The organism is Microbacterium sp. MMO-35 (genome assembly GCF_037147555.1).
In the GTDB taxonomy this organism is placed as follows: Bacteria; Actinomycetota; Actinomycetes; order Actinomycetales; family Microbacteriaceae; genus Microbacterium.
This window is the reverse complement of the sequence record NZ_JBBCVH010000005.1, coordinates 284,906-341,310: the sequence shown is the minus strand read 5'-3', so window position 1 is coordinate 341,310 and position 56,405 is coordinate 284,906. Positions and strand designations below refer to the sequence as shown.

The following is a 56,405-nucleotide window of genomic DNA, read 5'->3' as shown; positions in this document are numbered from 1 at the left end:
GGCCGAGGGCCGAGGCCCAGGACGCGGCGCCGTCGAGCGAGACCCGGCCCTGCACCAGGGTGCCGAGCATCGTGAAGAAGCGGCGTCCGGGGCTGTCGATCGCGCTCGTGTAGGTGCCGTCGGCCGCGACGTCGCCGTAGCGGTTGAGCAGGTTGGTACGGGGCACGCGCACGTGGTCGAAGCTCAGCCGGCCGTTGTCGATGCCGTTCAGGCCGCCCTTGAGCCCGTCGTCCTCACGGCCGATGCCGGGGAGGTCGACGCCGTCCTCGCCGCGCAGCGGCACGTAGAAGCAGTGCACGCCGTGGTTCACGCCATCGGTGATGAGCTGGGCGAACACGGTCGCCGCGACGCCGTGCAGCGCCGCGTTGCCGAGGTACTCCTTGGTCGCCGCGCGGAACGGCGTGTTGATCACGAACTCCTCGGTCGCAGGGTCGTACGTCGCCGTGGTGCCGATCGAGGCGACGTCGGAGCCGTGCCCGATCTCCGTCATCGCGAAGGCGCCCGGGATCTCCAGGCTCATGATCCCGGGGAGCCACCGGTCGTGGTGCTCCGCAGTGCCGAGCTGCAGCACGGCGGATCCGAACAGTCCCCACTGCACGCCCGACTTGATCTGCAGGCTCGGGTCGGCGGACACGAGCTCCTCGAACCCGGCGATGTTGCCGCCGTTGTTCTCCTCGCCGCCGAGCCGCTTCGGGAAGGCGCGGTGCACGGCCTTGTTCTGCACGAGGAGGTGCATCTGGCTCAGCACGCGCTCGCGGTGCTCGTCCTTGCCGAGCGAGTCGTCGCGCCAGAACGCCGGATCCTTGATCATCTCGCGGGCCTCACGGCGGGTGTCGGCCCAGGTGCCGAGCAGCAGGTCTCCGACCGCGTCGACGTCGATGCGCGTCGCGGTGTCGTCCTGGGTGCTTTTCGCGGTGTTCGTCCGAACGGCGGCGTCGACCATGAGGATCCTCTCGTGAGGTTTCGGGGATGTCTTCATGGTAGGTCTGACACAACGTGAGGCGAAGGCCGCTGTGGAGATCCCCCAACGGAGCAGCCGGACGAGGATCCGGGCAGTTGTCGGCTCCCCACAGGATCGCGGTACGGGCGATCCCGGATCGGCCCGGGGGCTCAGCGGATCAGGCGGTAGCCCCGCACCGGGTCGAAGCCGTGGATCTCCCGGGTGTCCAGCGCGGCCATGAAGTCGAGCACCTCGGCGGTGACGATCTGGCCGGGCACGAGCACGGGGAACCCGGGCGGATACGGCGTCACGAATCCCGCCGAGACGGGGCGCTCGCCGTGCGCCACCCGCTCGCGCAGCGCCTCCGGGGTCGCGTACTCGATCAGTCCGCGGCGCTGCCCGTCGTAGAACGCCGCCCGCAGATCGCCGTCCGGGAGCCCTGATCCCGCCGCGTACGCCGGCGCGAAGGCACTGAAGTCGGGCAGCGGCGGCATGGCCGGTCCCTCCTCGAGGGGCGGACGCTCCCCCGAGGCGCGCTCGCGCTCGAACCGCTGCGCCAGCTTGACGAGCACCTCGACGAGGTAGGCGATCGCGCTGCGCGAGGTGCCGATGTTCGTCATGAACAGCACCGTGTTGCGACTGGTCTTGTTGACCTGGATGCCGTACTGGTCCATCAGGTGCGTGTGCTTGAAGGTGTCGCCGTCGACGCCCGTTCCGGTGATCTCGATCGTGACCCGGCTCGGATCGATGACGAACTCGTCCTGCGTCCACGCGCGCCACATCTCGGAGAACCCGTCGCGCAGCGGCATCGGCCGCCGCGTCTGCCGGTACTGCTGCGGGATGAGGTCGCGCGCGGTGAGCACCCGGAAGGTGCGCCGCAGCAGCGGATGCCGCGCCACCGACTGGGCGAGGCTGGTCGCCAGGTCGAGCTGGCGCTGCACGAGCTCGTACCCTTCGAGCTCGACCTGACGCCGGCCCAGATCGAGCGAGGCCAGGATCTGGTAGTTCGGCGATGTCGAGGTGTGCGTCATGAACGCCTCGTGGAAGGCGTACTCGGCCTCCAGCGCCCAGTCCTGGTCGTAGACGTGGATCATGGATCCCTGCCGCAGCGCGGTGAGGGTCTTGTGCGTCGACTGCGTGGCGTACACCCGGATGCGCGCGTCCGGCGGCGGGATCAGCTGCTCGCTCATCCACGCGTCGTCGTCGCGGGGGTCCCCCGTCGCCGGATCGATCAGACGCTCCCGCTGCGCCCGATACGCGGCCGCGTGCCCGGCGGAGCGCAGCATCTCCTCGAGGCGCTTCGCCGCCGCCATCGCAGTGCGCTGGCGGGTGATCGGATGGAAGGCGGCGAACGCGAACCACGCCTCGTCCCAGAGGAACACCAGGTCGGGCTTGATCGCGAGGCACTCGGCCATCACCCGGGCCGGGTCGTACACGATGCCGTCGAACGTGCAGTTGGTCAGGGTGATCAGGTGCACCTCGTGCAGCCGCCCCGCGGCGCGGTAGTCGAGCAGGACCTGCTTGATCCGGTCGATCGGCACGGCCCCGTAGAAGGCGAAGTCGTTCAGCGGGTAGGCCTCGAGGTAGGCCGTCCTGCCGCCGGTGAGCATGAGCGCGTGGTGGTGCGACTTGTGGCAGTTGCGGTCCACGAGCACCACGTCGTCCGGCTCGACGAGGGCCTGATGGACGATCTTGTTCGCCGTCGAGGTGCCGTTCGTGACGAGGAAGGTGCGCTGCGCGCCGAACGCGCGCGCGGCCAGATCCTGCGCCTTCTTGATGGCCCCGGTCGGCGCGAGCAGCGAGTCGAGCCCGCCCGAGGTCGCCGAGGTCTCGGCCAGCAGGAGGTTCATGCCGTAGAAGTCGGCGAGATCCCGGATCCACTTCGAGCTGACGACCGAGCCGCCACGGCCCACCGGCAGCGCGTGGAACACCCCGACCGGGCGGCGGGCGTGGTTCTGGATGGCCGCGAAGAACGGCGCGTCGTAGAGGTGTGAGACCCGGCGCAACAGGGAGAGGTGCAGCTCGAGCTGGTCCTCGCGGCGGAACACGCGGCGGAACCGGTGCGTGAGCGCGCCCGCCAGATCCTCGATGTGGGCGCCCGCGACGAGGTACAGGTCCACCTCGGGACGGAGCGCGTGCAGGGTGTCGGCGAGGCGGAGCACCCGCTGCACCGACGGGATCGAGCTGCGCGCCGCGGCGGGGGCCGCCGCGGCCTGCGCGTGGGCGAGGTCGACCGTCGCGTGCAGGTCGGGGCTGAGCGGCTGGCGCGTGCGGTCGCTGAACCCCGGCCGCACGATGCAGGCGAGGATGCCGGGGTTCGTGAGCAGCGCCGCGATCGCGTCGTCGGCCGAGGGCACGATCACCAGGTCGTAGATGAAGTCGTCGGCGTCGCTGCGCAGCCGCCGCATCTCGGCATGGGCTCCGTCGCGGTCGGCCTCGGTGGTCTCGTCGATCAACAGCACCTCGAACCGCGGCCGCGGATCGTGGTCGTCCTGCTGCTCCGCGAGCTCGACCTCGTCGGCGGTCGGCTCCGTCGCACCCGGCACCGAGGTGCGGCGCAGGCGGTGCACGACCCGGCCGATGCGATCGAGGGCGCCCGCCGGGTCGCCCTGCTCGATGAGCTCGCCGATGCGGCGCACGTAGCGTTGTCCGAAGCCCGCCCAGTACAGCTCGATCGTCTCGAGCGCCCGCAGGTTGCGACGGATCTCCTCGGCGTTCGCGACGGCGTCGCGGGCTTCGCCCTCGAGGGCGAGGCGCTTCACCGCGAACCGCAGGAACTCCCAGGCGTCGGCACGCAGTCGCCACGTGCTGACCGGCATCCCCGGACCGGGCTCCCGCTGCTTGTCGGCGATGCGGATCATCGGCGGCACCCCCTTGTGCTGCACCGCCGGGCCGGACGATCGGGCTCGGGGTGGACCCCTATGGTGTCACTGTCGCGCACGCCCTCGCGAGTGTGTTTCACCGAGGTGACGACAGGAGGTCTGCTCGGGCGCGGGCACGACCTCCTCGCCGCGGGCGCACGGCCGATTGTTGCCGCGGTGAGTCCCCATGGCCCTCGCCGCCGGGCGGGGTCATCCCTCGGCCGCGATGACCTCGAGCACGGCCTCGCCGTACGCCTCGCGCTTCTTCTCGCCGATGCCGCTGATGCCGACCAGGTCGGACGCCTCCGCCGGGCGATGCTCGGCCAGGGCGCGCAGGGTCGCATCGCCGAACACGACGTACGCCGGCACGCCCTGTGCGCGTGCGGTCTGCGCACGCCAGGCCCGCAGCGCCTCGAACAGCCCCCGATCTGCCTCGGCGAGCGCCTCGGCCGCGTTCCTCTTGGCGGAGCACCCTCCCCCGGCCGAACCCGCGCGGGAGACGACATCGTGGCGCAGCTTCACCGGGGTCGTCCCGGCGAGCACGCCGCCGCTCGCCTCGCTCACCGCGAGGGTGCCGTATTCGCCCTGCGCCTGCATGAGCCCCTGGGCGAGCAGCTGCCGCACGACCGAGCGCCACTGCGCGTCGGTGAGGTCGGATCCGATCCCGTAGGTCGCGAGCTCGTCGTGCCGGAACTTGCGGATCTTCTCCGTCGATGCGCCGCGGAGGATGTCGATGAGGTGCCCCGCCCCGAAGGACTGGCGGCGCTCGCGCTGCAGCCGGACGATCGTGGAGAGGAGCTTCTGCGCGGGGATCAGCCCGTCCCAGCTGTCCGGAGGGGTGAGGCAGGTGTCGCAGTTGCCGCACGGCTCCGCCGCCTGGCCGAAGTAGCCGAGCAGGTTCTGCCGACGGCAGTCGACCGTCTCGCAGAGCGCGAGCATCGCGTCGAGGTGCTGGTTCTGCCGCTGCTTGGTCGCGCGGTCGCCCTCGCCCTGCTGGATGAAGCGGCGCTGCTGCACCACGTCGCCGAGGCCGTACGCCATCCACGCGACCGAGGGCTCGCCGTCGCGACCCGCGCGGCCGGTCTCCTGGTAGTACCCCTCGACCGACTTCGGCAGATCGACGTGCGCCACGAAGCGCACGTCCGGCTTGTCGATGCCCATCCCGAAGGCGATCGTGGCGACCACGATCACGCCGTCCTCGCGCAGGAACCGCGACTGGTGAGCCGCGCGCGTGCCCGCGTCGAGCCCCGCGTGGTACGGGATCGCGTCGAGCCCCTGCGCGCTGAGGTACTCGGCCGTCTGCTCGACCGAGGAGCGGCTGAGCGCGTAGACGATGCCGGCGGATCCCTCGGGCTGGCTCCGGATGAAGGAGACGAGCTGCTTGCGGACGTCGACCTTGGGGTCGATCCGGTACTGGATGTTGGGCCGGTCGAAGCTCGCGACGAAGTGCTTCGCCTGCGGCAGGTGCAGCCGCTCGGTGATCTCGCGATGCGTCTCGCGCGTCGCGGTCGCCGTGAGCGCGATGCGGGGGACGCCGGGGAAGCGCTCGGCCAGGCCCCCGAGCGCGAGGTAGTCGGGGCGGAAGTCGTGACCCCACTGCGACACGCAGTGCGCCTCGTCGATCGCGATGACGCTGAGGGATCCGCGCTGCAGGAGCCCCAGGGTCTGCGCGTTCGAGAGCCGCTCGGGGGCGACGTAGAGGAGGTCGACCTCGCCTGCGAGGTACGCCCGCTCGACCTCGGCGCGCTCGGCCGCCGTCTGCGTGGAGTTCAGGTACTCGGCGCGCACGCCGTTGGCCCGCAGGGCGTCGACCTGATCGTGCATGAGCGCGATGAGCGGGCTGACGACGAGACCGGTGCCCTCGCGGACGAGCGCGGGGACCTGGTAGCAGAGGCTCTTGCCGCCTCCGGTCGGCATGAGCACGACCGCGTCGCCGCCGGCGACCACCTGGTCGATGATCGCGGCCTGGTCGCCGCGGAACGCGTCGTAGCCGTAGACCGCGGCGAGCGCGGCGAGCGGCGTGGGGAACCGGCTGGGCGCGGGAGTCGCCGGCGCCTGAGGCTCCCGAAGGGCGGCGGGAACCGGGAAGCTGCTCTGCGGGACCGCCCCCGGGGATCCCGCCCACTCGCCCTCCTCGGGCGGGGGCGCAGCCTCCCACGGCTCATCCGCGTAGGGCAGGTCGGCGTACGGGTCGTCGAGCGGCGCGTCGGACCACGGCAGATCCGCATAGGGGTCTCGCGGATCGTTCTGGGGCATGCCTCCAGCGTAACGAGGCGGGCCGACACCCGAGGCCGTTGTCCACAGGGCGCCTCGCCCATCCTGATTCAGGCTGGAGGGCGCAGAAGCGGACGGAACCGGGGACTTTCCGTCCTTCCGCCGCGGACCAGCCTGAATTGTGCGAGCGCCCCCGGGGGCACGGAGCCGGACGCCTCCCGGCCCCGGCGCCTCCGTCCGGGCGTAGGTTGGACGCGAACCGCCGCCATCGACGAAGGAGCGTCATGCCCGAGACCGCCGTGACCCTGAACGAGGCAGAGTCCCGCTATGAGATCACCAGCGACGGCGAGCTCGCCGGATTCGCCGAGTTCCAGCGCCGCCCGGGGATGATCCTGTTCACCCACACCGAGGTGGATCCGGCGTTCCAGGGACAGGGCCTCGCGTCGAAGCTCGCCGCAGAGGCGCTCACCGACGCGGCCGCCACCGGCGACACGATCGTGCCGTACTGCCCGTACATCAACAAGTACCTGCGCACGCACGAGGTACCGGGCGCCACGGTGCGCTTCCCCGCCGAGCCGTCCGCCGAGGACCCGGCATGAGCCTGCACGGCCCCCGCGCCGCGCTGCTCGAGGCGCGCGAGGTACCCCTCGGCGGCGTGCGGGCGATGAACGTGCTGCGGGTGCTGCCGAGCAAGGACGTGCCGACCATCGGCGCCTGGTGCTTCCTCGACCGCTTCGGCCCGGCCGAGGTGCGCATGCGCGTCGAGCCGCATCCGCACATCGGCCTGCAGACGGTGACCTGGCCGCTGGTCGGCGAGATCCGGCACCGCGACACCATCGACAGCGACGTGGTCCTGCGCCGCGGGCAGCTGAACCTGATGACCGCCGGGAACGGCATCGCCCACTCCGAGTACTCGGTGGGCGAGGAGGCGGGGCCGCTCGACGCCCTGCAGCTCTGGGTGGTGCTGCCGGACGGCGCCGCGACCGGGACTCCGGGGTTCGAGCAGCATCTGTCCCTGCCGGGGCTCGCCCTGCGCGCGGAGAGCGGATCCGACGCCGAGGTCACCGTGGTCATGGGCTCCTATGCCGGTGTCTCCTCCCCGGCGACCGCCCACACGCCCATCGTCGGCGCGGAGATCCGCGTGGCACCCGGCACGACCGTCGCGCTGCCCTTCGACCCGGCCTGGGAGCACGGACTGCTGCTCGTCACGGGTGACGCCCGCGTCTCGGGAGCCGAGCTCGCGGAGACCGCGCTCGACGTTGACGACGTGCTGTTCCTCGGCGACTCCCGCGCCTCCGTCACCGTGACGAGCGAGGGCGGGGCGCTGCTCTTCCTCCTCGGCGGCGAGCCCTTCGAGCAGGATCTCGTGATGTGGTGGAACTTCGCCGCCCGCAGTCACGAGGAGATCGCGCAGGCGCGCGAGGACTGGGAGGCCGGATCCGACCGGTTCGGCCACGTCGTCGGGCACGGCGACGAGCGGATCCCCGCACCGCCGATCCCGCCGGTGCGTCTCACGCCGCGACGCCGTCGGATCTGAGCCCTCGGGGACGGGTGCGACCCCGGGTCGGTTTCTCCCGGCCGCGCTGTCCGACGCCGCCGGTACGCTGGACGGGTGCCCGCCGCCCGCTCCCCGCTGCCCACGCGGATCCTGCTCGTCTGCGCCGCCATCGGGGTCGCCACGGGACTCCTCGGCGCGGCGGCCGGGTGGGTCACGATCCCCGTGATCGCGGGCGCGCCCTTCGCCTACGGGCTGGTGCTGGGCTCGCATGTGCTGCCGGGCATCATCGCGCAGGAGGTGCTGCGCCGACCCTTGGTCGCGCTGCTCACCCACGTGCTCGCCGCGCTGGTGGCGAGCGCCTTCAATCCGATCTGGTTCCCGCGCTTCCTCGGCACCGCCCTGCTGTTCGGCCTCATCCAGGAGGGCGTCGCGGCCCTCACGCGGTACCGCGCCTGGGGTGCGTGGCGGTTCTTCGTCTCTGCCGCGATCATCGGCGTGATCATCGCGGTCGTGGTGTTCTTCGCCGTCGACCTCGACAAACTGCCGCTCTGGGCGCGGATCATCTACCTCCCCCTGGCGGTGCTCGGCCCGATCGCCTGGACCGCGATCGGGCTGCGGATCGGGATCTCGCTGCGCCGCGCCGGCGTCGCCCCGCACTGAGCGCATCCGATCGTCTGCGACGCCTGCGTCGCCTAGGTTAGGCTTGCCTAAGCAAGCTTCCCGATCGGAGCCCCATGCCCCCCGCCCCGCTCCTGCGCGTGCGCGATCTCACGATCACGCATCGCGGTGCGGACGACCCCGCCGTGCGGAACCTGTCCTTCGACGTGCGCGCCGGCGAGGTCGTGCTTCTCCTCGGCCCCTCCGGATCGGGAAAGTCGACTCTCGCGCTCGCGCTCGGCGGGCTGATCCCCCACTCGCTCGAGGCCGGGGTCATCGGATCCGTCGCGATCCGGGGCCACGACACCGCGACGACCCCGGTCGCCGTGCTGAGCCGCGACGTCAGCATCGTCTTCCAGGATCCGGATGCGCAGATCGTCACCGGATCCCTGCTCGACGAGGTCGCGTTCGCTCTGGAGAACCTCTGCCTGCCGGTCGCAGAGGTGCTCGATCGGGCGGAGCGGGCCCTGCGCCGGATGGGTCTGTGGGAGCGCAGGCACGAGAACCCCGACCGGCTGTCCGGCGGCGGGAAGCAGCGCCTCGCGATCGCCGCCGCCCTCGCCACCGCCGCGCCCGTGCTGATCCTCGACGAGCCCACGGCGAACCTCGATCCGGCGGGCGCCGCCGAGGTGCACGCCGCGCTCGCCGACATCGCCGGCCCCGACCGGGCGATCGTCCTCGTCGAGCACGATCTCGACGAGGTGCTGCCCCTGGCGACCCGGGCTCTCGTGCTCGACCACGAAGGCCGGCAGGCCTTCGACGGCCCCGCCGCGGAGGTGCTCCGCGCGCACGCCGACGACCTGATCGGGCTCGGGGTGCGCCTGCCCACCGCCGCCCTCGCCGCACGAAGGCTGAACGCCCGGGTACCGGGGCTGCGGGCGGATCCCCTCGACCCGCTCCCGCTCACCGCCGCGGAACTCGAGGACGCGCTGCGCGACCGGGATGCGGGTGCGCCGCTGTCCGGACCTCCGTCGACCCCGCGGACGATCGGCGCATCGCCCGCGAAAGACCCCGGATCGACGGAGTTCGACGCCACCACCACCGCCTCCACCACGACCACCACCGAGCCGATCATCACAGCGCGCGGCCTCGAGGTGGTGCGCGGCGGCGTCCCGGTCCTGCACGGCGTCGACCTCGACATCGCCCGCGCCTCGATCACGGCCGTCATCGGACCGAACGGCGCGGGCAAGACCACGCTCGTGCAGGCGCTGGCCGGCGTCGTGTCCCCGCCGCGCGGTCGCGTCCTCCTCGACGGGATCGATCCGGCGACGGCGTCGCCGCGCGCCCTCGCCGCCCACCGCGGCTTCGTGTTCCAGAACCCGGAGCACCAGTTCATCGCGCACACCGTGTTCGACGAGCTCGCGCACGGGCTTCGACTGCAGCACACGCCGCCGGCCGAGATCGCCGAACGCGTGCAGGCGATGCTCGACCGATTCGGCCTCGCCGACAAGGCCGGGACGCACTCCTACCTGCTCTCCGGCGGTGAGAAGCGCCGTCTCTCCGTCGGCACCGCGCTCATCGCCCGCCCGAGGATCCTGGTGCTCGACGAGCCGACCTTCGGCCAGGACCTCCGTCGCACCGACGAGCTGCTCGCCCTGTTCCGCGAGCTGCGCGCCGAGGGCACGACGATCCTCTTCGTCACGCATGACCTCGATCTCGTCGTGCGGCACACGACGCACACCGTGCTCGTCGAGGGCGGATCCGTCGTCGCCGCGGGCGCGACGCCGGCGCTGGTGCGCGATGGCGGCATCCCCCTCCCCGCGGCCTATGCGGCGATCCCGCCCGCACTGCGGACCCTGCTTTCCGACGACGCGGCGCCGCCGCGCACCCCGTCCGGCGACGACGGCCTGAGCACGGCAGCCGGCGGCGACGCCGGCGCGAACCCGGCGGACGACGACGCCCCGAGCACGGCAGCCGGCACCGTCTCGCGCCCTCCCGGCACCCCGGCGGAGAACCCGGCCGCCGCGCGCACCGACGACGATCCTCACCTCGATCCCTACGCCGCGCCGCATCCTCCGCACGCCTGGCTGCACCGCCTGAACCCGCTCGCCAAGCTCGGCGCCGTGGTGCCCGCGATGGTGGTGCTGCTGTTCGTGCGCGACCTGGCGACGCCGACGGCGTTCCTCGCGCTCTCCTACGCCGTCGTCCTCACCGGCGCCCGCCTCACCGGACGCGTCTGGGCGCTGCTGCTGGCGGCGGTCCCCGCGGGCGTCCTCGTGCTCGCAGCCGCCATGGCGCTGTGGACGGATCCGGCGCGGGTCGCCGCGACCCCGGAGGTGCTGCGTATCGGCGGCTGGGCGCTGCATGCCGGCGCCCTGGAATCGGGGCTCGCGACGGGCCTGCGGCTCGCGGCGATCCTCGGACTGGCGCTCATCCCGGGTCTCACGACCACCGGCCCCGACCTCGCGCGCGCGGGGGTGCAGCAGCTGCGGGTGCCCTACCGGATCGGCTACACGGTGCTCGCGGCGTACCGGTTCGTGCCGCGGTTCGGCTACGAGCTCGGCGTCATCCGCGCGGCGCATCGGGTGCGCGGAACCCACGGCGGACGGGGCCCGTTCGCTCGGATCGCACGCGGCTGGGGGTACATCGTGCCTCTGCTGGCGAGCGCGATCCGGCATGCCGAGCGCGTGGCGCTCGCCATGGACGCGCGGGCCTTCGGCGCCTATCCGACCCGCACCGAACGGCACGAGGTGCCGTTCGGCGGGCGCGACATCGTCTTCCTCGTCCTGATGCTCGCCACATCCGCGACGATCTTCGTCCTGTTCTTCCCCTGGCGGCTCTGACCCGACCCCGAAAGGTTTCCCGATGGCGTACAGCAAGATGGTCAAGCCGGCCTCGGCCGGGCTCGTGCCCCTCACCGTGCTGCGGACGGAGCGGCTCGCTCCGCACTGGATCCGCGTCACCTTCGGCGGCGGCGAGATCGAGCGGTTCACGCCGATGGGCTACGACCAGTGGTTCCGGCTTTTCCTGCCCGTCGGCGGCGATGCGGGGCTCGGCCGCGTGCCGGCGAAGGCGAACAGCACGCTCGGCTACCTGAAGTTCCTGCGCATCCCCGACGGCGAGCGCCCGGTCATGCGCAACTACAGCGTGCGCGCGTTCCGGCCCGCGACGGCCGCCGCCGGCGCCGAGCTCGACGTCGACTTCGTGCTGCACGGCTCCGCCGCCGAGGGGACCGCGGGCCCGGCGTCCCGCTGGGCGGAGACCTGCAGCCCCGGCGAGCCCGTGCTCGTCATCGACGAGGGACTCACCTTCAACCCCGCGCGGGGGACCGACCGGGTCGTGCTCGTCGGCGACGAGACGGCCCTCCCCGCGATCGCATCGATCTGCGCCTCCCTTCCCGCGCACGCGACGGGATCCGTGCTGCTCGAGGCGCCGACCGCCGAGGACGCGCTCGACTTTCCGCATCCCGCCGGCATCGCGGTGCACCGGATCGTGCGCACCGCGGCGCACCGGCCGGGATCGCGCGTCCTCGCCGCCCTGCGCGACCTGTCGCTGCCGGACGCACCGTTCCACGCCTATGCCGCCGGCGAGCAGGCGCTGGCCTCCGGTGCGCGCAAGCTGCTCGTCGGCGAGCGCGGCGTCGACAAGGAGCAGGTGAGCTTCTGCGGGTACTGGCGGATCGGATCCGCCTCGCCCGCCTCTCGCGCCGCACGCGAGGCCGCCGCGGTACCGCTGAGCTGAGACGCCGCCCGAACCGCCTCGAACCGCCTCCGGGCGCACGGGGCGCCGAAGGCGGTTCGATCCGGTTCGGATCAGCCGGCCGCAGCACGGCTCAGCTGATCTTCTTCCGGTAGATGACGATCGCGGCGGCATAGGCGACGACGAGGATCCCGACCATCCAGGCGAGTGCGATCCCGATGCTGGATCCCACCGGCCGGCCGTCGAACAGCGCGCGGATGGTGTTCACGATCGAGGTCACGGGCTGGTATTCCGCGAACCAGGCCACGGGCCCGGGCATCGACGAGGTCGGCACGAACGCCGAGCTGATGAACGGCAGGAAGATCAGCGGGTAGCTGAACGCGCTCGCGCCGTCCACGGTCTTGGCGCTCAGGCCCGCGATCACGGCGAGCCAGGTCAGCGACAGGGTGAACAGGATGAGGATCCCAGCCACGGCGAGCCACGCCCCGACCGAGGCCCCGGTGCGGAAGCCCATCGCGAACGCGACGCCGACCACGATCGCCACTGAGACGATGTTCGCGACGAGCGAGGTGAGCACGTGCGCCCAGAGCACGCTCGATCGCGCGATCGGCATGGACTGGAACCGCTCGAAGATCCCGCCCTGCAGGTCCAGGAACAGCCGGTACGAGGTGTACGCGATGCCCGAGGCGATCGTGATGAGCAGGATGCCGGGCAGCATGTAGTCGATGTACGACTGGTCGGATCCGGTGTGGATCGCCCCGCCGAGCACGTAGACGAACAGCAGCATGAGCGCGATCGGGGTCACCGCCGTGGTGATGATCGTGTCCGGACTGCGCAGGATGTGCTTGAGCGAACGGCCGGTGAGCGTGCCGGTGTCGCTGAGGACGTGACTGGTCATTTCGATGCCTCCTTCTCGGTCTGGCTGCCGGCCGCCGACGGGCCGACGAGGGCGAGGAAGACCTCCTCGAGGGTGGGCTGCTTCTCGACGTACTCGACGGTCGTCTGCGGCAGCAGCTTCTTCAGCTCGGCGAGGGTGCCGTTCTGGATGATGGTGCCCTCGTGCAGGATCGCGATCCGGTCGGCCAGCTGCTCCGCCTCGTCGAGGTACTGGGTGGTGAGCAGCACCGTGGTGCCGCCGTGCGCGAGCTCCTTCACGGTGTCCCACACCTCGATCCGCGCCTGCGGGTCGAGGCCGGTGGTCGGCTCGTCGAGGAAGATGATCGGCGGATCGCCGATCAGGCTCATCGCGATGTCGAGCCGGCGACGCATGCCGCCGGAGTAGGTGCCGGCGCGCCGCCCTCCGGCGTCGGTGAGCGAGAACCGGGCGAGCAGGGCGTCGGCGACGGATCCGGGATCCTTCAGGTGACGCAGCTTCGCGACGAGCACGAGGTTCTCCCGGCCGGTGAGGATCTCGTCGACGGCGGCGAATTGCCCGGTGAGGCTGATCGCCTCGCGCACTGCGTTCGGCGCCGCGGCGACGTCGTTGCCGTGCACGGTCGCGGATCCCCCGTCGGCCTTGAGCAGCGTCGACAGGATCCGCACCAGCGTGGTCTTGCCGGCGCCGTTCGAGCCGAGCAGGGCGAAGATGCTGCCCCGCTCGACCTCGAAGTCGACGCCGCGGAGGACCTGCAGGTCCTTGAACGCCTTGGTGACGCCCCGCACGCGGATCGCGGGGGCGGTGAGGGTGGTCATGATCGGTTCCCCTTTCCTTCGGCGTCGTCGATCGCCTTCGCGAACCGGGCGCGCTCCTTGTCGATCCACTCGCGGCCGGCGTACGCCTTGGCGAACGTCTCGGCGAAGTCGACCGGGTCGTCGCCGACGATGTCGCGCACCGGGGTGCGGTCGACGGCGGCGCGCTCCCAGAGATCGGCCATGTCGGTGTACATCTGCACCATGGTGTCGCCGTCGGTGATCCCGCCGGCGTACATGAGATAGCGGTGCATCGCGGTGGCGGCCTCCGCATAGGGGGACGGAAGGGCCTCGATGCGGGCCTTGTCCTGCTTGTACTGCTTCTTCTGCTCGAGGGACCCCGTGAGGGCTTCGATCCACTTGGCGGCCATGTCAGGCTCCTTCATTCATGTCGGTCGTGCGGGTGCTGTCGGTGCGGCGGAGCTGTTCGATGTGCTCTGCGAGGAAGCTCCAGGTCCTCCAGAACTCGGCGAGCTGATCCCGCCCCTGCGTGTTGAGCGAGTACACCTTGCGCGGCGGCCCCTTCTCGGAAGGGACCTTCTCGACGTCCACGAGGCCCCTCTGCTCGATGCGCACCAGCAGCGCGTAGACGGTGCCCTCCGCGATGTCGGAGAAGCCTCCGTCCCGCAGCCGCGTGGTGATCTCGTATCCATAGGCCGATCGCTCGGCCAGGATCGCCAGGACGACCCCCTCGAGGGTGCCCTTGAGCATCTCGGTCATCTGACTCGCCATCGCGATCGCCTCCTTCATCTACTCAGTGTTGTTGACTACTGGTAGACAGTAACACTGAGTACCGGTACATAGCAACACTGAATACCGAAGTTCTTCCCGCCGGGTTTCCCGCAGGCGGCCGTGCACGGAGAACGCCCTCGGATCCGTGGATCCGAGGGCGTCGGACGACACCGCAGGACGCCGCCGGGCGTCACGTCGCCCGGAGCTCCGCGCTTGCAGGACCTAGAGCGCCAAGTGAACGCGGAGCGCCTCGTCGAGTGCACCCATGAGCTCCGCGGGGACTCCGCCGACCGGCCGCACGACGCGCTCCACGGCGATCGTGCGGACCTGCTCGGCCTGGGCCTTGGCATCGCGATCGAGCCCGGTCGCCTCCGCCGAGAGCAGCACCTGGAAAGGCAGGATCCGGTCCGTGTTCGACGTCAGCGGCACGACCGTGATGGTCGCTCGGATGCTGCGTCCGGCGACCGCGTTGGCCGTGTTGTTGGTCACGATCACGGCCGGACGAGTCTTCCTCGCCTCCGAACCCACCGCCGGATCGAGAGAGACCAGCACGATCTGTCCGCGCCGAAGCGCCCAGCCCTCGTTCACGCGGACGCGGGCGCGAGCCCGTCCCCGACGGCTCCGTCCCACTCCCGGTCGTAGCCCTCGGCATAGGCGGCGGCATAGGCATCGGCGAGACGGCTCTCCCGCAGCAGGCGTACCGCCTCCTGGGTGGCGGCCGAGCGGGAGGCGTAACGCCCGTCGCGCGTCTCCGCGTCGAGGAAGGCGAGGTCCTCCTCGCTCAGGCTGAGACTGACCTTCACGTGCGCCACACCCGGGATACTACCAAAGTAGGAGTTCTCTTCCTACCCCTGCGACGACACCCGCATGCTCAGGCCCAGTCGTCGGCGTGGAGCTGGCGCACACCCTGCGCGTGCAGCAGGAACTGCGCCCGCAGCGGAACGCCGAGCGATGACGCCTGCCGCCGCATCGCCCGGGCCCAGAGACGCACATCGTCCTCCTCTCCGCCCACCCGCGCATCGCCGACCCGCTCCCACACGAGCACCACGGCGGCATTGCCGGTGATCTCACGGAGCATTCCGATCCGGTGCGCGAGGGCCTGCGCCTGTGCCACGTCGCCGAGATCGTCGATCGGCACCACCTCGAGCGGGTCGGAGGGATAGTCGGCCATCGGCATGAGCGGCTCACCGAGCCGCCCCCGGCCGTCGATGAAGAGCAGCCACAGCTGCCGCTGGTTCGCGCGGTGGAGCAGCAGCTCCACCGCGTCGCGGAGGTCGTCATCGTCATCGAGCGCGAGATCGCGCAGAGCGTCGGGATTCATGCGCTCAGCCTGGCCGCCCGGCGGAGCGTCCGGCCGGCCGCCCACGGGATCGGTGGAGAACTGCTCCGGATCCGCGATTGTGGAGGACGATCCGGCACGGCGACGAGAAGGGCCCCCGGATCCGTGGATCCGAGGGCCCTTCTGCGCTCAGGAGGCGTTCAGCGCTTGCCCGCGATCTGGCGTCCGACGAGGTCGCGCATGATCTCGTTGGTGCCGCCGTAGATGCGGTGCACCCGGGCATCGGTGAAGGCCTTCGCGATCGGGTACTCCATGATGTAGCCGTAGCCGCCGTGGAGCTGCACGCCGGTGTCGAGCACCTCCCACTCGCGCTCCGTCGTCCAGAACTTGACCTTCGCGGCGTCCTCGGCCGACAGCTTGCTGTCCTTGTAGGCGAGCAGCGCGCGGTCGACGTACGCCCACATCACCTCGGTGGTGGTGACCATGTCGGCGAGGCGGAAGCGGGTGTTCTGGAAGTCGGCGATGCGCTCTCCGAACGCCTCGCGGTCCTTCGTGTAGGCGATGGTCCAGTTCGTCGCCGCCTCGGCCGCGGCCGCCGCGGCGACGCCGATCGACAGGCGCTCGAGCGGCAGGTTCATCATGAGCTGGATGAACCCCTGACCCTCCTTGCCGCTGATGAGGTTCTCGTCGGGGATGAAGACGTCGGTGAAGCTGAGCTCGGCGGTGTCCCACCCGTGGAAGCCCATCTTGCTGAGCTTCTTGCCCTGGTCGAAGCCCTCCATGCCCTTCTCGACGATCAGCAGGCTGAACGCGTCGGGCCGGTTGCCCTCCCCCGTCTTGACGAAGGTCACCACGATGTCCGCCGTGGTGCCCGAGGAGATGAACGTCTTCGCGCCGTTGAGGATGTAGCCGCCGTCGACCTTCTTCGCGTTGGTCTTGATGCCGCGCAGGTCGGAGCCGGCGCCAGGGTCCGTCATCGCGAGGGCGCCGAGCACCTCGCCGGTCGCCATGCGGGGCAGCCACTTCGCCTTCTGCTCGGGGGTGCCCATATGCACGAGGTAGGGGACGGCCAGGTCGTCCTGGATCCCGAAGGCCCCGGCCAGCGACCCCGCACCTGCGGCGATGACCTCCTCCATCACGATGGTGCGGAAGCGGTAGTCCTGCAGCATGCCGGCCCCGCCGAACTCCTCGGGCACGGAGAGCCCGATCAGGCCGGCCTCGCCCGCCGCGAGCATGGTCGCGCGATCGATCTCGCCGGCCGCCTCCCAGCGGTCGATGGTCTCGTTCGTGACGTGGCGGCCGATGAAGTCCTTGACGAGACCCCGGAAAGCCTCGTGATCCTCGTCGTAGATGTCGCGTTCCATCGCGCTCCTCCAGATCGTTGATGCGTCTTCGCACTGGCGATCCTATGCGGGATCCCGCGGATCCCGGCGTCGATTGTGGGAATGCATCCCACCCTGCGTGAGACTCCGTGTCACGTTTGTGCGATGGGTCCATACCCCGGACCGGGCGGCCCCGCGCGGCCGGTCAGCCGGGGTACGCCGGGGCCGCGGGGAGCCCGAAGAACTGCTCGAGGGTGGCGTAGCCGCCGTCGTGATAGGCCGTCGCGAGCGGCACGCCGAGGTAGCGCAGGTGCCAGGGCTCGGGGTCGTAGCCGGTGACCCCCGTCTGTCCGGCCCCGTAGCGGACGATGAAGCCGTACTGCCAGGCGTTCTGCGCGACCCAGGCGCCGGCGTCGGTGCCGCCGAACGAGTCGATGCTGCCGCAGCCGCCCGCGCAGGAGACGACGTCCGCGGCGAGCCCGGTCTGATGCTCGCTGTGTCCGGGACGGGCGGAGAGCGCGTCCCCCTGCGCCTGTCCGTACTGCGCGATCTGCCCGGAGTAGGTCTGCACCTGGGTGTCGTAGGAGCGGTAGCCGCTGGCGAGCGCGATCGTCCCGACGCCCGCGGCATCCGCGGCGGCGGACAGCTGGTCGAGCGCCTGGGCCGTGTCCGCGCGGAGGGAGCCGGCGCCGTCCACCGACAGCGCGACGTCCCCGAACGAGGACGGCGCGAACGTCACCGGGTTCAGGGGGCGCGCCTTGTTCACCACGACCCAGTCGCGGTGCGGATCGGACAGGTCGACGCACGGCGCGTTCCCCGTCGCCACGGCGCCGCGGAACGCGGCACCCCCGCCGAACGCCGACACCACCGCGTCATCCCCGCCCGAGGCCAGCGCCTGCTGCACCGCGGCCTGCCCGCACGGGTCCGCGACGGCGACGGCGCGCAGCCGCACCGCGGGCAGGCTCGTCGCGGCCTCGGGCATCTCGATCCCCGCCGCCGCGGCGACCGGATCCGGATCCTCGGCCGCGCCGGCGGGACCGTTCTGCGCCGAGCCGTCGGCGAGCGACCAGAGCGCGCCGATCAGCGCGACAGCCAATCCGATCGTGACGAACAACAGCAGCACCACGCGCGAATGCATGCCGCGAGAGCGTGTCGGGTGCCTCGGGTATGCCACGGCTCCATTCTCACCGCCCGACCTGAAGATCTCCCATCCTCGAATCTTTCTCCCCATTGACCTTGACCCACTATCGTTCTTATGTTCGAATATCGTCATGAGATGGCAGGGGCAGAGGATCGACGACACCGACGCGCAGGCGCTGCCGGGCATGGAGAACCGCACCGGATTCCTGCGGACGGTGACGACGCCGGAGTTCGCGGGGATGACCTTCCACGAGGTGCTGGCGAAGTCGGCGCTGAACCACGTGCCCGGTCCGTCGAAGATGCCCTTCTCCTGGACGGTCAACCCGTATCGCGGCTGCAGTCATGCCTGCGTCTACTGCTTCGCCCGGGGGACGCACACCTACCTGGATCTGGATGCGGGGCGCGACTTCGACTCGCAGATCGTCGTCAAGGTGAATGTGGTCGAGACGCTCGAGAAGGAGCTGCGCCGGGGATCCTGGAGGCACGAGACGGTGGCCCTCGGGACCAACACGGATCCGTATCAGCGCGCGGAGGGGCGGTACCGGCTCATGCCGGGGATCATCCGCGCGCTCGCGGACTCCGGTACGCCGTTCTCGGTGCTCACCAAGGGCACGCTGATCCGCCGCGACATCCCGGTGCTCGTCGAAGCCGCGACCCGCGTGCCGGTCGACGTGCAGCTGTCGATCGCGATGTTCGACGAGACGCTGCGCGAGGCGATCGAGCACGGGGCGCCGTCGACCCAGGCGCGACTCGACACGGTGCGGGCCCTCAGCGACGCCGGATTCCGGGTGGGGGTGTTCCTGATGCCGATCCTGCCGCATCTCACCGATTCGGTGGCCGCGATCGACGATGCGCTGCGACGGATCAAGGAGGCGGGCGCCGATCACGTGATCTACGGAGCGCTGCACCTGCGGCCCGGCGTGAAGCCGTGGTTCCTCCAGTGGCTCTCCGAGCATCGGCCCGACCTGCTGTCGTCGTATCGGGCACTGTACCCGGGTGCGGCCGCCGAGGCCCCGAAGGACTACCGGCAGTGGCTCGGCCGGCGCGTCAAGCCGCTGATCCGACTGCACGGTCTCGAGGCGCTGCATTCCGAGGACCGTCCCGCCCGCGCACGCGGAACGGCTCCGGTGCGCGCTGTGCGCGCACCGGAGCCGTCGGCGACCCTGTTCTGACGTCCGCGGCCTCCGCCGCGCTGCCGGATCCGGGCTCAGTACCAGTTCGTGGCCTGCGAGTGACCCCAGGCCGAGCACGGAGTGCCGTACACGCTGGAGATGTAGCCGAGGCCCCACTTGATCTGCGTGGTCGCGTTGGTGGCCCAGTCGTCGGCGATGGTCGCCATCTTGTCGCCCGGCAGCGCCTGCGGGATGCCGGTCGCACCGGACGGGTTGTAGGCCTGGTAATCCCAACCCGACTCCTTGTTCCACAGCGAGTTCAGGCACTGGAACTGGTCATCGCCCCAGCCGTACTCGCTGGCCATCAGCTGCTGCGCGGTGGCGCGGGCACCGTCCGGGGTGTTCGCGGCAGCCTGCGCCTCCGCGGCTGCCTGGGCCTCCGCGGCGGCCTGGGCCGCGGCCGCGTCCGCCGCCTGCTTCTGCGCGACGGCGTTGTTCAGGTTGCCGCGCACCTCGGTCACCTGCGCTTCGACCTTCTCCGAGTAGTCGGCGACCGCGACGGCGAGGTCGGTGTGCACGGCGGCCTTGTCGGACGCCGCGTCGGACAGCACCTCGTGCGCCGAGCGGAGACCGGTCACGTCGACGATCTTGCGCCCCTGCCCGAGATCGAGCCCCGACGCCTTCACGTCGGCGTTCACGGCGGCGGCATCGCTCATCGCGGTCTTCGCGGTGTCGAGCGCGGCGCGCACCTGCGAGCGCTGGTTGTAGGCGGTCACGTCGTCGACCTGGGCGATCGCCGGAGCGGCGGCGGCGACGGTCGGCGCGACGAGCACGGCCCCGCCGACGGCGAGGGCTCCGAGCACGGCGGCGGCGCCGACGATGGTGACGGTCTTGCGACGGGCAGAGCGGAAGAACGGGTTTCTCGACATGACGAAGTAACGATCCTTGAAGTCCTCGGGGCCGCTCGGGTAGCGGCGCAACGCCCTCGGGTCGGGCGTACAAGGTAACGATCCTGCATCACTGTTCCTGGGAGCCCACCGAGGATCCCGAGATGTAGCAAGATATTTTGCTCGAATTCCTAGGTTCGGATCCACGCGGTCGTCGGGGCCCTGTTGCGGCCGTCTCGACCCGATGTCAGTGCCGGCCGATACCGTCGCCCCATGGTGAACCTCCGCCCCTGGCAACCCGGAGACCGACCGCTGCTCGATGCCTTCAACACCCCGGAGATGACGGCGCATCTCGTCACGACCGAGAGCGCGGAGGAGCTGGAGCAGCGACATCTCCGCTACCTGAAGGAGGACCTGCCGGGGCGGATGCTCGTGATCGTCGACGGGTCGGAGCCCGTCGGATCGATCGGCTACTGGGAGATCCACGAGGGCGAGAAGGTCGCCTGGGAGACCGGATGGGGAGTTCTTCCGCAACACCAGGGCCACGGCTACGCGGGGCTGGCGCTTCACGAGCTCATCGGCGTGGTCCGTGCCGACGGACGACATGACGAGCTCCATGCCTATCCGTCGGTCGACAACGCGCCGTCCAATGCGCTCTGCCGTCGCGCGGGCTTCGTCCTGCGCGGCACCACGCCGTTCCCGTTCCGCGGCGGCGTGCTCCTCAGCAACGACTGGGTCCTGGACCTCTGAGACGGCGAAGGGCCGAGGGGCGAGGGGCGAGGATCCAGGATCCTCGCCCCTCGGCCCTTCGTGTCGCTCGGGGTGCGTCGCGATCAGGAGGTGAGATCGGCCGCGGTCGGCACGCGACCGGCGATCTCCTCGATGAGGTCGTCGCCGAGGCGGGCCTCTTCGAACGGCGCGTCGATCTCGGCGCGGTCGAGCAGCTCGGTCATGCGGCGGCGGCGCTGACGGGTGATCAGCGTCACGACGCGGCCCGCGTTGCCGGCGCGCCCGGTGCGGCCCGCGCGGTGCAGGTACGTCTTGTACTCGTCGGGGGCGTCGGCCTGCACGACGAGGTCGATGTCGTCGACGTGGATGCCGCGCGCGGCGACATCGGTCGCGACGAGCACGTTCACGCGGCCGGACGTGAGCTTCTGCAGGTTGCGGGTGCGCTTGGCCTGGTTCAGATCGCCGTGCAGCGAGACCGCCGGGATCCCGGCGTCCTCGAACTGCTCCGCGAGCTGCTCGGCGAAGGCGCGGGTGCGCGAGAAGACGAGGGTGCGCCCGTCACGATCGACGAGGGAGGCGAGGATCTCGGGCTTGTCCCGGTGCTCGATGACGAGCACCCGGTGCTCGATCGTGCCGGAGTCCTGGGTCTCGCCGGCGACCTCGAACACGGCCGGATCCACGAGGAACTCGTCGACGAGGGCGGCGACCTCGCGGTCGAGCGTCGCCGAGAAGAGCAGCTTCTGGCTGGAGGCCCCGCCGGGAAGCGCGGTGCCCGTGTGGCGCAGGATCCGCTGCACGGGCTCGACGAACCCGAGCTCGCACATGTGGTCGGCCTCGTCGAGCACGGCGATCCGCACGTCGGAGAGGTCGAGCTTGCCCTGGTTGATGAGGTCCTCGATGCGGCCGGGGGTGCCGATGACGATGTCGACGCCCTTCTTGAGCGCGCCGACCTGGCGGGCCTGCGGCACGCCGCCGTAGACCTGCGTGGTGAACAGCCCCACGCTGCGCGCGATCGGCTGCACCGTGCGATCGATCTGCAGCGCCAGCTCACGCGTGGGGGCGAGGATGATCGCCCGCGGCGCGCGTCCGAACTCGCGCTTCTTGCCCTTCTGCGACTGCAGGATGCTCTCGACGAGGGGGGCGCCGAAGGCGATGGTCTTGCCGGATCCGGTGCGCCCGCGGGCGAGCACGTCGCGGCCCTCGAGCACGGCGGGCACCGACGCGGCCTGGATCGGGAACGGCGTCTCGGCGCCCATGTTCGCGAGGATCTCGACGATGTTGGATCCGAGTCCGAGGTCGGCGAACGTCACGTCCGCGACCTCCGCCGCCTGCACCGTCTGCGCCTCGAGGCGCTCGTGCACGACGTCTTCCAGCTGCTCCTGCTTCGGCGCGCGGTCCGTGCCGCGGTTCCAGTCGTCGCGCGCCGGACGCGCCGTGCGCCGGTCGTCGCGGCGGGGACGGTCGTCCCGGTCGAAACGCGGACGCTCGTTCCGCTCGAAGCGCGGACGCTCGTTCCGGTCGTCGCGGCGGGGACGGTCGTCCCGGTCGTAACGCGGACGGTCGTCGCGCTGCGGACGCTCGCTGCGGTCGTAACGCGGGCGGTCGGTCCGGACGGCACGGTCCTCGTAACGCGGTCGGTCGTCGCGCTGCGGACGCTCGTTCCGGTCATGACGGGGACGGTCGTCCCGCTGCGGCCGGTCATTCCGGTCGTAACGCGGGCGCTCGTTCCGACCGGCACGGTCCTCGTAACGGGGACGGTCGTCGCGCTGCGGACGCTCGTTCCGGTCGAAACGGGGACGTTCGGTCCGGCCGGCGCGGTCGTCGTAGCGCGCACGGTCGTCGCGGCGCGGACGCTCGTCCCGATCGAAACGGGGACGCTCGTCCCGGCGGTGCGGGGCGTCGATGCGGCCGGACTCGGCACGGTTGCGGATCGCGCGCGACTCGTCGCGACCGGCGCGCTCCTGCGCGGACCAGCGCTGCTTCGGGGCGCGCTCGCCGGCGGCGGGCTCGGGCCGGTAGCCGCGGTGGTTCGGGGAGCGGCTGCCGGGACGCGAGTCCACGCGGCGGTCATCGCGGGCCGGACGGGCGTCGCGGTCGTAGCCGCCGCGGCCGGAGTCGCCGTCGCGCGACGGACGCCCCTGGTTGTGGCGATCGTGGAAGGAGGTCTTCTTCGCGTAGCGGGGCTCGAAGTTCGCCGCCGGGCGTCCGCCCTTGGGCTTGTGGTTCTTGGGCACGGGTATGTCCTTGTCTGGTTCTCGCACGAGAACAGCGCCCCGCCGCCCTCGTGGGGCGCGGGGATACCCGGGCAGTCGTCGGCCGGGGGCCATTCATGTGATGGATGAAGCGCTCGGCGACGTCCGCCGAACTCACCATCGGCCCCTGGGCTCACACACAAACGCAGCACCGCGCCCGCCGGGGATCCCGGAGGTCGCGGTCGCCCGAAGCCGACGCCCCCATCCTAGCCGAGCCGCCTGGGAGCCCCCTCCGTCCCGGAAGATCGCCGACACCGACGGGCGCCACGACGCCCGCCGGTCCTACGATGGCGGCATGACCACTCCGACCGGCGTCCAGATCCACCTCGACGCGGAGGGCGTCCACGCGCAGATCTCGCAGGTCGGCGCCTCGCTGCGCCACCTCGTCATCGGCGGCACCACCGTCGTGCCGCCCTACCCCGACGACAGTCCCGCCCCGTCCTGCGCGGGCGTCGTCCTCGTGCCCTGGCCGAACCGGATCCGCGACGGGATCTGGATCGACGGCGACGAGACCAGGGCGCTGGCGATCACCGAACCGAAGCTGAACAACGCGATCCACGGGCTGCTGCGCTACACCGCCTACGAGATCGCGGAGCAGAGCGACGCGAGCGTGCTGCTGCGCGCGGACGTGGTGCCGCAGATCGGCTACCCCTATCTGCTGGAGACGAGCGTGCGCTACACGCTCGGGCCCGACGGCATCACCGCGGAGCACGCGATCGTGAACCGCTCCGCGGATCCGGCCCCCGTCGCGCTCGGCACGCATCCCTTCCTCACCGTCTCGGGCGCGGATCCGAAGCAGCTGCTGCTGCACATCCCCGCCGAGGCCTTCTTCGAGACGGACGACCGCCTGCTGCCGATCGGCGAGTCGCCGGTCTCCGACGGCACCGATCTGCGCACGCCCCGGCGCCTCGCCGACGTGCAGCTCGACACGGGCTTCGCCACGCTCCGCCGCGAGGACGACGGGCGCGTGCACAGCACCCTCACCGCTCCGGACGGTCGCGTCGTGACGCTCTGGCAGGGCACGGGACTGGACTACCTCCAGGCGTACACGAGCACGAGCTACCCCGGTCAGGAGCTCGTGGTCGCCCTCGAGCCCATGTCGGCGCCCGCCGAGGCGTTCAACTCCGGCCGCGGACTCCGCCACCTGGATCCGGGCGAGCCCTGGACCGTGCAGTGGGGCGTGACGCTCGCCGTCTGAGCCGACGGCGTCTACGGCAGAGCCCTCCCCCGGCTGAGCGCGACATGGACATTCGCCCGCGACCCTGACGTCCCGGCGATCGCGGACGTACGCTTCTCCCAGGGCGACGAGCCGTCCTCCGAGGAGGAACCATGAACGAGGAAGTCGCAACGGGCCGCACGGGCGAACCCGCTGACGAAGACGAGGGACAGTACACCGACATCGACGGCAAGCCGACGTCGCGCAGATCCCTGCGCGGCCGGTACACGCGGACCGAGGATACGGGGCCGGACCTCGAGACCAAGGGCGCATACACCGACGCCGATCACGCGGACCAGGCTCCTCCGCCGGGACACTCCGTCCACGATCGCCCGGGGAAATACACTCGCCACGACCAATAGTCCGTCCCTCATCGCACGGCCGTCCACCGCGCACGGCGATGGGCGCGTGCGGGCGACTCCGTCGATGACTTCGACCGGTGGCCGCACGCCTCGATGAACGAAGGCCGGGCCCGGTCTCTGCCGGCGTGGGATACTCTGCTCGGGAATCATCTTCCGGCATGCGGATATCCTGCGCCGGTGATCGCGAGGCGAGAGGATCCGCATGGCCACCGAGGGTCCGGAGCGCGTCAAGTCGGTCTCCCGTGTGTTCGACCTGCTCGAGCTCATCGCGGATGCGGGCGGTGACGCCACCATCAGCCAGCTGGCCACGGCGGCCGAGCTGCCGCTGCCCACGATCCACCGCCTGCTGCGCACGCTCGTCTCCGAGGGCTATGCGCGCCAGCTCGCCAATCGGCGATACGCGCTCGGTCCGAAGCTCGTGCGGCTGGGAGAGGTCGCGAACCGGCAGTTCGGCCAGCTCGCCATGCCGCAGCTGAAGTCGCTCGTGGCACGGCTCGGCGAGACCGCGAACCTCGCCACGATCGACGGCGACAGCGTCGTGTACGTCTCGCAGGCGCCGTCGCCGCACGCCATGCGCATGTTCACCGAGGTGGGCGGACGCGCCCCGCTGCACTCCACGAGCGTCGGCAAGGCGATCCTCGCCCAGCTCGACGACGACCAGGTGCGCGAGATCATCGGCCGCGCCGGCATGCCGCACTCGACCGAGCGCTCGCTCGACACCATCGACGCCCTGCTCGCGGATCTCGCCCTCAGCCGCGAACGCGGATACGCCGTCGACGACGGCGAGCACGAGATCGGCGTGCGCTGCTTCGCCATGGCCGTGCCGAGCATGCCGGTGCTGACCGCGGTCTCGATCTCCGGCCCCGTGTCGCGCGTCGGCGAGGACTTCGCGGACCAGGCGATCCCGGTGCTGCGCGAGGTCGTGGCGGACATCTCGAGCGCGACGAACGCGCACTGAGCACGACGCGCTCGGCCGTCCACCCTTGACGGACCCGTGTCCGTCGGCCTAGGCTGGCGATGTTTTCGGAACACGGTTTCCGTATACCGGAAACAGCGCGAATCTACTGGCGGTAAGGCCAAGGCGACGACGCCTGACCACACAGCGTTGCGCTCCTCTCAACAGGAGAAAGACCCCCACGCGGAGGCCCCCGGGCCTAGGCTCCGTCTCACAGAGGCACGGCCCGAGCCGCTTCGCACACTGTCGCCGGAATCGAGGAGATTCGCATGACCGACATCGCCGTCACCGTCAACGGACAACTGCGCCCGCTCGCAGGGACCCCGGCGCATGCGACCGCCCTGGACTGGCTGCGCGACACCGGTCTCTCCGGGAGCAAGGAGGGCTGCGCGGAGGGCGAATGCGGCGCCTGCGCGATGCTGCTCGCCACGCCCACCGCCGACGGCGGCACGGCGTGGACCCCGGTCAACGCCTGCCTCGTGCCCGTGTACGCACTCGACGGCCAGGAGGTCGTCACCGCCGAGGGCCTGGGCTCCCCCGACGACCTGCACCCCGTGCAGTCCAAGCTCGCCGAGGCGGGCGGATCGCAGTGCGGCTACTGCACGCCCGGCTTCGCCTGCAGCATGGCGGGCGAGTACTACCGCGCCGACCGGCACGCGGCCGACGCGGCCGACGAGTCGTGCCCCGTCCACGACCCCGAGCACGGGCCGAACGGCTTCGACCTGCACGCGCTGAGCGGCAACCTGTGCCGCTGCACGGGCTACCGCCCCATCCGCGACGCCGCCTACACGCTCGGGTCGCCCGAGGCCGACGACCCGCTGCAGCAGCGACTCGCCGAGCCCGCGCCGCAGCCTGTCGCGACCGATGCCGAGGTCGACGGGGCGCGCTTCGTCCGCCCCGCGACTCTGGCCGAGGCGCTGCGGATCCTGCACGACGAGGAGGATGCGCTGCTGGTGGCCGGATCCACCGACTGGGGCGTCGAGGTCAACATCCGCGGCCGTCGCGCCCCGCTCGTCGTCGCGATCGAGCAGCTGCCGGAGCTGCGCACCCTGACCGTCGGGGACGACGTCGCCTCCGGCGCGGACGGCTACGTCGAGATCGGCGCCGCACTCCCGCTCTCCGACATCGAGAAGCGGCTGGACGGACGCGTCCCGCTGCTCGCGCAGCTGCTCCCGCAGTTCGCCTCGCGCCTCATCCGCAATCGCGGCACGCTGGGCGGCAACCTCGGCACCGGTTCCCCGATCGGCGACACCCCGCCGGCCCTGCTCGCGCTGCGCGCGAGCGTCGTGCTCGCCTCGGTCGCCGGCGAGCGCGAGGTCGACCTGGCCGACTACTTCACCGGCTACCGGCAGACCGTCAAGCAGCCCGACGAGCTCATCAAGGCGATCCGGATCCCGCTGCCGCTGGCGACCACGACCGCCTTCCAGAAGATCGCGAAGCGCCGCTTCGACGACATCTCCAGCGTCGCCGTCGCGTTCGCGCTCGACATCGACGGCGGGGTCGTGACCGGCGCCACGATCGGCCTCGGCGGCGTCGCCGCCACCCCGCTGCGCGCCCGCGCCACCGAGGAGGCCCTGATCGGCAGGCCCTGGGACATCGCCACGGTAAAGGCCGCCTCCGAGGTGCTCCGCGGCGAGGGCACGCCGATGTCCGATCACCGCGCCAGCAGCGCGTACCGCTCGCACATGCTCGGCACCGCGCTGCTCAAGCTCTACAGTCAGACCACTCTCGCATCGAAGGAGGTGTCGGCATGAGCACTCTCGCCGACCGCCCGGAGAACCCCGTCGTCGGCCTGCGCGCCGCCCACGAGAGCGCCGCCCTGCACGTCACGGGCGCGGCGATGTACACCGACGACATCGCGGAGCAGACCGCGGGCGTGCTCACCGCCTGGCCGGTGCAGTCCACGAACGCGCACGCGAAGGTCACCGTCGACGTGTCCGGCGCCTACGAGGTGCCCGGCGTCGTGCGCGTGCTCACGGCGGACGACGTCCCCGGCCTCAACGACGCCGGGATCCGCAACGACGAGCCCCTGTTCCCGAGCGAGGCCATGTTCTACGGCCATGCCCTGGTCTGGGTGCTCGGCGAGACGCAGGAGGCCGCCCGACTCGGCGCCGAGCGCGTGACGGTCGAGTACGAGCCGCTGCCCTCGCTCATCACGGTGCAGGACGCGCTCGCCGCGCAGTCGTTCCAGGGCACCCCGCGCACGGTGCAGCGCGGCGACGCCGCGGCGGGTCTCGCGGCCTCGGCGCACGTCTTCGAGGGCGTGACCGAGTTCGGCGGCCAGGAGCACTTCTACCTCGAGACGCACGCGTCGTTCGCGATCCGCGACTCGGAGGGGCAGTACTTCATCCAGTGCTCCACCCAGCACCCGACCGAGACCCAGGATCTGGTCTCGCACGTGCTCGGGATCCCGGCGAACGAGATCACCGTGCAGTGCCTGCGCATGGGCGGCGGCTTCGGCGGCAAGGAGATGCAGCCGCACGGATTCGCGGCGATCGCGGCCCTCGGCGCCAAGCTCACCGGCCGCCCGGTGCGGCTGCGCCTGAATCGCACGCAGGACATCACGATGACCGGGAAGCGGCACCCCTTCCACATCACATGGAAGGTCGGCTTCGACGAGAACGGGCTGCTGCAGGCGCTCGACACCACCCTCACCTGCGACGGCGGCTGGTCGATCGACCTGTCCGAGCCCGTGCTGGGCCGTGCGCTCTGCCACCTGGACAACTCCTACTGGATCCCCAACGTGCACGCCTACGGGCAGATCGTGAAGACCAACAAGACCTCGAACACCGCCTACCGCGGGTTCGGCGGGCCGCAGGGCGTCTTCCTCATCGAGGACATCCTGGGTCGGGTCGCCCCGACGCTCGGGATCGATCCGCTCGAACTGCGCCGGCGCAACTTCTACCAGCCGGGCCAGACGACCCCGTACGGGCAGCTCGTGAAGGACGCGGGCCGGCTGGAGACGATCTGGGGCCAGCTCTCGGACGAGGCCGAGGTGGCCGCCCGACGCGAGGAGATCGCGCGGTTCAACGAGACCAGTCCGCACGTCAAGCGGGCCCTGTCGATGACGCCGATCAAGTTCGGCATCTCGTTCAACTTCGCCGCGTTCAACCAGGCCGGTGCGCTCGTGCACGTCTACAAGGACGGCTCGATCCTCGTCAACCACGGCGGCACCGAGATGGGCCAGGGCCTGCACACGAAGATGCTGCAGGTCGCGGCGACGGCGCTCGGCGTCGAGCTGCACCGGGTGCGCCTCGCCCCGACCCGCACCGACAAGGTGCCGAACACCTCCGCCACGGCGGCGTCCTCGGGCGCCGACCTCAACGGCGGCGCGGTGAAGAACGCCTGCGAGCAGATCCGCGACCGGCTCGCCAAGGTCGCGGGGCGCATGCTCGGCGTCGACGAGCGCGACGTGCGCTTCGGCGGCGGCTTCGTGACGGCGCTCGGCGCTCCGGTGAACCGCGTCTCCTGGGGCGAGGTCGTCAAGGCCGCGTACTTCCAGCGCGTGCAGCTGTTCGCCGCGGGCTACTACCGCACCGAGGGCCTGCACTGGAACCCGGAGATCATGCAGGGATCCCCGTTCAAGTACTTCGCCTACGGCGCGGCCGCGACGGAGGTCGAGGTGGACGAGTTCACCGGCGCCTACCGGGTGCGCCGGGTCGACATCATCCACGATGTGGGCGACTCGCTCTCCCCGATGCTCGACATCGGTCAGATCGAGGGCGCGTACGTGCAGGGCGTGGGCTGGCTGACGCTCGAGGAGCTGCGCTGGGACGAGAGCGACGGACCGCACCGCGGCCGGCTGCAGACGCAGTCCGCCTCGACGTACAAGCTGCCGAGCTTCTCCGAGATGCCGGAGGAGTTCCACGTGCGGCTGTTCGAGAACGCGCGCGAGGAGGGCGCGGTCTACGGATCCAAGGCCGTGGGCGAGCCGCCGTTCATGCTCGCGTTCAGCGCCCGCGAGGCGCTCCGGGACGCGGTCGCCGCCTTCGGGCCCGAGGGGCACTCGGTCGAGCTCGCGTCCCCGGCGACGCCCGAAGCCGTGTTCTGGGCCGTCCGCGCCGCGCAGGACGCGGGCGTCGAGGCCGCACCGGCGCCCGCCGCGGACCGCCCCCTCGTGACCGCCGCCGGCGACTGACCTCTCTTCCCCCCCTCTCCCACCTCCGAGTCGTCCCCCTCAGCACGGGCGATAGGTCGTGCTGAGGGGGACGACTCGGAAGAACAAGGAACACCATGGACTGGTTGGACGCGCTGCAGGAGCTGCGATCGCGGCGGATCCCCGCCGTGATCGTGACTCTCGCGACGGTGCGCGGCCACGCCCCGCGCAACGGCGGGGCGAAGATGGTCGTCTCCCCCGACTCCGTGCACGGCACGGTCGGGGGCGGCAACCTGGAGCAGACCGCGATCGAGCAGGCGCGCCGGATGCTCGCCGGCGGTTCCGCCGAGCCCGAGCTGCTCGCACTCACGCTCAGCGACAAGGCCGTCACCGAGTACGGCGTGCAGTGCTGCGGAGGAGAGGTCACGATGCTGCTGGAGCCGATCCGGGTCACCCCCTCGGTCGCCGTGTTCGGGCTCGGCCACGTCGGCCTCGAACTGGCCCGCATCCTCGCCCGGCACGAGCTGGAGCTCGTCCTCGTCGACTCGCGCGCGGAGATGCTCGCCGAGGAGCGGATCGGCGCTCCGGGGCGCAGCGGCGTGCTCGGCGACGCGGTCGCCCGCGTGCGGGTCGTGCACGCCCCTGTCCCCGAAGCGGCGCTCGCCGGCCTCACCCCCGGCGCGCACGTGCTGGTCATGACCCACGACCATGTCGAGGACCTGGCGGTCGTCGACCAGGCGCTGCGCTCGGATCAGGTCGGATCCATCGGGCTGATCGGTTCCGCGTCGAAGTGGGCGCGCTTCCAGAAGAAGCTGCGCGAGCTCGGCCAGACCGACGCCGACCTGGCGCGCGTGACGACGCCGATCGGGATCCCCGAGGTGTCCGGCAAGCAGCCGGCCGTGATCGCGGTGAGCGTCGCGGCCCGGATCCTGCAGCTCATCGACGAGGCGGCCGTCGCGGAGTAGCCGCAGGCCCGGCGGGTCGCGTGTGCACGCGCGAAGCTTTATTGAACATGTTCAGTTCACCCGCTAGAGTCGCCCCATGACCGACCTCCTGCGCCGCCCGCCCCTCGCCCTCTGCCGCGCGGCCGACCCGCTCTACGAGCCCGCGGACGTGCGCCGGCTCTTCGACCGCATGGCGTCGTCATACGACCGGATGAACCTCGTCCTGTCGCTCGGGTTCTCGGCGCTGTGGCGGCGCCAGCTGCTCTCCCTGGTGCGGGCCACCGGGTCGCCGCGACGCGTGCTCGACCTCATGAGCGGACGGGGCGAGACCTGGGCCGAGATCGAGCGCCGCCTCCCCCGGGCCGAGATCACCGCCGTCGACTTCTCCGCGCAGATGACGGCACAGGCGCGCATCCGCAACCGGGCACGGTTCGGCGGACGGGTGCGGCTGCGCCAGGAGGATGCGCTCGCGGGGACGTCGCAGGACGCCTCCTTCGACGTCGTGGTCAGCGCGTACGGCCTGAAGACCTTCGACGCCGGGCAGCTGGAGCGCCTCGCCGCCGAGGTCGTCCGGACCCTGCGCCCCGGCGGATCCTTCGCCTTCATCGACATCACCGAACCGGGTTGCGGTCCGCTGCGCACCGCATACCGCACCTACCTGCGCTGGATCGTGCCGCTCGCCGGTCTGCTGCTGCTCACGGATCCGACCGAGTACCGGATGCTGCACCGCTACCTCGCCGGCTTCGGCGACGGATCCCGGGCGGTCGAGGCCTTCCGGGCCGAGCCCGGACTCGAGGTGGAGGTGCGTCGGCATTTCTTCGGCTGCGCCCTCAGCATCAGCGGGCGGCGCATCTGAGGCGAGCCTGGCGGCGGGCGGGGCGGCCGCCGGGCGAAACCGGCGCTCGGCGCGGTGCGGGTCAGTCGTCCAGGGTCGCGAGGTACGCCGCGTTGCCGCGGAGCGCGGCTTCGTAGCGCTGCACCTCCGCGGTCGGGAACCGGTCCGCGATCACGGTGAGCACGGCTCCGAGCGCGGCGCTCGGCCGCCCCATCGCGTGCAGGGTGAGCGCGCGGAAGAGGCCGAGCGACTCCGATTCGGGGAACCGCGCGATGCCCTCGTCGAACGCGGCGAGGCTCTCGTCGAGACGTCCGAGGTTGCGCAGCGTGCTGCCGGACTGCAGGTAGCACTGCCGCAGCCGACGCCCGTCCAGGCCTCCCGCCATCGCACGGCGGTAATAGCCGAGCGCGGTCTCCTCCTGACCGTCGGTGTCATAGGCGCCGCCGACCTCGTAGAGCACCGCCGGATCGTCGGGGTGCTCGGCGAGCACTTCGAGGAACGCCGCGATCGTCGGCGCCATCCGCGCGCGGTCGCGCGCGGCGAAGATCTCGTCCAGCCGGGCGTGGAGCTCGGAATCGGTGTTCATGGGTCCTCCCGGGTCCACGCTAACCGTGCAGGGCGGAGGAGCGCGGATCCGACCCTCCGCCCTGTCTGGACGCCGGGAATCGCTCGCCGTGCGGACGGTCAGTAATCCGCATGACGGAAACCAAAATCCGTTATGCGGATCTTCCCCTTGCTCTCCGCGGAGGACGGCCGTAGAATCGTCCCAGGCCTAGGCGGGTTACGACAGTGAACCATCTACCGGGCATCCCAGGCGGTGACGCCGTGGATTGTGACCCGGGGTTCCTCCTCGCCAGATAGGTTCCTCCCGCAGAGTCCCGATGCACCGCCCTGATCAGGCGCCGATGGCCGGCACCTGGATGAGGAAGGTGCCCCATGCTGGACCGCATCCCCGAATACGCGGAGTGCTTCGCCGACCCCGGCCGCTGGGCGATCGCGACGATCGTCGAGGTCTCCGGATCCGTCCCGCGCCCGGCCGGCACCTCGATGGCGGTGCGCGACGACGGCCGCACGATCGGATCCGTCTCCGGGGGCTGCGTCGAGGGCGCCGTCGTGGACGCCGCCCTGTCCTGCCTGGACTCCGGCGCGACCGAGCTGCATTCCTTCGGCTACGCCGACGACGACGGCCTCTCGATCGGGCTGATGTGCGGCGGCGACGTGCGCGTGCTCGTGCAGCCGCTGCGCGCCTTCGGCGGCGTCGACGGGCGCGCGCATCTGGTGCGCGACCTCCCGCTGCACGACACCACCGCCGGCGCCCTGCTCACCGCCGAAGGGCTCGGGATCGCACAGCGCCCCGACCCGCTCTGCGCGGCCTTCGACGGCGACGAGCTGCCGGCGGAGGTCGCCCGTGCCGCCGGGCACGCCGCCGACCGGATCCGCGCCGCCCTGCGCAGCGGCGGCGCCCACGTGGTCGACGTGACCGACCGGTCCACGCCCGAGTGCCCCGTCGTGCGGCGCCTGCTCGTCGAGTCGACCGCGACCTCCGCACGGCTCATCATCTACGGGGCGAACGACTTCTCGGCGGCGCTCGCACAGGCCGCTGCGGCGCTCGGCCGGAGGGTCACCGTCTGCGATGCGCGCCCGGTGTTCGCGACCCGCGACCGCCACCCCGGTGCGCACGAGGTGGTGCTCGCGCATCCCGCCGAGCATCTGGCGCAGGAGATCGCCGCCGGCCGCATCGACGCGCGCACCGCGATCGTCGTGCTGACCCACGACCCGCGCTTCGACCTGCCGGTGCTCGACGCGGTCCTGCGGCGCGACGTCGCCTACGTCGGGGCGATGGGATCTCGCGTCACGCACGAGAAGCGGGTGCAGGAGCTGCGGGCCGGCGGCCTCACCGCGGCGCACCTCGAGCGGCTGCACTCCCCGATCGGCCTCGACCTCGGCGCGCGCACCCCGGCCGAGGTGGCGATCTCGATCCTCGCCGAGCTGATCCTCGTCGAATCGGCCGCGAGGGCGGGGTCCGGATCCGGATCCGCGACGGTTGCGGCCGCGATCTCTCCCGTACGGCTGCGCGACACCGCGGGCGACGTGCACGACTCCCGGCGCACCGCCCGGCGTCCGGCACCGAGGGACCGGACTCCGGCAGGGCGCAGCTGCGCCGCCGTCCCCGCACACGCCGCTGCGACCGCGATCACGGAGGACGCCGCATGGATGTGACGAGCGTCGACGAGGTGCTGATGTGCGCCGATCCCCGACGATGGCGGCCGGGCGACTCGTGGCTCGCCGGCGGCACGGTGATCTACTCCTACGGCACCGACATCACCCGCGGCGCCCCGACCCGCCTGCTCGACATCACCGCCGCCGGCTGGGCGCCGATCACCTGGCACGGGACGGCGCCCGGGGAGGAGCCCGCGCTCGAGATCGCCGCCACCTGTCGGATCGCCGACCTGCGCGCCCTCGCCGATGACCCCTTCCCCGGCGGCATGCCCCGCGCGAGCCTGCCCGGGCTGGATCTCATCCCCCCGGCCTGCGACGCGTTCGTCGCCTCCTGGAAGATCTGGAACGTCTCGACCGTCGGCGGCAACGTCGCCACGGCGCTGCCCGCCGGTCCCATGATCTCGGTGCTCAGCGCCTGGGATGCGACAGCGGTGATCCTGCGCCCCGACGGCACCACCCGCCGCACTCCTGTCGCCGAGCTCGTCGTGGGCCCCGCGCGCACCCGCCTGACGGACGGCGAGCTGATCCGCAGCTTCGTCGTGCCGGGGAGCGTGCTGGCGCAGGAGCCCGCGTTCCGCCGCATCTCGCTGACCGAGCGCGGGCGCTCCGCGGCCCTGCTGATCGCGCGCCGCACGTCCGCGTCCGCACTGCGCCTCACGGTGACCGCCTCGACGTTCCACCCGATCGTGCTCGACGTCGCCGCGGATCCGGGCGAGGGCGGGACGGTCGTCCCCGCGGACGGCGCCGCCTGGCGTGCGGCCGTCGACGCCGCGGTTGGACGCACCCGCGGCTGGTACGACGACATCCACGGCGAGCCCGCCTGGCGGCGCCGCATGACGCACCGCCTCGGCGACGAGATCCTCGCCGAGCTGCTGCCGGGGCTCGCGACCGGCGTCGACGACGCGATCGGGCGGGTCACCGGCGACCTGCGCATCGAGAGGACGGCACGATGACCGCCGAGAACATCGGGACCGGCTACCGCTCACCGCGCGAGACGCCGGATCCTGCACGAGACGCCACGGCTGCGGCGATGTCTCACGCAGACGGTTGTTTCTCGCACGAGCCTCCCGCCGGCGGGCCGACCGCGACCGTCGACGGACGCACGGTCGCCGTGGCCCCCGAGCCCGGGCAGTGCCTGCGCACCTGGCTGCGCGGCCAGGGCTCCTCCGGAGTGAAGAAGGGCTGCGACGGCGGCGACTGCGGCGCCTGCACCGTGATCGTCGACGGCGACGCCGTGCACAGCTGCGTGTACCCCGCGCACCGCGCCGCCGGCCGCGACATCGTGACGGTCCAGGGACTCGGCACCCCCGAGGATCCGCATCCGGTGCAGGAGCGGTTCCGGCGCGCCGCCGGGTTCCAGTGCGGGTTCTGCACGGCGGGCATGGTGTGCACCGTCGCCTCGATGCCGGAGGGCGCCGAAGAGGACCTCGGCCGCACGCTCAAGGGCAACATCTGCCGCTGCACCGGCTACCGCGCGATCGAGGACGCGGTGCGCGGCACCGTGAACATCGACGACCGCGCCGGCGGCGTCGGCCGCGCGACGGGCGCCCCCGCAGCGACCGGGGTGGTGACCGGCACCGTCCGCTACACGATGGACATCGACCCCGACGAGCTCCCCGCCCCGCTGCTGTACGCAGCCGTGGTGCGCAGCCCGCACCCGCACGCCCGGGTCGTGCGCGTCGACGCGACCCGCGCGCTGGAGGAGCCAGGGGCCGTCCGCGTGCTCAGCCGCGAGGACGCCCCCACGACCGCGTTCTCGACGGCGCAGCACGAGATCGAGGCCGACGACCCCTCCGACACCCGGGTGTTCGACGAGTACGTGCGCTTCGTGGGCCAGCGCGTCGCGCTGGTGGTCGCCGAGTCGCAGCGTGCGGCTGACCGCGCCGCTCGTCTCGTCGTCGTGGACTACGAGGTCCTGCCCGCGAACACGGACCCGGAGCTCGCCGATCACCCCGGCACCCTCGCACTGCACGGCGCGGCCTCCGCCGCAGGTCAGCGGGCGCAGGCCGCGGGCGGATCCGTGCCCGACCCCGAGGGCGTCGCCCGCGCAGAGGCCAACATCGTGATGGAGATGAGCTCCGAGGTCGGAGACCTCGCCGCGGCGCTCGCGGCGAGCGACGTGGTGGAGGAGCGCACGTTCCACACCCACCGCGTCTCGCACACGGCGCTCGAGACCCACGGATCCCTCGCCTGGCAGGATCCGGACGGCCGGTGGGTGGTGCGCAGCAGCACCCAGGTGCCGTTCCTCGCCCGGCGCACCCTGGCCCGGATCTTCGGCATCGACAAGGAACGGCTGCGCGTCTACTCCGCCCGCGTCGGCGGCGGCTTCGGCGGCAAGCAGGAGGTGTTCACCGAGGACCTGGCCCTGCTCGCGACGATGGCGACGGGCCGTCCGGTGCGCGTCGAGTTCTCCCGCAAGGAGGTGCTGACCGCGACGAGCGTGCGGCATCCGTTCCGCATCAGGGTGCGGATGGGCGCGACCGCCGACGGCCGGATCACCGGCATCGGCGTCGACGTGCGCTCCAACACCGGCGCCTACGGCAACCACGGACCCGGGGTGATGTTCCACGGCGTGGGCGAGTCCATCGCCGTGTACCGCGCCGCGGCGAAGAAGATCGACGCCGACGTGGTCTACACGAACACCGTGCCCTCGGGCGCGTTCCGCGGCTACGGCCTGAGCCAGATGATCTTCGCGATCGAGTCCACCGTCGACGAGCTCGCCCGACGGCTGGGCGCGGATCCGCTCGCGTTCCGCGCCGCGAACCTCATCGGGCGGGACGACGCGATGATCGCCGCGCACGAGGAGCCGGATCTCATCATCGGCAGCTACGGCCTCGACGAGTGCGTCCGGCTCGTGCGCGACGGCCTGGCGCGGGACCGCGCGGGCGACCGGGCCGCACTCGCCCCGGGCTGGCGGCTCGGGGAGGGATCCGCGGTCGCGATGATTGCGACGGTCCCGCCGCGAGGGCACCACGCGCACGCGAGGATCCGGCTCGAGGCCGACGGGGCGTTCGGCCTGGACGTGGGCACGGCGGAGTTCGGCAACGGCACGTCCACGGTGCACCAGCAGATCGCCGCGACCGTGCTGCGGACCACGACCCGCACCGTCCGGCTGCGCCAGTCCGACTCCGATCTCGTGCCGCATGACACCGGGGCCTTCGGCTCCACGGGCACCGTCGTCGCCGGCCGCGCCACGCACGCCGCCGCGACCGCGCTGGCGGAGCGGATCCTGACCCGCGCGGCGGAGCTGCTCGACGCGCCCGTCGGCGAGTGCGTGCTCATCGACGGGCGCGTGATCCGCGGCGAGCAGTCGGTGACGCTCGCCGACCTCGCCGACGATGCAGCCCGGCGCGGAGAGCCGCTCGAGGAGAAGGGGTACTGGGGAGGCACGCCGCGCTCGGTCGCCTTCAACGTGCAGGGCTTCCGCGTCGCGATCGACGAGGGCACGGGCGAGCTGCGGATCCTGAGGTCGATCCACGCCGCCGACGCCGGGGTCGTGGTCAACCCGGAGCAGTGCCGCGGTCAGGTCGAGGGCGGGATCGCCCAGGGCATCGGTGCGGCGCTGCACGAGATCGTGCGGGTGGACGAGTCCGGCAGGGTGACCACGGACATCCTGCGGCAGTATCACGTGCCGACGTTCGCCGACATCCCGCGCTCGGAGGTGCACTTCGCGCAGACCTCGGACGTGCTCGGACCGCTCGGCGCGAAGTCGATGAGCGAGTCGCCGTTCAACCCGATCGCCCCGGCGCTCGCCGCGGCGATCCGCGACGCGACGGGGATCCGGATGACCGAGACGCCGTTCACGCGGGACCGGATCCACGCCGCGATCCTGGAGCGCGATGCCGAAGGGTCGTCGAGCGAGGACGCCGAAGGCGACCGCGACGAGACGCGGTCTCTGCGAGAGCACCGCGTCTCGTCCCGCTCCGCTCGCTCGACGACCGAGGAGACGGCTCCGCGAGGGCTCGCGGAATGAGCCGCCGGCACCCGCACGCGATCGTGCTGGCCGCGGGCAGCGGGACCCGGCTCGGCCGCGGGCCCAAGGCGCTGCTGCCGTGGAACGGCGAGGTGCTCGTCACGCGCGCCGCCCGTGCCGCGGTGGAGGCGGGCTGCACCGTCGCCGTGACGGTGGGCCCCGCCCGCGGCACGGTGCAGAGCTGGCTGCGGGCCCGCTGCCCCGCGGCGAGCGCGGTCGTGGTGCACGACGCGCACCTCGGGATGTCCGCCTCGCTGCGCGCCGCCGTGCTGCCCCTCGTGGTCGCCGATGCCCCGCCGGACGCCGTGGTGGTGCTGCTCGTGGACCAGCCGGGCGTCGATGCCGCCGTGATCCGCCGCCTGCTCGCCGCACACGAGCCGGGACGCGTGACCCGTGCGATGTGGAGCGGGAGTCCCGGCAACCCCGTCGTGTTCGACACCGCCGACCTGTGCTCCGCCGCCGCCCTCGCCACCGGGGATGCGGCCGCGCGCACCTGGATCGCGCGCAACCGGCACCTCGTCGACGACGTGGAGTGCGGCGACCTGGGCCGCGGCGACGACATCGACGAGCCCGCCGACCTCGCCGCGTGGCCCGAGTTGCGCATCCCGCGCTGACGTTGCGCAGCGATCGACGCCGTTGTGCAGGGCCGCCCCGCCGTTGTGCAGGGCCGCCGACATCATCGTCGACGCCATGCCGCGGAATCACGGGCGCCGCCCTCCGAAACTCAGTCCGTCGTCCTGCATACCGCACCCGACGCCCTGCACAACGGCGCACGGAGCGCCGTGACCACGCGCCGAAGGCCCCGACCCGCGGATGCGGATCGGGGCCCCGGACGTCGGGCGTCAGTGCGGCAGCAGAGCCTCCACCGGACCGCGCACGAAGTAGAGCGCGAAGCCGGCGGCGACGACCCACATCAGCCAGTGCACCTTGCGCGCCCGCCCGGACGCCGCGTTGACCAGCGCCCAGGAGATGAAGCCGACGCCGATGCCGTTGGCGATCGAGTAGGTCAACGGCATCGTCACGATCGTGAGGAAGGCCGGCAGCGCGACGGCGAACTTGTCGAACTTGATCTCGCGGATCTGGGCCATCATCATCGCACCGACGACGACGAGCGCCGCGGATCCGACCTCGATCGGCACGACCAGCGTGAGCGGCGTGACGAACATCGACAGCAGGAACAGCGCGCCCACGACGAGCGAGGCGAGCCCCGTGCGGGCGCCCTCGCCGATGCCCGAGGCGCTGTCGACGTAGACGGTGTTCGACGAGGTCGACGTCGCACCACCGGCGACCGCGCCGAAGCCCTCGACGATGAACGCGGAGCGCAGCCGCGGGAACGTGCCGTCCTTGTACGCGAGGCCCGCGTTCTTCGCGAGGCCCGTCATGGTGCCCATCGCGTCGAAGAAGTTCGAGAACACCAGGGTGAACACGAGCATCGTGGCAGACAGCGCGCCGATGCGTCCGAAGGCGCCGAACAGGTCGAACTGGCCGACGAGGCCGAAGTCGGGGACGGTCACCCACGTGCTGGGCAGCTGCGGGATGGTCATGTGCCATCCGTTCGGGTCCTTGAAGGACGGACCCAGCTGCAGCACGGCCTGCGCGATGATCGCGATGATCGTGGTCGCGACGATGCCGATCAGGATCCCGCCCGGCACCTTGCGGGCCACGAGGATCGCGATGACGACGACGCCGAGCAGGAAGATGAGGGTGGGCACCGAGGTGATCGATCCGCCCTCGCCGAGCTGCACCGGAGGTCCTGCCGGGGTGCGGTTCACGAAGCCGGAGTCGACGAAGCCGATGAAGGCGATGAACAGGCCGATGCCGACGGTGATCGCCGCCTTGAGCGCCTGCGGCACGGCCTTGAAGATCGCGGTCCGGATCCCGGTGGCGCCGAACAGCACGATCAGCACGCCGTTGATGACGACGAGGCCCATGGCCTCCTGCCACGTGACCTGGCCGACGACCGACACGGCGAGGAAGGAGTTGATCCCCAGACCCGCGGCGAGCGCGAACGGCAGCCGGGCGATCACGCCGAACAGGATCGTCATCACTCCGGCGGTGAGGCCGGTCGCGGCGCCGATCTGCGCGGCCTGCAGCGCGTGATCGGCGACGTCCTTCGTGCCGCCGAGGATCAGCGGGTTGAGGATCACGATGTACGCCATCGTGACGAAGGTCACGATGCCGCCGCGGATCTCCCTGGCGACGGTCGAGCCGCGGCGGGTGATCTCGAAGAACCGGTCGAAGGCGTTCTTCGGTTCGGCGTCGACGGTGGTGCTGGTGCCCGTCTTCAGGGGCGGCAGGTCTTCCGCGGTGCGGGAGAACGGCGAGCCGCCTGAGGAGACGGGCGTGCCCTCGGTGTCGGGGGAGGGAGTGGGTGACGTCATTGTCTGCTCCTGGTTTCTTCGGTTCGGGTCAGTACTCGATGCGGGTGGTGGTGAGGCTCCACTCCGTGAAGGGCGCGACGCGCTCCTCAGCGGGCAGGGCGATGTCGCTCACGGGCATGATCGCCCTGTCCTCGGGCCCTCCCTCGAAATAGCGGTAGAACACCGCGTCGTCGAAGCCCGCATCGGCGGCGTCGTCGCGGTTCGCCGCGAAGTAGACGCGGTCGATGCGCGCCCACAGCGACGTGGCGAGGCACATCGGGCACGGCTCGCAGCTCGTGTAGAGGGTGGCGCCGGAGAGGTCGAACGTGCCGAGCTGCTGGCACGCGTTGCGGATCGCGGTCACCTCGGCGTGCGCCGAGGGATCGAGATTCGCGGTGACCCGGTTGACGCCCTCGAAGACCCGGCCGTCGGCCGAGACGACGAGGGCGCCGAACGGACCTCCGGCGTTTCGGACGTTGTCCGTGGCGAGGGCGACGGCCTGAGCGAGATACTCGGCGGGCGTCGTCGCAGCGGCGGACGAGGGCACACTGCTGTGAGAAGGCACAGGGGTGCTGTTCATGGAGAGCTTCCTTGCTGTCGTCGCAGTGATACGGCTTCCGGTCGAGCCCCTCTTCGGGCCCTTCCTCGAGATAAGTACGTCGAACCGCTAGGTTGTCATCCCACCCGAGACGGCTGTTGCGGCCTCGGGCTGGGGTCGACAGTAACAGTGTTCGCCCACGCCGTCCACAACTTTTCGGAATCCACATTCCACATCGCGGTATATCTGTTTGATCCTCCGCATCTGCGGCGCTATGGTCATCCTCATGACGCATTTTCGGATCCGCGAGGCCGCGAGCCTCCTGGGAGTCAGCGATGACACCGTGCGCCGCTGGGCCGCCGACGGGATCCTCACGCTCTCCACGGACGGCACCGGACACCAGGTCGTGCCCGGCGCCGAGCTCGCCGAGCGCGCGAAGGCGCTCGCGAACGAACCGGATCCCGGCGACGATCTGGTGCGCAGCGCGCGCAACCGCTTCGTCGGCCTCGTGACCGCCGTGCGCGTGGAGGGGCTGATGGCGCAGGTCGAGCTGCAGAGCGGCCCGCACCGCATCGTCTCGCTGATGAGCGCCGAAGCCGCCGTCGAGCTCGGGCTCGAGGTCGGGAGCAAGGCCGTCGCCGTCACCAAGGCCACCATGATGATCATCGAAGCCGAAAGGGCCTGATCCGGAATGAACCCGACCCGACTCCGCCTCCCCGCGATCGCCGCCACCGTGCTCGCCGCGGCACTGGCCCTCACCGCCTGCTCGACGGGCTCCGCCCCCGCGTCGACCCCCACGCCGACCGCGACCACCGCGGCACCGGCCGTGAGCGGTGAGCTGACCGTGTTCGCCGCGGCCTCGCTCAACAAGGCGTTCGACCAGATCACCACCGAGTTCGAGGCCGCGAACCCCAAGGTGCACGTGAACCCGATCACCTACGACGGGTCGTCCACCCTCGCTACCCAGATCATCGAGGGAGCGCCGGTCGACGTGTTCGCCTCCGCAGACCAGAAGAACATGGACAAGGTGACGCAGGCGTCGCTCGCCGGAGACGCCCCCGTGTTCACCACGAACGTGCTGCAGATCGCGGTCGCCCCGGGCAACCCGCTGAAGGTGAAGGATCTCTCGTCCCTCGCGGACCCGGGGATCAAGCTCGTGCTGTGCGCCCCCGCCGTGCCCTGCGGGAACGCGGCCAAGACCCTGCTCGACGCGGCCGGCGTCACCGCGACCCCGGTCAGCGAGGAGCAGAACGTCACCGCCGTCCTCGCGAAGGTCAAGGCCGGGGAGGCCGACGCCGGGCTCGTCTACACGACCGACGTCAAGGCCGCCGGCTCCGCCGTGGACGGCATCGCGATCGCCGGTGCCGACAAGGCGATCAACAAGTACCCGATCACGGTGCTGAAGGGCTCGAAGAACCCGGAGGCGGCCGCGGCGTTCCAGAGGTTCGTGCTCTCGGACAAGGGCCAGAAGATCCTCGCCGACCTCGGATTCGGCGGGGAATGAGCGCGCGGGGGAGGATCCCGTCCGACGCGGCCGCCTCGTCGACGACGACGGCGACCGCCCCCGGCGGGATCCCCTCCCCGCGTGCGCGCGGCGAGCACCTCCCGGCCTGGCTCCTCGTGCCCGCCGTGGTCGCCGTGCTGCTGCTGGTGCTGCCGTTCGTCGCCCTGCTGACGCGCCTGGACTGGGCCACCGTGCCCGCGGCGATGACCTCCCCCGCGGCGCTGCAGGCGCTCGGGCTGTCGCTCGCGACCGCCACCGTCGCGACGGTGATCTGTGCGGTCCTCGGCGTGCCGCTCGCCGTCGCGATGGCGCGCAGCCCCGCGTGGCTCGCCGCGGTGCTGCGCACCCTGACCACCCTCCCCCTCGTGCTGCCGCCCCTCGTCGGCGGCATCGCCCTGCTCGCGCTGCTCGGACGCAACGGCCTGCTCGGCGGCGTCCTCGCCGTCGCGGCCATCCGGATCCCCTTCACGACGGCCGCGGTCGTGATCGCGCAGGCTTTCGTGGCGCTGCCGTTCCTCGTGATCTCGATCGAGGGGGCGCTGCGCGCGATCGGCACCGAGCACGAGCGCGTCGCCGCAGGCCTCGGCGCCGGCCGGTTCACCGTGTTCCGCCGGGTGACCCTGCCGCTCGCGGCGCCCGGACTCGTGGCCGGCACCGTGCTGTGCTTCGCCCGGGCGCTGGGGGAGTTCGGCGCGACGGCGCTGTTCGCGGGCAACGCGGCCGGCGTCACCCGCACGATGCCGCTCGCGATCTACACGGCGTTCAACGGCGCCGGCGTCGAGGAGGACACCGCGATCGCACTCTCGCTCATGCTCATCCTCGTCGCCGTCGCCGCCCTGGTGCTGGTGCGCGGCTGGCGACCGGGGGCCGTGCGATGAGGGTCGACGTGCAGGCCCGACGCGGCGGGTTCGCCCTCTCCGCGGCGTTCGAGGCCCTCCCGGGTGAGATCCTCGCCGTGATCGGCCCCAACGGATCCGGGAAGTCGACGCTGCTGAACGCGATCGCCGGGATCCTGCCCCTGCACGGCTCGGTGGAGGTCGCCGGACGCGTGCTGGACGCCCCGGCGGGCTCGCCGCGGACGCGCGCGGTGCATGTGCCGCCCGCACGCCGGAGGATCGCGCTGCTCGGGCAGCGCCCCCTGCTGTTCCCCCACCTGTCGGTGCGGGAGAACGTGGCGTTCGGCCCTCGGGCGCAGGGGGTCGGGCGCGTCGAGGCCCGTCGCCGCGCCGAGCAGCGCCTCGAGGAGGTGGGGCTCGGCGGCCTCGCAGGCCGCAGACCCGCGGAGCTCTCCGGCGGGCAGCAGCAGCGGGCGGCGATCGCCCGGGCCCTCGCCGCCGAGCCCGACGCCCTGCTGCTGGACGAGCCGTTCGCCGCCCTCGACGCCCCGTCGGCCGCACAGGCGCGGCGCCTCATCGCCGCGCAGCAGGGCACGGTCGACGGTCGGTACGACGGGGCCGCGGACGCGGAGCGGGGCTCGGGACGACGCGCGATCCCGATCGTGCTCGTCACGCACGACCCGATGGACGCGCTCATCCTCGCCGCGCGCACGATCGTCATGCACGACGGCGCGATCGTGCAGTCGGGTCCGACGGCCGAAGTGCTCGGCCACCCGCGCTCGGAGTTCGTCGCCGCACTCGCCGGCGTGAACCGCGTCGAGGCGGTCGGCACCGGCGACGGCGCGGTGCGGACGTCGGGAGGGCTCGTGCTGCGCGGCCACGGCGACGCCCTCGGGGCGGGAGAGCCCGCCAGCGCCGTGTTCGCACCGGGATCCGTGCGCGCGGATGCCGAGTCCCTGGAGACGGTCGTCTCCGGCCCGAACCGGTGGGCCGGACGCGTCGCGCAACGGGATCCGATCCCCGGCGGGATCCGCCTGCACACCGTCGAGCAGCCCGGCATCGCCGTGGACTGCCCGTCGACGCACGCGGTCGCGCTCGGTCTGCGACAGGGTCAGCGTCTCGCGTTCCGCATCGACGAGGCCGACGTCTCGCTCCGCTCCGCCGCCTCCGCCGGTCGCTGACGCCGAACGGATCCCATACCGTCGCGCCGGTGCTACGGTTGCCCCTCGGAAGGAGGGCGACCGATGTCCCCCACGCAGCTGCCGTCGTCCGGCGTCCTCGACGCCCGGGATCGGCCGCTGCGCGACCTCCGGATCTCCCTGACCGACCGCTGCAACTTCCGCTGCGTCTATTGCATGCCGCGGGAGGTGTTCGGCCGCGACTATGCATTCCTCGAACGGCATGAACTGCTCAGCTTCGAGGAGATCGAGCGGATCGCCCGTGCCGCGCTGGCCAACGGCGTGCGCAAACTGCGCCTCACCGGCGGCGAGCCGCTGCTGCGCCGGGGGATCGAAGACCTCGTCGCCCGGCTCGCGGCCCTGCGCACGCTCGACGGGGCCAAGCCTGAGATCGCCCTGACCACCAACGGATCCGCCCTGGCCGTGAAAGCGGAGGCGCTCAGGGAAGCCGGCGTCGACCGGGTCACCGTCTCGATCGACTCCCTCGACGACGGGCTGTTCCGGCGGATGAACGACGTGGAGTTCCCCGTCGCGCGCGTGCTGCAGGGCATCGATGCGGCGCAGGCGGCGGGCATGCCCGTGAAGCTCAACACCGTGGTGAAGCGCGGGCTCAACGACGGCGAGATCCTGAGCCTCGCGGAGCACTTCCGCGGCACGGGGCACGTGCTGCGCTTCATCGAGTACATGGACGTCGGCGCGACGAACGGCTGGAGTCTGGACGAGGTCGTCCCCTCAGCCGAGATCGTCCAGGCGATCGATGCGCGCTTCCCGCTCGAGCCCGTCTCCCCCGCCGCCCCGGGCGAGACCGCGAAGCGCTGGCGCTACGTCGACGGATCCGGCGAGATCGGCGTGATCTCCTCGGTGACGAACGCGTTCTGCGGCACGTGCAACCGCGCCCGGCTCTCCACGGAAGGGCGCCTGTTCACGTGCCTGTTCGCGACCGAGGGCCACGACCTGCGCGCGCTGCTGCGCGGGGGCGCCGACGACGCCGAGCTCACCGCGACGCTCGCCCGCATCTGGGGCGTGCGCGACGACCGGTACTCGGAGATCCGCTCGAGCCTGACCCCCGAGCTGCGCGCCGACCGGCACCGCATCGAGATGAGCTACATCGGCGGCTGACCGCCCCGCGCCGCGCGGCCCGCGCGGCGCGGCCCGAAACGCCCTCTCTGCGTCGACGCCCCCTCCTGCGATCCACGCCTCCGCTGAGATACGTCCCCCGAGGGGGCGTCGGCCACCCTAGGGGGCGTCGACGCAAGGCCGAGCTTCAGCAGAGATCATCGGTCCTGAGGTCGTTCACACCGACGCGATGACGGCTCGAGGCGGCGAAACTCCGTGAGGCCGACGAAGCGTGGCCTGTCCTGGGCCGGAATGAGCCACCGGAACGGACCTCTCGCCAGCGCCACGATGAAGTTCGCGTCGCACCAGGCGATGACCTGCGTCGGCGATGCGTCGTTCGTCCACGCATGCACGACCAGCCAGGCGAGCCCCGCGAGCGGGATCAGCGCCCAGAGCGCGATCCCCCGGATGACCAGAATGGCCAGCCACGCGACACCGGCCAGGAACTTCACGGTTGCCACTCTCGCACGGCCCTCGGATCCGCGTCCACGCCCCCGCTGAACATCCGCGCCCCTCGGCATCGCCGACGGATCCTCACGCTCCTGTCGCGAAAGACGTCGCTATCCAGGGCTCAACGCGACAGTTTTTGCGACGGGAGCGACTAGACGAGCAGCGCTACGGGGCGGGCAGAACTACCGGCGGCTCAGAGCCCGACCCACTCCGAGACGCCGTCCGCGTAGTGCTGGCGCTTCCAGATGGGCACGCCTCGCTTGATCTCCTCGACCAGGCGCTCGCACGCCTCGAACGCCTCCTTGCGGTGGCCCGCGGACGCGGCGGCGAACAGCGCGACGTCGCCGATCCGCAGGTCGCCGACTCGATGGGCGGCCGCGACGAGCAGCCCCGTCTCCGCCCCCACGCGGTCGACGATCTCCGCGAGGAACCGCTCTGCGTCGGGGTGCGCCCGATAGTCGAGCGAGCGCACCGCCTGCCCGCCGTCGTGGTCGCGGACGACGCCGCAGAACATCACCGTCGCTCCGTGCGCCGCATCGCCCACCGCCGCGCGGATGGCCTCCTCGTTCAGCGGCTGATCGCTGATGATCGCGCGTTCGGTCACTCCGAATCCTTCCGATCGTTCGGCGCCGGTGCTGCACCGGCGCCCTCGGTCTCGCCTCCGACGGCGGCGAACGCCCTGATCCCGCCCGCGAGGTAGTGCGCCTCGACGCCGCGCTCGCGCAGCACCCGCACCGCCCGCCGCGAGCGCGGATCCTTCTCGCAGAACACGACGAGCGGGCCGTCGCCCGAGGCGAGGAACGCGGGGACCGCGGCGCCTTCCTCGAGCTCTCCGAGCGGCAGCACGCCGGCGTCGGGGATCCCCTGCACGAGCGTCTCGTGCGGCTCCCGCACGTCGAGCAGCCGCACCCCTCCCTCGCGCCGCAGTCGCAGCACCTCCGCGGCCGACAGCGCCGCGGAGTCCTCGGCGGGCCCGGTGCCGCAGAACAGCTCGTAGTCGACGAGCTCGCTCACCGCCGGCGCGTCCTCGGCCCGCTGGAACCCGATCTCCCGGGTGCGCGCGGTGAGCGCGTCGTAGAACATCACGCGGCCGACGAGGGGCTCGCCGACGCCCGTGACGAGCTTCACGACCTCGGTCGCCATGAAGGATCCGATCGCGGTGCACAGGCTCGCGAGCACGCCGCCGAGCTCGCAGGACAGCACCTCGTCCGCAGCCGGCGGCACGGGGAAGAGATCGCGGAAGCCGACCTCGGGCACGGCGACGCCGACCTGACCCTGGAAGCGCAGGATGGATCCCCACACCAGGGGCTTGCCCGCGAGGCGCGCGGCGTCGTCCGCGAGGTAGCGGGTCGGGAAGTTGTCGCTGCCGTCGACGAGGAGATCGTACTCGGCGAGGATCCCTGGCAGCGTCTCGGCGGTCGCGCGTTCGCGGTACGGGCGCACCAGGATCCCGGGATCGATGTCGCGCACGGTGTCGGCGAGGGACCCGACCTTGGAGCGGCCGATGTCGTCCATGCCGTGGCTGAGCTGGCGGTGCAGATTGGACAGCTCCACGACGTCGTCGTCGATCACTCCGATCGTGCCGACGCCGCTTCCGGCGAGCGCGGGGACGAGCGCGCTGCCGAGGCCGCCCGCCCCGATCACCAGCACCCGGGCCGCACGGAGGCGCCGCTGCGCCGTCTCGCCGAAGCCGGGCAGCATGAGCTGGCGGCTGTACCGGACGATGTGTTCGGGCGGCAGTTCCGGCCCCGGCTCGACGAGCGCGATCATAGGATCGAGTGTACGCGGGGAACTCCTCGCGGGACGGTCTACTTTCCATGATGCGGATCCAGTTTTCCGCGATACGGGTTAGATTGAGGACATGGCCACCATCACCGTGCGGTACTTCGCCGCAGCAGCCGAGGCCGCCGGACGCGATCAGGAAAGACTGACCCTCGACGACCCGGATGCCGCGTCGACGGTGGGCGCCCTGCGCACCGAGCTGCTCGCGCGTTACGGAGCGCCGATGGCGAAGGTGCTGAAGTCCGGATCCTTCCTCGTCGACGGCACCGTGAGCCGCGACGACTCCCGGACCCTCGGCGAGACCGTCGACATCCTGCCGCCCTTCGCCGGCGGCTGAGCATCCGCATGAGCACGGGCGTGCCCGAGTATGGAGACGTGATGAGCGAGCTGACGCACCTGCGGGCCGATGGATCCGCGCACATGGTGGATGTGACCGACAAGGCCGTGACCCGCCGCGAGGCGCGCGCGCAGGCCGTGCTGCAGACGACCGCCGCGGTGGTCGCCCGGATCGCCGACGGGTCGCTCCCCAAGGGCGAGGCGCTCGGCACCGCGCGCGTCGCCGGGATCATGGGCGCCAAGCAGACGTCGGCCCTCATCCCGCTCTGCCACCCGCTGCCGCTGAGCCGGGTCGAGATCGACTTCGTGCCGGAAGGGGACCGCGTGCGCATCATCGCCACCGCCGTCACGAAGGGCGTCACCGGGGTCGAGATGGAGGCGCTCACGGCCGCGAGCGTGGCCGCGCTCACCCTCTACGACATGATCAAGGCCGTCGACAAGCACGCCGTGATCGGCGACATCCGCGTGCTCGCGAAGTCCGGCGGCAAGAGCGGCGACTGGACCGCGGAATGACCGAAGCGCCCGCGTCCGCCCGATCCGCGACCGTGCTCGTGGCGTCGACCCGCGCCTCGGCGGGCGTCTATGCCGACGAGACCGGGCCCGTCATCCGCGCGTGGCTGGCCGAGCGCGGGTTCGCGGTCGGCGACCCGGTCGTCGTCGCCGACGCCGGCATCGCGGAAGCCCTCGCCACCGCGCTCGCCGGCGCTCCGGACCTGCTGCTCACGACGGGAGGCACCGGGCTCTCCCCCGACGACCGCACCCCCGAGGCGACCGCCGCCCTGCTCGACCGGGAGATCCCGGGGCTCATGGAGGAGCTGCGCCGCCGCGGCCTCGCCGCGACCCCGATGGCCCTGCTCACCCGCGGGGTGGCCGGGGTCGCCGGGCGCACCGTCGTGATGAACCTGCCCGGGTCGCGTGGCGGGGTGCGCGACGGCCTCGCGGTGCTGGATCCGATCCTCGACCACCTCCTCGCCCAGCTGAGCGGCCGCGGCGACCACCGCTGACATCGGCGGAGGCGGTCTTCTCCGCCGATGCGACCGCACGGGACGAGGCCTCCTCACCCCGTAAAGTTGACCCCTATGGCTATCGGGGCGACGATCCACACCTTCGACGTGCAGCTGGCGGACACCGATCGCGGCGTGTACGAGGACTACTCGCTGCGCGTCGCGCGGCACCCCTCCGAGACCGACGCGTACATGCTGACCCGGCTGCTCGCCTACGGCCTGGAGTTCACCGAGGGGATCACGTTCAGCGAGGGGCTCTCCAGCACGGAGGAGCCCGCGGTGGTGGTGCGCGACCTGACCGGGCGCACCACCGGCTGGATCGAGGTCGGCGCACCCGACGCCGAGCGTCTGCACTACGGATCCCGGCTGGCCGAGCGCACCGTCGTCTACACCCACCGCGACCCGGCCAAGGTCATGGCGCCGTGGGAGGGCAAGCGGATCCACCGGGCGGACGAGATCCGGGTCTACAGCTTCGACCCGGGGTTCATCGACTCGGCGGTACCGCTGCTGGAACGCCGCAACACGGTGACCATGACCGTCACCGAGCAGGTGCTCTACCTCGACCTCAACGGCACGACGCTCACCACGACCGTGCACGAGCACGAACTCGGCTGACCCCGGCCTGCACAGGCCACGGCATCGGGAAGTTGTGCACAGATCCTCGAACGCCTCTCGCAACGATGGTGACGGCCGAGAGAATCAGGCATGGGACTTTTCACCGAGGCGGACACGCAGCTGGCTCTGCTGCGCGGGCTGCTCGGTGACGCGCTCGAGCCGGCGGATCTCGTGTCGGCGATGGACCGTCTCGACGATGACCACTGCGTGCGGGCGATCACGGCCGCGGATGCGCTCGCGCGGTTCAGCGAACGGCTCCGCGCGGTCGGAGCCGGAACGCTTGCGGCGCGTTCACCCCGGGATGCCGGGCACGGCGGGCTCGCGCAGTCGCGCGGTCATCGCAACGCCATCGCGCTCGTGCAGGACCTGACCGGGTCTTCCCAGGCGGAGGCGGCCCGGCAGGTGAGGGTGGGCGAGGCGCTGCGCGAGATCGCGCAGGCGGACGCGGTCCGGCTCGGCGCCGACGAGACGGGGCGCGGGACGGATCCGGGCGGCGGGACGGATCCAGGTGGCGCGACCGTCGCCGACGCGGCGGTCGGCGGGCGGGGAGCCGAGGAGGGTGCTTCCGTCTGTGCGGGTACGCCGCCGGGGCGCGGCATGCCGTGGCATGCCGCTCTGGGCCTGGCTGTGCTGTCGGGTGCGATCACGACGGCGCAGCACGATGCGATCCGACGCGGGCTCGGCGAGCCGACCGCACCGCGCGCGGCCCACGGAGGTGCGCCTGCGGACGCGCGGGGAGGCCCTGTCGACGTCGGCCGAGGCGAAGGTGCCGGGGACGACGACCGAGGCGAAGATCCCTCCGACGCCGGCCGAGGCGAAGGCGCCGGGGACGACGCCGCATGCCAGGCATGGGCGACGGCGGCGGAGCAGCTCATCGCCGCTGCGGGACACGATTCGCCGGAGCAGCTGGCGGGCGCCGCTCGCGCGATCCGCGACATCCTGGATCCCGAAGGTGCCGAGGCGCGATTCCTGGCCAGGTACGAGCGGCGAGCACTGCGGACCTGGACGGATCAGGACGGCGCGAGGCGGGCGTCGATCTCTTTCGACGACGAAGGCGGCGCGTTCTTCGACGCGATCGTCGCGGCCGCCATGCGCCCGCGCCGCGGCGGGCCCCGCTTCGTCGATCCCGAGGAGAAAGCCGCAGCCGCTGAACTGACCGCCGATCCTCGTCGTAACGACCAGCTCGTGTACGACCTGTTCCTGGATCTGGTCCGTGCTGGGGTCCTCGCCGACGCGAAGGCGGTGCTCGGCGCCAGGCAGCCCGGACTCCGACTCGTGCAGACCGTGGACGTCGACGGCACCGCCGGTGCGGTCGTCATGACCGAGGACGGTCTGACCGCGCTGCCCTCCGGAGTCGCCGAGCGGCAACGGTGCGAAGCGGGGGCGGTCACGGTGACGGTGGATTCGTGCGGAAACCCGCTCGACGTCGGGCGCGAATCGCGCCTGTTCACGTCACGGCAGCGGATCGGACTCGCCATCCGGGACGGCGGCTGCCGCTGGTCCGGCTGCGACAGACCCGCATCGTATTGCGAAGCGCACCACATCGACGAATGGCACCGAGACCTCGGGAACACCGATGTCGACCGGGGGATCCTGCTCTGCCGGTTCCATCACATGAACCTGCACCACGGACGATGGCGGATCACCCGGAACGGGAGACAGGGGTTCGTGCTGCATCACCGCGACGGCGAGCAGATCCCGCTGCCGCAGCGGCCGGCCCTGCGGTATCTCTTCCGGGGCATCGACCCGCCGCCGCAACGGTTCCGCCGGGTGGCCTGACGCCCCGCGCAGGCCGTCTCCCCCAGGGCGCCGCGTGTCGCCTCAGCCGCCAGCGATGCCTTCGGTCAATACCCGTCAATGACCCGTCATTGACCCGATGAACCGTCCGGCTGACCGCTCTCACGCAGCTCACGGCGGGTCGGGTGGTGCGCCGGCGCGTCCGTGCCATCCACATATGCAGCGGCGATCGCCGCGAGCTTGCTCGTGGACGTCGACGGTTCGGAAGCCGTCACGACAGACTCGGCCCCGAAGGTTCCCGACCCGGCGGGTCCCGGATCCGCGGACTCCGGATTCGCGGGTCTCGGATCCGCGGGCCCGACATCCGAGGGCCCGAGATCCGCAGGCCCGCGATCCGAGAGCCCGAGATCCGCAGGCCCGCGATCCGAGAGCCCGAGATCCGCAGGCCCGCGATCCGATGGCCCGCGATCCGAGGATTCCGGATCAGGCTGCGCTCCCGACGGAGCCGCGGCCGCCGCGTCGACGGCGCCGGACTCCGCAGCCGCCGAACCCACCGGATCCGCCCCCGGAAGCGCTGCCACACCGGCCGCAGCGGCCGCAGGACCACCCGGTGCCTCGGGCGTCCCGCCGGCGCCCGAGCCGCCCGCCGCATCCGGACCCTCTCCGCGCTTCGCCGCACGCCGGGCGGCCCGCCGCTCCTTCGCGCCCTCGACGAGGTTGTAGAGCGTCGGCAGCACGAGCAGGGTCAGCACGGTCGACGACACGAGGCCGCCGATCACGACGATCGCGAGCGGCTGCGAGATGAAGCCGCCATGGCCCGTGATGCCGAGGGCCATCGGGGTCAGCGCGAAGATCGTCGCGAGCGCCGTCATCAGGATCGGCCGCAGACGCCGGGATCCGCCCGCGATGGTGGCGTCGTGCGCGTTCATGCCCTTCTCGCGGTACTGGTTCACCAGGTCGACGAGCACGATCGCGTTCGTCACCACGATGCCGATGAGCATGAGAACGCCGATGAGGGACGCCACGCCCAGGGGCACGCCGGTGGCGATCTGCAGCAGGATCGCGCCCGTCGCCGCGAACGGCACCGAGCTCAGCAGCAGGATCGGCTGACGCAGCGACTTGAACGTCGCGACCATCACGATGTAGACGATGAGGATCGCCGCGAGCATCGCGAGCCCGAGCTGACCGAACGCGTCCTGCTGCTGCGTCACCACGCCGCCGAGCGACGCGTCGGCCCCCGACGGGAGCTTCGCGTTCGCGATCCCCTTCGACACCGAGGCCGAGGCGCTCGCGAGATCGTTGCCCGCAGGCGACACCGAGACGGTCGCGGTGCGCTGCCCGCGCTGGGTCGTGACCGAGGCCGGGCTCTCGCTCTGCTGCACGGTCGCGATCTGGTCGAGCCGGATCAGGCCGGTGCGGCTCGGGATCGTCAGCGCCTTGAGCTCGTCGACCGTGCTCGGCGGGTTCGCGCTCTGCAGGTACACGGTGAGCGAGGAGCCGTCGATCTCCACGGACCCGATCTGCTGCGGACGCATCGCCTGCGAGACGATGCCGCCGACCGCGACCTCGCTGAGACCGTGCTGCGCGGCGGCCGCGCGGTCGACCTCCACAGAGATGAACGGGAGCGAGGCCGAGAGGTTGCTCGTGACCTGGTTCACGCCGGACGAGCCCTTGAGCTCCTTCACCAGGGCGTCGGTCGCCGTCGCGAGCGTCTTGTCGTCCGGCGCCGTGATCTTCACCTGGATGTCGCTGGATCCGAAGCCCTCCGAGGCGGCGATCGTGATGTCCCCCACGCCGTCGAGCTTCTTGACGGCGGCGCGGACGTCGGCCTGCACCGTCTCCTGGTTCGCCGAAGGATCCGTCGTGATCGAGTAGGTGATGCCGGATCCGCCGCCGGAGAACGCGTCCCGCAGAGCGGATCCGCTCGAGCCGATCGAGACCTGCACGGTCTTGATGCCGTGGATGTCCTTGATCGCCTCCTCGACCTTCTGCGCGGCCTTGTCCTCGGCGTCGAGGCTCGGCGCCTGGCCGAGGGACTGCGTCATCGTGAAGGTGTTCTGCCCGCTGGATCCGAGGAAGTTCACCTTCATGAGCGGAGCCGCGGCCATCGTACCGATGAGCACCACGACGGCGAGCGCGAGCGTGGTCCAGGAGTGCCGCAGGGTCCAGCGCAGGATCGGGAGATAGGCGCGCTGCAGACGGGTCGGCGGGGCGTCCTCGTGCTCGGGGTCGATCGCGTGCCCGTCGGGGCCGAGCAGCGGCTTGCCGGGACGCAGGAACCAGTAGGCGAGCACCGGCACGATCGTGAGCGCGACGAGCAGCGACGCCGCCATCGCGATCGTCACGGTGAGCGCGAACGGACGGAACAGCTCGCCCGTCATGTCGCCGACGAAGGCGATCGGCAGGAACACCGCGACCGTGGTGATCGTCGAGGCGGTGACGGCCATCGCGACCTCGCGGACGGCGCTGAGGATCGCGGTCTTCTTGTCCGCGCCCTGCACGTAGTGCCGCTTGATGTTCTCGATCACGACGATCGAGTCGTCGACGACGCGGCCGATCGCGATCGTGAGCGCGCCGAGCGTGAGGATGTTGAGCGAGTACCCGAAGGCCTGGATGCCGATGAACGTGATGAGCACGCTGGTCGGGATCGAGATCGCGGTGACCAGGGTCGAGCGCACCGAGAGCAGGAAGACGAGGATGATGACCACCGCGAAGAGGAGGCCCAGCAGGCCCTCCTGCGCGAGCGACTCGATCGACTGCTGGATGAACGGCGCCTGATCGAAAACGGTCGTGAACGTCGCGCCGGGCAGGTCCTTCTTGAGCTGCGGGATGAGCGCGGTGACGGCCTTGGACACGTCGACCGTGTTCGCCGACGGGAGCTTGGTCACCGCGATCGTCAGAGCGGTCTTGCCGTCGACCCGGGAGAGCGAGGTGACCGGATCCCCGTCGATCTCGACCTTCGCGACGGACCCGACCGTGGTGCCGGGCGTCGTCGCGCCGATCAGCGGGATCGCCTGCACCTGCTCGACGCTGGTGAGCTTCTCGCCGGTCTGCACCGTGAGCGTGTTGTCGTCCTCGGTGATGGATCCGCCCGGGAACAGCGTGCCGTTCTGCTGCAGCGCGTCCTTGATCGCGCTCGAGGAGAGCCCCGCCGCGAGCAGCGCGGTGGTGTCGGGCGTGATCGTGAGGCGCTTGCCCTGGCCGCCGACGAGCGAGGCCGCGTTCACGCCCTTGAGCCGCTCGATCTTCGGGATGATCGTGCTGGTGAGGCGCTGCTGCGCCGCCTCCGCGTCGGAGAAGCCGGTGACCGCGACCTGGATCACGGGGAAGTCGTCGATCGACGCCGTGATGACCTGCGGATCCACCCCGTCGGGCAGCTGGGACTTGATCCGGCCGATCGCCTGGTTGATCTTCTGCTCGGCCGTCGCCAGGTTCGTCCCGTAGGTGAAGGACGCCTGGATCACGGAGGAGTTCGTCGTGCTCGTCGCCGTCGAGGTGTCCAGGCCCGGCACGCCCTGGATCGCCGTCTCGATCGGGGTCGACACGTCGTGCTCGACGACCTCGGGCGAGGCGCCGGGGTAGCTGGCGACGATCGCGAGCTGCGGGAACTCGATCGACGGGATCAGCTCCTGCTTGAGGTTCGTCAGGGCGAGCCCGCCGAACACGGCGGCCACGATCGTGATGAGGGCGATGAGGGCGCGGTTGCGCAGGCTCAGGACGGCGAGTGTGGACACGTCAGACCTCTCGATCGGTGCACGCGGACCTCCGGCGCGCACGCGGCGGCACGGGCGGGCCCGGATACGTGACGAGTCTAGATGCGTTCGTGTATCGAAGGCGGGCACCCGCCCCCGGCGTCTACGCTGGGACGATGTCGCGCCTTCTCGTCCGCCGCCCGTCGCCCCGCCTCGCCGAGGGCGAGCTCACCCATCTCGAGCGCGTCCCGGTGGATCCGGCCCTCGCGCAGCGTCAGTGGGAGGCGTACGTCGACGTGTACCGCTCCCTCGGCTGGGACGTGATCGACATCGAGCCCGACGACGCGCACGCCGACGGGGTGTTCGTCGAGGACACCGTGGTCATGTTCGGCGACCTCGCCCTGCTCACCCGCCCCGGCGCGGACTCGCGGCGCGGCGAGATCGACACGACCCGCGCGGCCCTCGAGAAGGCCGGGATCGGCTTCGCCGCGATCGAGGCACCGGGCACGCTCGACGGTGGCGACGTGCTCAAGGTCGGCCGCACCGTCTACGTCGGGCAGACCCTGCGCACGAACCCCGAGGGCATCCGCCAGATGGACGCGCTGCTCGCGCCCCGCGGCTGGACGGTCGTCCCCGTCGAGGTCACCAAGGTGCTGCACCTGAAGAGCGGGGTCACGGCGCTCCCCGACGGGACCGTGATCGGCTACCCGCCTCTCGTCGACGACCCGTCGATCTACCCGCAGTTCCTCGCCGTGCCCGAGGAGCACGGCACGGCCGTCGTCGTCCTCGACGAGGACACCGTGCTGATGTCGTCGGACGCCCCGCAGAGCGCACAGCTGTTCCGCGACCGCGGGCTCACCGTGATCGAGACGCCGATCAGCGAGTTCGAGAAGCTCGAGGGCTGCGTGACCTGCCTTTCGGTGCGGGTGCGCGACTGAACCGGCGCGGGACGGCGGATCCGCCCGTCCGGCCCGCGTGACTACGATGACGGCATGCAGCTGAACGCGCAGGACCGTCGCTTCCTGGACCTCGCCGTCGATCAGGCCCGGATCGGGTGGGACGAGGGCGGCATCCCGATCGGCGCGGTGCTCGTGCACGACGGCGAGGTGCTGGCCCTGGGCCGCAACCGTCGCGTGCAGCTGGGCAGCGTGATCCGGCACGGCGAGACCGACTGCCTGGAGAACGCCGGCCGGCTGCCCGCCCGGGTCTACCGGGAGAGCGTGCTCTACACGACCCTCTCCCCCTGCTACATGTGCGCCGGCACGGCGATGCTCTACGAGATCCCGCGCATCGTGATCGGCGAGAACCGCAGCTTCCAGGAGTCCGAGGCGTGGCTGCGCTCGCACGGGAAGGAGCTCGTGGTCGCCGATGACGCCGACTGCATCGCACTCATGGACCGGATGATGAGCGAGCGTCCCGAGCTGTGGGCCGAGGACATCGGCGTCGATCCGCACGACCTCCGCTCCCGGGGCTGAGCGCCGGCGCCGCCGTCCCCTCTTCGCGACGATCGCTGCCGTCGCTCTCCCGCGGTCAGCCCGCGAGCGCCGCGCCGAGGGCGAGCCCGCCGACGGCGGCGAGGATCCCCAGCAGAAGCATGCCGGCGGCGTTGAAGGCGGCCGCCCGGGAGGATCCGTCCCGCCAGAGCGCGACCGTGTCCAGCATCGCCGTGCTGAAGGTGGTGTACCCGCCGAGCAGACCCGCGCCC

52 protein-coding genes (2 of these 52 running past the window's edge) are annotated in these 56,405 nt (G+C 71.7%); 30 read left to right on the top strand and 22 right to left on the bottom strand.

Translation table 11 applies throughout. The features are described from left to right. The 3 genes from WFJ01_RS13125 to recQ all read right to left on the bottom strand — a co-directional run. Positions 1–943, bottom strand: partial view of an acyl-CoA dehydrogenase family protein gene (locus tag WFJ01_RS13125; protein WP_251447369.1) — the beginning only. Its footprint begins 1,121 nt before the window's first position; the window shows 943 of its 2,064 coding nt (coding positions 1–943); the start codon lies at positions 941–943; its stop codon lies off the left edge, out of view. Between the two features lie 167 nt (positions 944–1,110). Further along, the gene (locus WFJ01_RS13120) at positions 1,111–3,801 is read right to left on the bottom strand and encodes an aminotransferase class I/II-fold pyridoxal phosphate-dependent enzyme (RefSeq protein WP_336629271.1); all 2,691 of its coding nucleotides are present in this window, start codon (positions 3,799–3,801) and stop codon (positions 1,111–1,113) included. 210 nt (positions 3,802–4,011) lie between these two features. Beyond that, positions 4,012–6,057, bottom strand: coding sequence for a DNA helicase RecQ (recQ, locus tag WFJ01_RS13115; protein WP_336629270.1), 2,046 nt, complete (start codon positions 6,055–6,057; stop codon positions 4,012–4,014). 242 nt (positions 6,058–6,299) lie between these two features. On the opposite strand from recQ, the gene WFJ01_RS13110 reads away from it, so the two are divergent. The 5 genes from WFJ01_RS13110 (at position 6,300) to WFJ01_RS13085 (ending at position 11,851) form a co-directional block, all read left to right on the top strand. Next, positions 6,300–6,614 (top strand): GNAT family N-acetyltransferase, encoded by a 315-nt coding sequence (locus tag WFJ01_RS13110; RefSeq protein WP_251447379.1) that lies wholly within the window; start codon positions 6,300–6,302, stop codon positions 6,612–6,614. Next, entirely contained in the window at positions 6,611–7,552 is a 942-nt protein-coding gene (locus WFJ01_RS13105) for a pirin family protein (protein WP_336629269.1), read from the top strand. The genes WFJ01_RS13110 and WFJ01_RS13105 overlap by 4 nt, the downstream gene beginning before the upstream one ends. 75 nt (positions 7,553–7,627) lie before the next feature. After that, entirely contained in the window at positions 7,628–8,173 is a 546-nt protein-coding gene (locus WFJ01_RS13100) for an ECF transporter S component (protein ID WP_251447385.1), read from the top strand. Positions 8,174–8,247: 74 nt separating this feature from the next. Then, positions 8,248–10,953 carry an ATP-binding cassette domain-containing protein gene (locus WFJ01_RS19085; RefSeq protein WP_442928048.1) on the top strand — a complete coding sequence of 902 codons (2,706 nt, stop codon included), beginning with the start codon at positions 8,248–8,250 and terminating at the stop codon, positions 10,951–10,953. Positions 10,954–10,975: 22 nt separating this feature from the next. Next, positions 10,976–11,851: a siderophore-interacting protein gene (locus WFJ01_RS13085; protein ID WP_336629268.1), complete on the top strand. Its 876-nt coding sequence runs from the start codon at positions 10,976–10,978 to the stop codon at positions 11,849–11,851. Between the two features lie 91 nt (positions 11,852–11,942). On the opposite strand, the gene WFJ01_RS13080 is transcribed toward WFJ01_RS13085, so the two are convergent. The 9 genes from WFJ01_RS13080 to WFJ01_RS13040 form a co-directional block, all read right to left on the bottom strand. After that, positions 11,943–12,707: an ABC transporter permease gene (locus WFJ01_RS13080; protein ID WP_251447391.1), complete on the bottom strand. Its 765-nt coding sequence runs from the start codon at positions 12,705–12,707 to the stop codon at positions 11,943–11,945. After that, positions 12,704–13,501 carry an ABC transporter ATP-binding protein gene (locus tag WFJ01_RS13075; RefSeq protein WP_251447394.1) on the bottom strand — a complete coding sequence of 266 codons (798 nt, stop codon included), beginning with the start codon at positions 13,499–13,501 and terminating at the stop codon, positions 12,704–12,706. Before WFJ01_RS13075 ends, WFJ01_RS13080 begins: the two co-directional genes overlap by 4 nt. Next, positions 13,498–13,869 (bottom strand): DUF1048 domain-containing protein, encoded by a 372-nt coding sequence (locus tag WFJ01_RS13070; RefSeq protein ID WP_251447398.1) that lies wholly within the window; start codon positions 13,867–13,869, stop codon positions 13,498–13,500. Before WFJ01_RS13070 ends, WFJ01_RS13075 begins: the two co-directional genes overlap by 4 nt. 1 nt (position 13,870) lies before the next feature. Further along, positions 13,871–14,230: a PadR family transcriptional regulator gene (locus tag WFJ01_RS13065; protein ID WP_336629289.1), complete on the bottom strand. Its 360-nt coding sequence runs from the start codon at positions 14,228–14,230 to the stop codon at positions 13,871–13,873. 222 nt (positions 14,231–14,452) lie between these two features. Next, positions 14,453–14,818, bottom strand: a complete 366-nt coding sequence (locus WFJ01_RS13060; RefSeq protein ID WP_292887733.1) for a type II toxin-antitoxin system PemK/MazF family toxin — start codon at positions 14,816–14,818, stop codon at positions 14,453–14,455. Next, a complete protein-coding gene (locus tag WFJ01_RS13055) occupies positions 14,815–15,042 on the bottom strand; it encodes a ribbon-helix-helix domain-containing protein (RefSeq protein ID WP_251447406.1) in 228 nt (75 codons plus the stop codon). The genes WFJ01_RS13060 and WFJ01_RS13055 overlap by 4 nt, the downstream gene beginning before the upstream one ends. 59 nt (positions 15,043–15,101) lie before the next feature. After that, entirely contained in the window at positions 15,102–15,551 is a 450-nt protein-coding gene (locus WFJ01_RS13050; RefSeq protein ID WP_292887737.1) for a hypothetical protein, read from the bottom strand. Between the two features lie 158 nt (positions 15,552–15,709). Then, positions 15,710–16,873 carry an acyl-CoA dehydrogenase family protein gene (locus WFJ01_RS13045; protein ID WP_336629267.1) on the bottom strand — a complete coding sequence of 388 codons (1,164 nt, stop codon included), beginning with the start codon at positions 16,871–16,873 and terminating at the stop codon, positions 15,710–15,712. A 163-nt stretch (positions 16,874–17,036) separates the two neighbouring features. Continuing rightward, positions 17,037–17,969, bottom strand: coding sequence for a M15 family metallopeptidase (locus WFJ01_RS13040; RefSeq protein WP_336629266.1), 933 nt, complete (start codon positions 17,967–17,969; stop codon positions 17,037–17,039). A gap of 133 nt (positions 17,970–18,102) precedes the next feature. On the opposite strand from WFJ01_RS13040, the gene WFJ01_RS13035 reads away from it, so the two are divergent. Beyond that, a complete protein-coding gene (locus tag WFJ01_RS13035; protein ID WP_251447417.1) occupies positions 18,103–19,143 on the top strand; it encodes an Rv2578c family radical SAM protein in 1,041 nt (346 codons plus the stop codon). A 35-nt stretch (positions 19,144–19,178) separates the two neighbouring features. Here WFJ01_RS13035 and WFJ01_RS13030 read toward each other — a convergent pair whose 3' ends face one another. Next, entirely contained in the window at positions 19,179–20,012 is an 834-nt protein-coding gene (locus tag WFJ01_RS13030; protein WP_292887745.1) for a phospholipase, read from the bottom strand. 231 nt (positions 20,013–20,243) lie between these two features. On the opposite strand from WFJ01_RS13030, the gene WFJ01_RS13025 reads away from it, so the two are divergent. Then, positions 20,244–20,720: a GNAT family N-acetyltransferase gene (locus WFJ01_RS13025; protein WP_336629265.1), complete on the top strand. Its 477-nt coding sequence runs from the start codon at positions 20,244–20,246 to the stop codon at positions 20,718–20,720. An 83-nt stretch (positions 20,721–20,803) separates the two neighbouring features. Here the strand turns inward: WFJ01_RS13025 and WFJ01_RS13020 are convergent, their stop codons facing one another. Next, positions 20,804–22,933 carry a DEAD/DEAH box helicase gene (locus WFJ01_RS13020; protein ID WP_336629264.1) on the bottom strand — a complete coding sequence of 710 codons (2,130 nt, stop codon included), beginning with the start codon at positions 22,931–22,933 and terminating at the stop codon, positions 20,804–20,806. A 313-nt stretch (positions 22,934–23,246) separates the two neighbouring features. Between WFJ01_RS13020 and WFJ01_RS13015 the strand changes: the two genes are divergently transcribed. The 7 genes from WFJ01_RS13015 (at position 23,247) to WFJ01_RS12985 (ending at position 31,380) form a co-directional block, all read left to right on the top strand. Next, the gene (locus WFJ01_RS13015) at positions 23,247–24,149 is read left to right on the top strand and encodes an aldose 1-epimerase family protein (RefSeq protein WP_336629263.1); all 903 of its coding nucleotides are present in this window, start codon (positions 23,247–23,249) and stop codon (positions 24,147–24,149) included. Positions 24,150–24,280: 131 nt separating this feature from the next. After that, on the top strand, positions 24,281–24,529 hold the full coding sequence (locus tag WFJ01_RS13010; RefSeq protein WP_251447428.1) for a hypothetical protein: 249 nt from the start codon (positions 24,281–24,283) through the stop codon (positions 24,527–24,529). 202 nt (positions 24,530–24,731) lie between these two features. Next, positions 24,732–25,487: an IclR family transcriptional regulator gene (locus WFJ01_RS13005; protein ID WP_251447430.1), complete on the top strand. Its 756-nt coding sequence runs from the start codon at positions 24,732–24,734 to the stop codon at positions 25,485–25,487. 266 nt (positions 25,488–25,753) lie between these two features. Beyond that, complete coding sequence (locus WFJ01_RS13000) at positions 25,754–27,238, top strand: xanthine dehydrogenase small subunit (RefSeq protein ID WP_336629262.1); 1,485 nt, start codon at positions 25,754–25,756, stop codon at positions 27,236–27,238. Then, positions 27,235–29,622, top strand: a complete 2,388-nt coding sequence (gene xdhB / locus WFJ01_RS12995) for a xanthine dehydrogenase molybdopterin binding subunit (protein ID WP_336629261.1) — start codon at positions 27,235–27,237, stop codon at positions 29,620–29,622. The genes WFJ01_RS13000 and xdhB overlap by 4 nt, the downstream gene beginning before the upstream one ends. A gap of 95 nt (positions 29,623–29,717) precedes the next feature. Beyond that, entirely contained in the window at positions 29,718–30,545 is an 828-nt protein-coding gene (gene xdhC, locus WFJ01_RS12990) for a xanthine dehydrogenase accessory protein XdhC (protein ID WP_292887765.1), read from the top strand. A 76-nt stretch (positions 30,546–30,621) separates the two neighbouring features. Further along, a complete protein-coding gene (locus WFJ01_RS12985; protein WP_336629260.1) occupies positions 30,622–31,380 on the top strand; it encodes a class I SAM-dependent methyltransferase in 759 nt (252 codons plus the stop codon). A 61-nt stretch (positions 31,381–31,441) separates the two neighbouring features. On the opposite strand, the gene WFJ01_RS12980 is transcribed toward WFJ01_RS12985, so the two are convergent. Beyond that, complete coding sequence (locus WFJ01_RS12980) at positions 31,442–31,945, bottom strand: tetratricopeptide repeat protein (RefSeq protein WP_251447440.1); 504 nt, start codon at positions 31,943–31,945, stop codon at positions 31,442–31,444. Between the two features lie 350 nt (positions 31,946–32,295). Here WFJ01_RS12980 and WFJ01_RS12975 point away from each other — a divergent pair, with 350 nt between their 5' ends. From WFJ01_RS12975 to WFJ01_RS12960, 4 genes are all read left to right on the top strand, one after another. Beyond that, the gene (locus tag WFJ01_RS12975) at positions 32,296–33,579 is read left to right on the top strand and encodes an XdhC family protein (protein ID WP_336629259.1); all 1,284 of its coding nucleotides are present in this window, start codon (positions 32,296–32,298) and stop codon (positions 33,577–33,579) included. After that, a complete protein-coding gene (locus tag WFJ01_RS12970) occupies positions 33,570–34,532 on the top strand; it encodes an FAD binding domain-containing protein (RefSeq protein WP_336629258.1) in 963 nt (320 codons plus the stop codon). Before WFJ01_RS12975 ends, WFJ01_RS12970 begins: the two co-directional genes overlap by 10 nt. Before the next feature lie 77 nt (positions 34,533–34,609). Further along, positions 34,610–37,552 (top strand): molybdopterin-dependent oxidoreductase, encoded by a 2,943-nt coding sequence (locus WFJ01_RS12965; RefSeq protein ID WP_442928049.1) that lies wholly within the window; start codon positions 34,610–34,612, stop codon positions 37,550–37,552. Beyond that, the gene (locus WFJ01_RS12960; RefSeq protein WP_336629256.1) at positions 37,549–38,166 is read left to right on the top strand and encodes a nucleotidyltransferase family protein; all 618 of its coding nucleotides are present in this window, start codon (positions 37,549–37,551) and stop codon (positions 38,164–38,166) included. Before WFJ01_RS12965 ends, WFJ01_RS12960 begins: the two co-directional genes overlap by 4 nt. Before the next feature lie 228 nt (positions 38,167–38,394). On the opposite strand, the gene WFJ01_RS12955 is transcribed toward WFJ01_RS12960, so the two are convergent. Further along, positions 38,395–39,933 carry an NCS2 family permease gene (locus WFJ01_RS12955; protein WP_251447456.1) on the bottom strand — a complete coding sequence of 513 codons (1,539 nt, stop codon included), beginning with the start codon at positions 39,931–39,933 and terminating at the stop codon, positions 38,395–38,397. Between the two features lie 28 nt (positions 39,934–39,961). After that, positions 39,962–40,492, bottom strand: coding sequence for a nucleoside deaminase (locus WFJ01_RS12950; RefSeq protein WP_251447459.1), 531 nt, complete (start codon positions 40,490–40,492; stop codon positions 39,962–39,964). Between the two features lie 244 nt (positions 40,493–40,736). Here WFJ01_RS12950 and WFJ01_RS12945 point away from each other — a divergent pair, with 244 nt between their 5' ends. The 5 genes from WFJ01_RS12945 (at position 40,737) to moaA (ending at position 45,087) form a co-directional block, all read left to right on the top strand. Further along, entirely contained in the window at positions 40,737–41,135 is a 399-nt protein-coding gene (locus WFJ01_RS12945) for a TOBE domain-containing protein (RefSeq protein WP_251447462.1), read from the top strand. Positions 41,136–41,141: 6 nt separating this feature from the next. Beyond that, positions 41,142–41,954: a molybdate ABC transporter substrate-binding protein gene (modA, locus tag WFJ01_RS12940; protein WP_292887792.1), complete on the top strand. Its 813-nt coding sequence runs from the start codon at positions 41,142–41,144 to the stop codon at positions 41,952–41,954. After that, positions 41,951–42,832: an ABC transporter permease gene (locus WFJ01_RS12935; RefSeq protein WP_336629255.1), complete on the top strand. Its 882-nt coding sequence runs from the start codon at positions 41,951–41,953 to the stop codon at positions 42,830–42,832. The genes modA and WFJ01_RS12935 overlap by 4 nt, the downstream gene beginning before the upstream one ends. 8 nt (positions 42,833–42,840) lie before the next feature. Continuing rightward, positions 42,841–43,971 carry a sulfate/molybdate ABC transporter ATP-binding protein gene (locus WFJ01_RS12930; protein ID WP_336629254.1) on the top strand — a complete coding sequence of 377 codons (1,131 nt, stop codon included), beginning with the start codon at positions 42,841–42,843 and terminating at the stop codon, positions 43,969–43,971. 63 nt (positions 43,972–44,034) lie between these two features. Next, a complete protein-coding gene (gene moaA, locus WFJ01_RS12925; RefSeq protein ID WP_336629253.1) occupies positions 44,035–45,087 on the top strand; it encodes a GTP 3',8-cyclase MoaA in 1,053 nt (350 codons plus the stop codon). 155 nt (positions 45,088–45,242) lie between these two features. Here the strand turns inward: moaA and WFJ01_RS12920 are convergent, their stop codons facing one another. The 3 genes from WFJ01_RS12920 to WFJ01_RS12910 form a co-directional block, all read right to left on the bottom strand. Next, positions 45,243–45,536 carry a hypothetical protein gene (locus WFJ01_RS12920; protein ID WP_336629252.1) on the bottom strand — a complete coding sequence of 98 codons (294 nt, stop codon included), beginning with the start codon at positions 45,534–45,536 and terminating at the stop codon, positions 45,243–45,245. Between the two features lie 191 nt (positions 45,537–45,727). Next, positions 45,728–46,138, bottom strand: coding sequence for a molybdenum cofactor biosynthesis protein MoaE (locus WFJ01_RS12915; RefSeq protein ID WP_336629251.1), 411 nt, complete (start codon positions 46,136–46,138; stop codon positions 45,728–45,730). Next, a complete protein-coding gene (locus WFJ01_RS12910) occupies positions 46,135–47,304 on the bottom strand; it encodes a ThiF family adenylyltransferase (RefSeq protein ID WP_336629250.1) in 1,170 nt (389 codons plus the stop codon). Before WFJ01_RS12910 ends, WFJ01_RS12915 begins: the two co-directional genes overlap by 4 nt. A 91-nt stretch (positions 47,305–47,395) precedes the next feature. Here WFJ01_RS12910 and WFJ01_RS12905 point away from each other — a divergent pair, with 91 nt between their 5' ends. From WFJ01_RS12905 to WFJ01_RS12885, 5 genes are all read left to right on the top strand, one after another. Continuing rightward, positions 47,396–47,653, top strand: a complete 258-nt coding sequence (locus WFJ01_RS12905; protein ID WP_336629249.1) for a MoaD/ThiS family protein — start codon at positions 47,396–47,398, stop codon at positions 47,651–47,653. An 8-nt stretch (positions 47,654–47,661) separates the two neighbouring features. Next, entirely contained in the window at positions 47,662–48,165 is a 504-nt protein-coding gene (gene moaC / locus WFJ01_RS12900) for a cyclic pyranopterin monophosphate synthase MoaC (RefSeq protein WP_336629248.1), read from the top strand. Continuing rightward, the gene (locus tag WFJ01_RS12895; RefSeq protein WP_251447497.1) at positions 48,162–48,656 is read left to right on the top strand and encodes a MogA/MoaB family molybdenum cofactor biosynthesis protein; all 495 of its coding nucleotides are present in this window, start codon (positions 48,162–48,164) and stop codon (positions 48,654–48,656) included. The genes moaC and WFJ01_RS12895 overlap by 4 nt, the downstream gene beginning before the upstream one ends. 75 nt (positions 48,657–48,731) lie before the next feature. Further along, positions 48,732–49,271: a YaeQ family protein gene (locus WFJ01_RS12890; RefSeq protein WP_251447500.1), complete on the top strand. Its 540-nt coding sequence runs from the start codon at positions 48,732–48,734 to the stop codon at positions 49,269–49,271. A gap of 90 nt (positions 49,272–49,361) precedes the next feature. Beyond that, positions 49,362–51,050 (top strand): HNH endonuclease signature motif containing protein, encoded by a 1,689-nt coding sequence (locus WFJ01_RS12885; RefSeq protein ID WP_336629247.1) that lies wholly within the window; start codon positions 49,362–49,364, stop codon positions 51,048–51,050. 86 nt (positions 51,051–51,136) lie between these two features. Here the strand turns inward: WFJ01_RS12885 and WFJ01_RS12880 are convergent, their stop codons facing one another. Continuing rightward, on the bottom strand, positions 51,137–54,742 hold the full coding sequence (locus WFJ01_RS12880) for an efflux RND transporter permease subunit (RefSeq protein ID WP_336629246.1): 3,606 nt from the start codon (positions 54,740–54,742) through the stop codon (positions 51,137–51,139). Positions 54,743–54,876: 134 nt separating this feature from the next. Here WFJ01_RS12880 and ddaH point away from each other — a divergent pair, with 134 nt between their 5' ends. Both ddaH and WFJ01_RS12870 read left to right on the top strand, forming a co-directional pair. Beyond that, positions 54,877–55,638, top strand: a complete 762-nt coding sequence (gene ddaH / locus WFJ01_RS12875; RefSeq protein WP_251447506.1) for a dimethylargininase — start codon at positions 54,877–54,879, stop codon at positions 55,636–55,638. Positions 55,639–55,692: 54 nt separating this feature from the next. Further along, a complete protein-coding gene (locus tag WFJ01_RS12870; RefSeq protein ID WP_336629245.1) occupies positions 55,693–56,175 on the top strand; it encodes a nucleoside deaminase in 483 nt (160 codons plus the stop codon). Positions 56,176–56,230: 55 nt separating this feature from the next. Here the strand turns inward: WFJ01_RS12870 and WFJ01_RS12865 are convergent, their stop codons facing one another. After that, on the bottom strand, positions 56,231–56,405 hold the end of the coding sequence (locus tag WFJ01_RS12865; RefSeq protein WP_251447510.1) for a fluoride efflux transporter FluC. Its footprint extends 191 nt past the window's final position; the window shows 175 of its 366 coding nt (coding positions 192–366); its start codon lies off the right edge, out of view; its stop codon occupies positions 56,231–56,233.

Bases quoted from the DNA above. Each gene is read 5' to 3' on its own strand.
- WFJ01_RS13120 (WP_336629271.1), bottom strand. From the start codon at position 3,801: ATGATCCGCATCGCCGACAAGCAGCGGGAGCCCGGTCCGGGGATGCCG.
- recQ (WP_336629270.1), bottom strand. From the start codon at position 6,057: ATGCCCCAGAACGATCCGCGAGACCCCTATGCGGATCTGCCGTGGTCC.
- WFJ01_RS13110 (WP_251447379.1), top strand. From the start codon at position 6,300: ATGCCCGAGACCGCCGTGACCCTGAACGAGGCAGAGTCCCGCTATGAG.
- WFJ01_RS13105 (WP_336629269.1), top strand. From the start codon at position 6,611: ATGAGCCTGCACGGCCCCCGCGCCGCGCTGCTCGAGGCGCGCGAGGTA.
- WFJ01_RS19085 (WP_442928048.1), top strand. From the start codon at position 8,248: ATGCCCCCCGCCCCGCTCCTGCGCGTGCGCGATCTCACGATCACGCAT.
- WFJ01_RS13085 (WP_336629268.1), top strand. From the start codon at position 10,976: ATGGCGTACAGCAAGATGGTCAAGCCGGCCTCGGCCGGGCTCGTGCCC.
- WFJ01_RS13080 (WP_251447391.1), bottom strand. From the start codon at position 12,707: ATGACCAGTCACGTCCTCAGCGACACCGGCACGCTCACCGGCCGTTCG.
- WFJ01_RS13075 (WP_251447394.1), bottom strand. From the start codon at position 13,501: ATGACCACCCTCACCGCCCCCGCGATCCGCGTGCGGGGCGTCACCAAG.
- WFJ01_RS13070 (WP_251447398.1), bottom strand. From the start codon at position 13,869: ATGGCCGCCAAGTGGATCGAAGCCCTCACGGGGTCCCTCGAGCAGAAG.
- WFJ01_RS13065 (WP_336629289.1), bottom strand. From the start codon at position 14,230: ATGGCGAGTCAGATGACCGAGATGCTCAAGGGCACCCTCGAGGGGGTC.
- WFJ01_RS13050 (WP_292887737.1), bottom strand. From the start codon at position 15,551: ATGAATCCCGACGCTCTGCGCGATCTCGCGCTCGATGACGATGACGAC.
- WFJ01_RS13045 (WP_336629267.1), bottom strand. From the start codon at position 16,873: ATGGAACGCGACATCTACGACGAGGATCACGAGGCTTTCCGGGGTCTC.
- WFJ01_RS13040 (WP_336629266.1), bottom strand. From the start codon at position 17,969: ATGCATTCGCGCGTGGTGCTGCTGTTGTTCGTCACGATCGGATTGGCT.
- WFJ01_RS13035 (WP_251447417.1), top strand. From the start codon at position 18,103: ATGAGATGGCAGGGGCAGAGGATCGACGACACCGACGCGCAGGCGCTG.
- WFJ01_RS13030 (WP_292887745.1), bottom strand. From the start codon at position 20,012: ATGTCGAGAAACCCGTTCTTCCGCTCTGCCCGTCGCAAGACCGTCACC.
- WFJ01_RS13025 (WP_336629265.1), top strand. From the start codon at position 20,244: ATGGTGAACCTCCGCCCCTGGCAACCCGGAGACCGACCGCTGCTCGAT.
- WFJ01_RS13015 (WP_336629263.1), top strand. From the start codon at position 23,247: ATGACCACTCCGACCGGCGTCCAGATCCACCTCGACGCGGAGGGCGTC.
- WFJ01_RS13010 (WP_251447428.1), top strand. From the start codon at position 24,281: ATGAACGAGGAAGTCGCAACGGGCCGCACGGGCGAACCCGCTGACGAA.
- WFJ01_RS13005 (WP_251447430.1), top strand. From the start codon at position 24,732: ATGGCCACCGAGGGTCCGGAGCGCGTCAAGTCGGTCTCCCGTGTGTTC.
- WFJ01_RS13000 (WP_336629262.1), top strand. From the start codon at position 25,754: ATGACCGACATCGCCGTCACCGTCAACGGACAACTGCGCCCGCTCGCA.
- xdhB (WP_336629261.1), top strand. From the start codon at position 27,235: ATGAGCACTCTCGCCGACCGCCCGGAGAACCCCGTCGTCGGCCTGCGC.
- xdhC (WP_292887765.1), top strand. From the start codon at position 29,718: ATGGACTGGTTGGACGCGCTGCAGGAGCTGCGATCGCGGCGGATCCCC.
- WFJ01_RS12985 (WP_336629260.1), top strand. From the start codon at position 30,622: ATGACCGACCTCCTGCGCCGCCCGCCCCTCGCCCTCTGCCGCGCGGCC.
- WFJ01_RS12980 (WP_251447440.1), bottom strand. From the start codon at position 31,945: ATGAACACCGATTCCGAGCTCCACGCCCGGCTGGACGAGATCTTCGCC.
- WFJ01_RS12975 (WP_336629259.1), top strand. From the start codon at position 32,296: ATGCTGGACCGCATCCCCGAATACGCGGAGTGCTTCGCCGACCCCGGC.
- WFJ01_RS12970 (WP_336629258.1), top strand. From the start codon at position 33,570: ATGGATGTGACGAGCGTCGACGAGGTGCTGATGTGCGCCGATCCCCGA.
- WFJ01_RS12965 (WP_442928049.1), top strand. From the start codon at position 34,610: ATGTCTCACGCAGACGGTTGTTTCTCGCACGAGCCTCCCGCCGGCGGG.
- WFJ01_RS12960 (WP_336629256.1), top strand. From the start codon at position 37,549: ATGAGCCGCCGGCACCCGCACGCGATCGTGCTGGCCGCGGGCAGCGGG.
- WFJ01_RS12955 (WP_251447456.1), bottom strand. From the start codon at position 39,933: ATGACGTCACCCACTCCCTCCCCCGACACCGAGGGCACGCCCGTCTCC.
- WFJ01_RS12950 (WP_251447459.1), bottom strand. From the start codon at position 40,492: ATGAACAGCACCCCTGTGCCTTCTCACAGCAGTGTGCCCTCGTCCGCC.
- WFJ01_RS12945 (WP_251447462.1), top strand. From the start codon at position 40,737: ATGACGCATTTTCGGATCCGCGAGGCCGCGAGCCTCCTGGGAGTCAGC.
- modA (WP_292887792.1), top strand. From the start codon at position 41,142: ATGAACCCGACCCGACTCCGCCTCCCCGCGATCGCCGCCACCGTGCTC.
- WFJ01_RS12935 (WP_336629255.1), top strand. From the start codon at position 41,951: ATGAGCGCGCGGGGGAGGATCCCGTCCGACGCGGCCGCCTCGTCGACG.
- moaA (WP_336629253.1), top strand. From the start codon at position 44,035: ATGTCCCCCACGCAGCTGCCGTCGTCCGGCGTCCTCGACGCCCGGGAT.
- WFJ01_RS12910 (WP_336629250.1), bottom strand. From the start codon at position 47,304: ATGATCGCGCTCGTCGAGCCGGGGCCGGAACTGCCGCCCGAACACATC.
- WFJ01_RS12905 (WP_336629249.1), top strand. From the start codon at position 47,396: ATGGCCACCATCACCGTGCGGTACTTCGCCGCAGCAGCCGAGGCCGCC.
- moaC (WP_336629248.1), top strand. From the start codon at position 47,662: ATGAGCACGGGCGTGCCCGAGTATGGAGACGTGATGAGCGAGCTGACG.
- WFJ01_RS12895 (WP_251447497.1), top strand. From the start codon at position 48,162: ATGACCGAAGCGCCCGCGTCCGCCCGATCCGCGACCGTGCTCGTGGCG.
- WFJ01_RS12890 (WP_251447500.1), top strand. From the start codon at position 48,732: ATGGCTATCGGGGCGACGATCCACACCTTCGACGTGCAGCTGGCGGAC.
- WFJ01_RS12885 (WP_336629247.1), top strand. From the start codon at position 49,362: ATGGGACTTTTCACCGAGGCGGACACGCAGCTGGCTCTGCTGCGCGGG.
- ddaH (WP_251447506.1), top strand. From the start codon at position 54,877: ATGTCGCGCCTTCTCGTCCGCCGCCCGTCGCCCCGCCTCGCCGAGGGC.
- WFJ01_RS12870 (WP_336629245.1), top strand. From the start codon at position 55,693: ATGCAGCTGAACGCGCAGGACCGTCGCTTCCTGGACCTCGCCGTCGAT.